Source organism: Streptomyces sp. NPDC052036 (assembly GCF_040680495.1).
Classification (GTDB): domain Bacteria; phylum Actinomycetota; class Actinomycetes; order Streptomycetales; family Streptomycetaceae; genus Streptomyces.
Genome location: NZ_JBFAWW010000006.1, coordinates 114,618 through 172,288 on the forward strand (window position 1 = coordinate 114,618; position 57,671 = coordinate 172,288).

44 protein-coding genes, 1 tRNA gene and 2 pseudogenes (1 of these 47 only partly in view) are annotated in these 57,671 nt (G+C 70.7%); 20 read left to right on the forward strand and 27 right to left on the reverse strand.

Going from position 1 to position 57,671, the window contains the following annotated elements:
• The 8 genes and pseudogenes from tmk to bldG all read right to left on the reverse strand — a co-directional run.
• Nucleotides 1-3,033, reverse strand: a 3,033-nt coding sequence (gene tmk / locus AB0L95_RS11780) for a dTMP kinase (protein WP_365160697.1), incomplete at its 3' end; no start/stop codon positions are given.
• Nucleotides 3,034-3,332: 299 nt separating this feature from the next.
• Nucleotides 3,333-6,188, reverse strand: a complete 2,856-nt coding sequence (topA, locus tag AB0L95_RS11785; RefSeq protein WP_365160700.1) for a type I DNA topoisomerase — start codon at nt 6,186-6,188, stop codon at nt 3,333-3,335.
• Between the two features lie 255 nt (nt 6,189-6,443).
• Nucleotides 6,444-6,641: a hypothetical protein gene (locus AB0L95_RS11790; RefSeq protein WP_365160702.1), complete on the reverse strand. Its 198-nt coding sequence runs from the start codon at nt 6,639-6,641 to the stop codon at nt 6,444-6,446.
• Nucleotides 6,642-7,304: 663 nt separating this feature from the next.
• Complete coding sequence (locus tag AB0L95_RS11795; RefSeq protein ID WP_365160705.1) at nt 7,305-8,834, reverse strand: class I SAM-dependent methyltransferase; 1,530 nt, start codon at nt 8,832-8,834, stop codon at nt 7,305-7,307.
• A gap of 55 nt (nt 8,835-8,889) precedes the next feature.
• Nucleotides 8,890-9,499, reverse strand: a pseudogene (locus AB0L95_RS11800) (small secreted protein).
• Between the two features lie 219 nt (nt 9,500-9,718).
• On the reverse strand, nt 9,719-12,121 hold the full coding sequence (locus AB0L95_RS11805; protein WP_365160708.1) for a sodium-translocating pyrophosphatase: 2,403 nt from the start codon (nt 12,119-12,121) through the stop codon (nt 9,719-9,721).
• Nucleotides 12,122-12,439: 318 nt separating this feature from the next.
• Nucleotides 12,440-12,877, reverse strand: a complete 438-nt coding sequence (locus AB0L95_RS11810; RefSeq protein ID WP_365160711.1) for an ATP-binding protein — start codon at nt 12,875-12,877, stop codon at nt 12,440-12,442.
• 103 nt (nt 12,878-12,980) lie between these two features.
• Nucleotides 12,981-13,322, reverse strand: a complete 342-nt coding sequence (gene bldG / locus AB0L95_RS11815) for an anti-sigma factor antagonist BldG (RefSeq protein ID WP_010986038.1) — start codon at nt 13,320-13,322, stop codon at nt 12,981-12,983.
• 79 nt (nt 13,323-13,401) lie between these two features.
• On the opposite strand from bldG, the gene AB0L95_RS11820 reads away from it, so the two are divergent.
• Complete coding sequence (locus tag AB0L95_RS11820; protein ID WP_365160715.1) at nt 13,402-15,906, forward strand: DEAD/DEAH box helicase; 2,505 nt, start codon at nt 13,402-13,404, stop codon at nt 15,904-15,906.
• A gap of 59 nt (nt 15,907-15,965) precedes the next feature.
• Here AB0L95_RS11820 and AB0L95_RS11825 read toward each other — a convergent pair.
• The 7 genes and pseudogenes from AB0L95_RS11825 to ssd form a co-directional block, all read right to left on the reverse strand.
• A pseudogene (locus AB0L95_RS11825) lies at nt 15,966-16,343 on the reverse strand (Rv3654c family TadE-like protein); the annotation flags it as partial.
• A gap of 197 nt (nt 16,344-16,540) precedes the next feature.
• The gene (locus AB0L95_RS11830; RefSeq protein WP_365160718.1) at nt 16,541-16,870 is read right to left on the reverse strand and encodes a TadE family type IV pilus minor pilin; all 330 of its coding nucleotides are present in this window, start codon (nt 16,868-16,870) and stop codon (nt 16,541-16,543) included.
• A 49-nt stretch (nt 16,871-16,919) separates the two neighbouring features.
• Nucleotides 16,920-17,138, reverse strand: coding sequence for a DUF4244 domain-containing protein (locus tag AB0L95_RS11835; RefSeq protein ID WP_365161014.1), 219 nt, complete (start codon nt 17,136-17,138; stop codon nt 16,920-16,922).
• A 146-nt stretch (nt 17,139-17,284) separates the two neighbouring features.
• A complete protein-coding gene (locus AB0L95_RS11840; protein WP_365160721.1) occupies nt 17,285-18,121 on the reverse strand; it encodes a type II secretion system F family protein in 837 nt (278 codons plus the stop codon).
• Nucleotides 18,118-18,975 carry a type II secretion system F family protein gene (locus AB0L95_RS11845; protein ID WP_365160724.1) on the reverse strand — a complete coding sequence of 286 codons (858 nt, stop codon included), beginning with the start codon at nt 18,973-18,975 and terminating at the stop codon, nt 18,118-18,120. The genes AB0L95_RS11840 and AB0L95_RS11845 overlap by 4 nt, the downstream gene beginning before the upstream one ends.
• On the reverse strand, nt 18,975-20,363 hold the full coding sequence (locus AB0L95_RS11850; RefSeq protein WP_365160726.1) for a TadA family conjugal transfer-associated ATPase: 1,389 nt from the start codon (nt 20,361-20,363) through the stop codon (nt 18,975-18,977). The genes AB0L95_RS11845 and AB0L95_RS11850 overlap by 1 nt, the downstream gene beginning before the upstream one ends.
• A 2-nt stretch (nt 20,364-20,365) precedes the next feature.
• Nucleotides 20,366-21,457, reverse strand: a complete 1,092-nt coding sequence (gene ssd, locus AB0L95_RS11855; protein ID WP_365160729.1) for a septum site-determining protein Ssd — start codon at nt 21,455-21,457, stop codon at nt 20,366-20,368.
• A 648-nt stretch (nt 21,458-22,105) separates the two neighbouring features.
• Here ssd and AB0L95_RS11860 point away from each other — a divergent pair.
• Entirely contained in the window at nt 22,106-22,930 is an 825-nt protein-coding gene (locus AB0L95_RS11860; RefSeq protein ID WP_365160732.1) for an HAD-IB family hydrolase, read from the forward strand.
• Nucleotides 22,931-23,435: 505 nt separating this feature from the next.
• On the opposite strand, the gene AB0L95_RS11865 is transcribed toward AB0L95_RS11860, so the two are convergent.
• The gene (locus tag AB0L95_RS11865; RefSeq protein WP_365160734.1) at nt 23,436-24,260 is read right to left on the reverse strand and encodes an oxidoreductase; all 825 of its coding nucleotides are present in this window, start codon (nt 24,258-24,260) and stop codon (nt 23,436-23,438) included.
• A gap of 100 nt (nt 24,261-24,360) precedes the next feature.
• On the opposite strand from AB0L95_RS11865, the gene AB0L95_RS11870 reads away from it, so the two are divergent.
• Nucleotides 24,361-25,341, forward strand: a complete 981-nt coding sequence (locus AB0L95_RS11870; protein ID WP_365160737.1) for an ATP-binding protein — start codon at nt 24,361-24,363, stop codon at nt 25,339-25,341.
• 77 nt (nt 25,342-25,418) lie between these two features.
• Here AB0L95_RS11870 and AB0L95_RS11875 read toward each other — a convergent pair whose 3' ends face one another.
• On the reverse strand, nt 25,419-26,699 hold the full coding sequence (locus AB0L95_RS11875) for a hypothetical protein (RefSeq protein ID WP_365160740.1): 1,281 nt from the start codon (nt 26,697-26,699) through the stop codon (nt 25,419-25,421).
• Between the two features lie 337 nt (nt 26,700-27,036).
• Here AB0L95_RS11875 and AB0L95_RS11880 point away from each other — a divergent pair, with 337 nt between their 5' ends.
• The 6 genes from AB0L95_RS11880 (at nt 27,037) to AB0L95_RS11905 (ending at nt 35,306) form a co-directional block, all read left to right on the forward strand.
• The gene (locus AB0L95_RS11880; RefSeq protein WP_365160743.1) at nt 27,037-29,418 is read left to right on the forward strand and encodes a SulP family inorganic anion transporter; all 2,382 of its coding nucleotides are present in this window, start codon (nt 27,037-27,039) and stop codon (nt 29,416-29,418) included.
• Between the two features lie 219 nt (nt 29,419-29,637).
• Nucleotides 29,638-31,593, forward strand: a complete 1,956-nt coding sequence (gene acs, locus AB0L95_RS11885) for an acetate--CoA ligase (RefSeq protein WP_365160745.1) — start codon at nt 29,638-29,640, stop codon at nt 31,591-31,593.
• A 367-nt stretch (nt 31,594-31,960) separates the two neighbouring features.
• Nucleotides 31,961-33,406, forward strand: coding sequence for a Na+/H+ antiporter NhaA (gene nhaA / locus AB0L95_RS11890; RefSeq protein WP_365160748.1), 1,446 nt, complete (start codon nt 31,961-31,963; stop codon nt 33,404-33,406).
• 129 nt (nt 33,407-33,535) lie between these two features.
• A complete protein-coding gene (locus AB0L95_RS11895; protein ID WP_365160750.1) occupies nt 33,536-34,015 on the forward strand; it encodes a phage holin family protein in 480 nt (159 codons plus the stop codon).
• On the forward strand, nt 34,012-34,962 hold the full coding sequence (locus AB0L95_RS11900) for an alpha/beta hydrolase (RefSeq protein WP_365160753.1): 951 nt from the start codon (nt 34,012-34,014) through the stop codon (nt 34,960-34,962). Before AB0L95_RS11895 ends, AB0L95_RS11900 begins: the two co-directional genes overlap by 4 nt.
• A gap of 164 nt (nt 34,963-35,126) precedes the next feature.
• Nucleotides 35,127-35,306 (forward strand): hypothetical protein, encoded by a 180-nt coding sequence (locus tag AB0L95_RS11905; protein ID WP_311694881.1) that lies wholly within the window; start codon nt 35,127-35,129, stop codon nt 35,304-35,306.
• A 36-nt stretch (nt 35,307-35,342) separates the two neighbouring features.
• Here the strand turns inward: AB0L95_RS11905 and AB0L95_RS11910 are convergent, their stop codons facing one another.
• The 3 genes from AB0L95_RS11910 to nth form a co-directional block, all read right to left on the reverse strand.
• Nucleotides 35,343-36,542, reverse strand: a complete 1,200-nt coding sequence (locus AB0L95_RS11910) for a MarP family serine protease (RefSeq protein ID WP_365160756.1) — start codon at nt 36,540-36,542, stop codon at nt 35,343-35,345.
• Nucleotides 36,543-36,663: 121 nt separating this feature from the next.
• Complete coding sequence (locus AB0L95_RS11915) at nt 36,664-37,350, reverse strand: CoA pyrophosphatase (RefSeq protein WP_365160759.1); 687 nt, start codon at nt 37,348-37,350, stop codon at nt 36,664-36,666.
• Between the two features lie 163 nt (nt 37,351-37,513).
• Nucleotides 37,514-38,611, reverse strand: coding sequence for an endonuclease III (gene nth, locus AB0L95_RS11920; RefSeq protein ID WP_365160762.1), 1,098 nt, complete (start codon nt 38,609-38,611; stop codon nt 37,514-37,516).
• 350 nt (nt 38,612-38,961) lie between these two features.
• Here nth and AB0L95_RS11925 point away from each other — a divergent pair, with 350 nt between their 5' ends.
• Both AB0L95_RS11925 and AB0L95_RS11930 read left to right on the forward strand, forming a co-directional pair.
• Complete coding sequence (locus tag AB0L95_RS11925) at nt 38,962-39,636, forward strand: Crp/Fnr family transcriptional regulator (protein WP_311694886.1); 675 nt, start codon at nt 38,962-38,964, stop codon at nt 39,634-39,636.
• A 134-nt stretch (nt 39,637-39,770) separates the two neighbouring features.
• Nucleotides 39,771-40,598 carry a nucleotidyltransferase gene (locus tag AB0L95_RS11930; protein ID WP_365160765.1) on the forward strand — a complete coding sequence of 276 codons (828 nt, stop codon included), beginning with the start codon at nt 39,771-39,773 and terminating at the stop codon, nt 40,596-40,598.
• A gap of 16 nt (nt 40,599-40,614) precedes the next feature.
• Here the strand turns inward: AB0L95_RS11930 and AB0L95_RS11935 are convergent, their stop codons facing one another.
• The 4 genes from AB0L95_RS11935 to AB0L95_RS11950 all read right to left on the reverse strand — a co-directional run bounded on the left by AB0L95_RS11935 (nt 40,615) and on the right by AB0L95_RS11950 (nt 43,179).
• Nucleotides 40,615-41,445, reverse strand: a complete 831-nt coding sequence (locus tag AB0L95_RS11935; RefSeq protein WP_365160768.1) for an MBL fold metallo-hydrolase — start codon at nt 41,443-41,445, stop codon at nt 40,615-40,617.
• Between the two features lie 25 nt (nt 41,446-41,470).
• The gene (locus tag AB0L95_RS11940) at nt 41,471-42,340 is read right to left on the reverse strand and encodes an NUDIX hydrolase (RefSeq protein WP_365160771.1); all 870 of its coding nucleotides are present in this window, start codon (nt 42,338-42,340) and stop codon (nt 41,471-41,473) included.
• Nucleotides 42,341-42,553: 213 nt separating this feature from the next.
• The gene (locus tag AB0L95_RS11945; RefSeq protein ID WP_311694892.1) at nt 42,554-43,021 is read right to left on the reverse strand and encodes a RidA family protein; all 468 of its coding nucleotides are present in this window, start codon (nt 43,019-43,021) and stop codon (nt 42,554-42,556) included.
• On the reverse strand, nt 43,018-43,179 hold the full coding sequence (locus tag AB0L95_RS11950; RefSeq protein ID WP_003975360.1) for a DUF4177 domain-containing protein: 162 nt from the start codon (nt 43,177-43,179) through the stop codon (nt 43,018-43,020). Before AB0L95_RS11950 ends, AB0L95_RS11945 begins: the two co-directional genes overlap by 4 nt.
• A 138-nt stretch (nt 43,180-43,317) precedes the next feature.
• Between AB0L95_RS11950 and AB0L95_RS11955 the strand changes: the two genes are divergently transcribed.
• Together AB0L95_RS11955 and AB0L95_RS11960 are read left to right on the forward strand one after the other, a co-directional pair.
• On the forward strand, nt 43,318-44,295 hold the full coding sequence (locus AB0L95_RS11955) for an ArsA-related P-loop ATPase (RefSeq protein ID WP_365160774.1): 978 nt from the start codon (nt 43,318-43,320) through the stop codon (nt 44,293-44,295).
• Nucleotides 44,292-45,746: an ArsA family ATPase gene (locus tag AB0L95_RS11960; protein WP_365160777.1), complete on the forward strand. Its 1,455-nt coding sequence runs from the start codon at nt 44,292-44,294 to the stop codon at nt 45,744-45,746. The genes AB0L95_RS11955 and AB0L95_RS11960 overlap by 4 nt, the downstream gene beginning before the upstream one ends.
• Before the next feature lie 527 nt (nt 45,747-46,273).
• Here the strand turns inward: AB0L95_RS11960 and wblA are convergent.
• Nucleotides 46,274-46,612 carry a transcriptional regulator WblA gene (wblA, locus tag AB0L95_RS11965; RefSeq protein WP_365161015.1) on the reverse strand — a complete coding sequence of 113 codons (339 nt, stop codon included), beginning with the start codon at nt 46,610-46,612 and terminating at the stop codon, nt 46,274-46,276.
• Nucleotides 46,613-47,021: 409 nt separating this feature from the next.
• Here wblA and AB0L95_RS11970 point away from each other — a divergent pair, with 409 nt between their 5' ends.
• Nucleotides 47,022-49,349, forward strand: coding sequence for a transglycosylase domain-containing protein (locus tag AB0L95_RS11970; protein WP_365160780.1), 2,328 nt, complete (start codon nt 47,022-47,024; stop codon nt 49,347-49,349).
• 141 nt (nt 49,350-49,490) lie between these two features.
• On the opposite strand, the gene AB0L95_RS11975 is transcribed toward AB0L95_RS11970, so the two are convergent.
• Complete coding sequence (locus AB0L95_RS11975; RefSeq protein ID WP_365160783.1) at nt 49,491-49,958, reverse strand: GatB/YqeY domain-containing protein; 468 nt, start codon at nt 49,956-49,958, stop codon at nt 49,491-49,493.
• 149 nt (nt 49,959-50,107) lie between these two features.
• On the opposite strand from AB0L95_RS11975, the gene AB0L95_RS11980 reads away from it, so the two are divergent.
• From AB0L95_RS11980 to AB0L95_RS11995, 4 genes are all read left to right on the forward strand, one after another.
• A complete protein-coding gene (locus AB0L95_RS11980) occupies nt 50,108-51,034 on the forward strand; it encodes a metallophosphoesterase (RefSeq protein ID WP_365160786.1) in 927 nt (308 codons plus the stop codon).
• Between the two features lie 128 nt (nt 51,035-51,162).
• A complete protein-coding gene (locus AB0L95_RS11985; protein ID WP_365160788.1) occupies nt 51,163-51,933 on the forward strand; it encodes a Pr6Pr family membrane protein in 771 nt (256 codons plus the stop codon).
• A 48-nt stretch (nt 51,934-51,981) separates the two neighbouring features.
• Nucleotides 51,982-52,055 (forward strand) — tRNA-Pro (locus AB0L95_RS11990).
• A 218-nt stretch (nt 52,056-52,273) separates the two neighbouring features.
• A complete protein-coding gene (locus AB0L95_RS11995; protein WP_365160791.1) occupies nt 52,274-53,911 on the forward strand; it encodes a PE-PGRS family protein in 1,638 nt (545 codons plus the stop codon).
• On the opposite strand, the gene AB0L95_RS12000 is transcribed toward AB0L95_RS11995, so the two are convergent.
• On the reverse strand, nt 53,841-54,683 hold the full coding sequence (locus AB0L95_RS12000) for a PE-PGRS family protein (protein ID WP_365160794.1): 843 nt from the start codon (nt 54,681-54,683) through the stop codon (nt 53,841-53,843). The genes AB0L95_RS11995 and AB0L95_RS12000 overlap by 71 nt on opposite strands.
• Before the next feature lie 716 nt (nt 54,684-55,399).
• Here AB0L95_RS12000 and AB0L95_RS12005 point away from each other — a divergent pair.
• Entirely contained in the window at nt 55,400-56,776 is a 1,377-nt protein-coding gene (locus tag AB0L95_RS12005; RefSeq protein WP_365160797.1) for a DUF4041 domain-containing protein, read from the forward strand.
• 31 nt (nt 56,777-56,807) lie between these two features.
• Nucleotides 56,808-57,671 carry the 5' portion of a phosphorothioated DNA-binding restriction endonuclease gene (locus tag AB0L95_RS12010; RefSeq protein ID WP_365160799.1) on the forward strand. Its footprint extends 30 nt past the window's final position, so 864 of the gene's 894 nt are visible here — the first part of the coding sequence; it begins with the start codon at nt 56,808-56,810; the stop codon falls past the right edge of the window.

A 57,671-nucleotide genomic window follows, 5' to 3' on the forward strand; every position in this document is an offset into this window, starting at 1 on the left:
CGGCACCACCGGCGGCAGCACGGCCGTCTCGTCAGCCGCACCCGGCACCACCGGCGGCAGCACGGCCGTCTCGTCAGCCGCACCCGGCACCACCGGCGGCAGCACGGCCGTCTCGTCAGCCGCACCCGGCACCACCGGGCGCAGCACGGCCGTCTCGTCGGCCGCACCCTGCGGCTCCGGCGGCCTCGGCAGCTTGGCCGTGGTCTCCGCCTCGCTCTCCACCGGCCGTACCGGCGGCAGGACCGCGGTCTCGTCCGCCGGCCCGCCGGACGCGTTCGACGGCGTCACGAGCGGCGTGGGCACGGTGGTCTCGTTGTCCGGCCGGGAGACCGCGGAACCCCGCGAGGAACCGCCACCGGAACCGGACGCTCCGGCACCGCCGCCGGCCGTACCCGAAGCCGAAGCCGTACCCGAAGCCGCCGCAGCAGCCGAGGCCGCCGCCTCCGCCGCGGCCCGGCGTGCCTCCTCGGCCCGCAGCAGCGCCTCCTCGGCCTTGCGCTGCTTGTCCAGACGGCGCTCCTCGGCCTCGGCCCGCAGCCGGGCCTCCTCCTCGGCCTGCTTGCGCCGCGTCTCCTCCTCGGCCTTGCGCCGGGCCTCCTCGGCCTGCCTGACCTGCTCCTCCGCGAGAAGGCGCGCCCGCTCCTCCTCGGCGCGCCGACGGGCTTCCTCGGCCCGCTGCCGGGCCTCCTCAGCCTGCCGTTCCGCCTCGCGGCGCTGCGCCTCCTCCAGCTCGCGCTGCTTGCGCTCCTCCTCCTCGGCCCGGAGCCTGGCGAGCTGCTCCTGGCGCTCGCGTTCCAGCCGCTCCTCCTCGGCCTTGCGCGCGGCCTCTTCCTCGGCCTTGCGCCGCGCCTCCTCCTCGGCCTTGCGGCGCGCCTCCTCCTGGGCCTTCACCTCGGCCTCGGACAGCGGCAGCAGCCGGTCGAGCCGGTGGCGGATGACCGTCGTGACCGCCTCGGGCTCCTGACCGGCGTCGACGACCAGATAGCGCCCCGGGTCGGCGGCGGCCAGCGTCAGGAAACCGGACCGTACGCGCGCGTGGAACTCGGCCGGCTCGGACTCGAGTCGGTCCGGCGCCTCGGTGAACCGCTCCCGCGCCGTCTCGGGGGCCACGTCCAGCAGCACGGTGAGGTGGGGGACGAGACCGTTGGTCGCCCACCGGTTGATCCGGGCTATCTCCGTCGGGGACAGATCCCGGCCCGCTCCCTGGTAGGCCACGGAGGAGTCGATGTACCGGTCGGAGATCACGACCGCGCCCCGTTCCAGGGCCGGCCGGACGACCGTGTCAACGTGCTCCGCGCGGTCCGCCGCGTACAGCAGCGCCTCCGCGCGGTGCGACAGACCGGCGCTGGAGACGTCCAGCAGGATCGACCGCAGTCGCTTGCCGACCGGCGTCGCCCCCGGCTCACGGGTCAGCACGACCTCGTGCCCCTTGGCCCGGATCCACTCGGCGAGCGCCTCGGCCTGGGTGGACTTCCCGGCCCCGTCGCCGCCCTCCAGAGCGATGAAGAAGCCGTTCTCCGCGGACGCCTCCACCGGGTCGTCGCCGCGCAGCGCGTCGCGCAGGTCGTGCCGCAGCGGCACTCCGGAGCGGTCGTCGACCTTGGCGAGGACGAGCGCCGCCACCGGCAGCAGCAGCGCGCCGATCAGCATCAGGGTGAAGGCGGCGCCCCCGTGCGCGAACACGAACTTGCCGTTCTGCAGCCGGTGCGGCCCGATCGCCGCGGCCACCACCGGCGCCACCAGGGCGCCGAGGGCCACGGAGACCCGTACGACCGCCTGGAGGTGCTCGGTGGTCCGGGCCCGCCGGTGGTCCTCGGTCTCCTGGTCGAGCAGCGTGTGCCCGGTGTTCGCCGAGACGCCCGCGCCGACGCCCGCGAGCGCCACGATCAGCAGCACGGTGGTCACGTCCGGGACGAGGCCGCCCGCGAGCAGCGCGACCCCGGTGAACGCGATCGCCAGGGCGAGCAGCCGGCGCCGCGACAGCGACGGCAGCATGCGGGGCGCCGTACGGATGCCGACGACCGTGCCACCGGACAGCGCGAGGACCAGCAGGCCGTACGTCACCGGGCCGCCGCCCAGGTCCTTGGCCAGCAGCACGGAGACGGCGACGGCGGCCGAGACGGCCCCGGCGACGGCCGCGCAGGCCGGGACCAGCAGCGGGATGGCGCCCGTACGGCCCTTGTCAACACCCGAACCCGTCCTCGGGCGGCGCAGTCCCTCCAGCGGCGACCGCGCGCGCGGGGTGCGGGCGTCGGGCAGTTCGAGGGAGGTGACGACGGACAGCGAGGCGGCGAACAGACCGGCCGCGACATACGAGGCCAGGGCCGCCTGATGCAGGGAGAACCAGGCGATCCCCGTACCCAGCAGGTTGCTCAGGAGCGACACCAGGACGAGTGCGGCGGCCGCCAGCGGCACCGTCACGAAGCCCGTACGCAGCGACAGGCGCCGCAGCGCGTCCATGTGGTCCGGCAGCGGGCGCACCGTCGCGCCCTCCAGCGGCGGCGTGGGCAGCAGGGCGGGCGCCGCGCTCTCGCGACACACCGTCCAGAAGCGCTCGGCGACACCGGTGACGAAGGCGGTGACCAGCAGCACCGGCAGGGCGTTGCCCGGCGTCCAGTCGATCCACAGGGGGGCGACGATCAGCAGGGCGGCCCTGCACGCGTCCGCGCCGACCATGGTCCAGCGGCGGTCGAGCGGTCCCTCCTGGGAGGTCAGCGCGGTGAGCGGGCCGAGGAGAACGGCCCCGAAGAGCAGGACGGCGAGAATGCGCGCACCGAAGACGGTCGCGATCGCGAACGCCACGCCCCGGTATCCGCCACCGAAGGAACCGTCGGCGATGGCCACCTGGAGAGCGAGCATGACAAGTACAAAGAGGGCCAGGGCGTCACCCACCCCGCCCACGAGCTGGGCGCTCCACAGCCGCTTCAGCTGCGGTCGGCGCAGCAGGGCGCGGACGGCACGCTCGCGGGAATCTGCGACCAGGGCGTCGTCGGGGGCCGGATTCTGGGCCGTTGGCTGCTCGGCTCGCGTCATGCTTTCAGCCTATCGGCAGCCACGGACAGCCCGCCGCAGGCGCCCGAACGTGCGCCCGCCTGTCATCGAACTGATGCCGGAGCGTGCGTTTCGCGAAGCCGACGTGAGCCCGGGCGGGCGGAATCCGTCCGGGGACGCCCGTGCGGCGGTACGTCCAAAGGACGCCTGCGCGGGGAAACCCGGCCCGGAAGACGCCCGCGCGGAGACACGCCCGGAGGACGCCCGTGTGGGGAAACGCCAGAGGGCGCCCGTGCGGCTGTCCTGCCGCAGGGCGCCCACGCGAGGCACGGGGACCGGGCTCAGTCCTCGGCGCTGTCCTTCGAGGCCGCCGCCGTCCTCGCGGCCGCGGCCTTCTTCGTCGTCGTCTTCTTCGCAGCCGTCTTGGCCGCCGTCGTCGTCTTCGCGGCGGTCTTCTTGGCAGCCGTCTTCTTCGCCGCCGTCGACGCCGTCTTCTTGGCCGGAGCCTTCTTCGCCGGAGCCTTCTTCGCCGTCTTCTTGGCGGGCGCCTTGGCGCGCTTCTCCGCGAGCAGCTCGAAACCGCGCTCCGGTGTGATGGTCTCGACGCTGTCGCCGGAGCGCAGGGTCGCGTTGGTCTCGCCGTCGGTGACGTAGGGCCCGAAGCGGCCGTCCTTCACGACCACGGGCTTCCCGCTGACCGGGTCCTCGCCCAGCTCCTTCAGCGGCGGCTTGGCGGCCGCGCGACCCCGCTGCTTCGGCTGGGCGTAGATCGCCAGCGCCTCCTCCAGCGTGATCGTGAAGATCTGGTCCTCGGACTGCAGCGACCGCGAGTCCGTGCCCTTCTTCAGGTACGGGCCGTAGCGCCCGTTCTGCGAGGTGATCTCCTGACCGTCGGCGTCGGTGCCGACGGTCCGCGGCAGGGACATCAGCCGCAGCGCGTCGTCGAGGGTCACCGTGTCCAGGGACATCGACTTGAACAGCGAGGCCGTGCGCGGCTTGATCGCGTTCTTGCCTGTCTTCGGGGTGCCCTCGGGGAGGATCTCCGTGACGTACGGGCCGTAGCGGCCGTCCTTGGCGACGATCGGACGGCCCGTCTCCGGATCCGTGCCCAGCGGGCGCTCGCCGCTCGGCTTCGCGAGCAGTTCCTCCGACAGTTCGACGGTCAGCTCGTCCGGCGCCAGGTCGGCCGGGATGTCGGCGCGCTGGTGCTCCTCGGAGTCCTTCTCGCCGCGCTCGATGTACGGGCCGTAGCGGCCGACGCGCAGCACGATGTCGTTGCCGACGGGGAACGACGACACCTCGCGCGCGTCGATCGCGCCCAGGTCGGTCACCAGTTCCTTGAGGCCGCCGAGGTGGTCGCCGTCACCGTTGCCGGCGTCCGCGGCGACGCCCTCGACCGTGCCCTCGCCGAAGTAGAACCGCTTCAGCCACGGCACGGCCTTCGCCTCGCCGCGCGCGATGCGGTCGAGGTCGTCCTCCATCTTGGCGGTGAAGTCGTAGTCGACGAGCCGCCCGAAGTGCTTCTCCAGCAGGTTGACCACGGCGAAGGACAGGAAGGACGGCACGAGGGCCGTCCCCTTCTTGAACACATAGCCGCGGTCGAGGATCGTGCCGATGATCGACGCGTACGTCGACGGGCGGCCGATCTCGCGCTCTTCCAGCTCCTTGACCAGCGACGCCTCGGTGTAACGGGCCGGGGGCTTGGTCGAGTGGCCGTCGGCGGTGATCTCCTGGGCGGTCAGCGCGTCGCCCTCGGCCACCTGCGGCAGCCGGCGCTCGCGGTCGTCCAGCTCCGCGTTCGGGTCGTCGGCACCTTCGACATAGGCCTTCAGGAAGCCGTGGAAGGTGATCGTCTTGCCGGACGCGCTGAACTCGGCGTCCCGTCCGTCGACGGCGGTACCGCCGATGCGGATGGTGACCGAGTTACCGGTGGCGTCCTTCATCTGGGAGGCGACGGTCCGCTTCCAGATCAGCTCGTAGAGCTTGAACTGGTCGCCGGTCAGGCCCGTCTCCGCCGGGGTGCGGAAACGATCACCCGAGGGACGGATCGCCTCGTGCGCCTCCTGCGCGTTCTTGACCTTGGCCGCGTAGGTGCGCGGCTGCTCGGGCAGGTAGTTGGCCCCGTACAGCTGCGTGACCTGGGCGCGGGCGGCGGTGACCGCCGTGTCCGACAGGGTCGTGGAGTCCGTACGCATGTACGTGATGAAGCCGTTCTCGTACAGCTTCTGCGCGACCTGCATGGTGGCCTTCGCGCCGAAGCCGAGCTTGCGGCTGGCCTCCTGCTGCAGCGTCGTCGTACGGAACGGCGCGTAGGGCGAGCGGCGGTACGGCTTGGACTCGACCGAGCGGACCGAGAACCGGGTGTTCTCCAGGGCGGCGGCCAGCGCGCGGGCATTCCGCTCGTCGAGGTGCAAGGTGTTCGCGCTCTTCAGCCGGCCCAGCGAGTCGAAGTCGCGGCCTTGGGCGACGCGCTTGCCGTCGACGGTCGCAAGCCGTGCCACCAGGGTCGACGGGTCGGACGGGTCGCCCGCGCGGCCGGTGCCGAAGGTGCCGGTCAGATCCCAGTACTCGGCGGAGCGGAACGCGATGCGCTCCCGCTCCCGCTCCACGACCAGCCGCGTCGCCACGGACTGGACACGGCCCGCCGACAGCCGCGGCATGACCTTCTTCCACAGGACCGGCGAGACCTCGTAGCCGTAGAGGCGGTCGAGGATACGGCGGGTCTCCTGGGCGTCCACGAGCTTCTGGTTCAGCTCGCGCGGATTGCGTACCGCCTGCTGGATCGCGTCCTTGGTGATCTCGTGGAAGACCATCCGCTTGACCGGGACCTTCGGCTTCAGCACCTCCTGGAGGTGCCAGGCGATGGCCTCGCCCTCGCGGTCCTCATCGGTGGCGAGGAAGAGCTCGTCGGAGTCCCGCAGCAGGTCCTTGAGCTTCTTGACCTGCGCCTTCTTGTCGGCGTTGACGACGTAGATCGGCTGGAAGTCGTGTTCGACGTCGACGCCGAGGCGGCGCACCTCACCCGTGTACTTCTCCGGCACCTCCGCGGCGCCGTTCGGAAGGTCGCGGATGTGCCCGACACTCGCCTCGACGATGTAGCCGGGGCCGAGGTAGCCCTTGATCGTCTTCGCCTTGGCAGGCGACTCGACGATGACGAGTCGGCGGCCGCCTTGTGCGGTCTCGCTGGTCGGGGACAACTTCGCTCTTCTCTCCGGTCGACTTCGGCCTCCCCAGGCCTTCGTCCCGGGGTCGGGTCATGGTGACGCTGCGGAGTGTGACGGTACATCCCGCCCCCGTGTCAAACGGGAAAAGCCCGCAACGGCCACTCGAACGGTAACCCGACTACCGGCATTCCTGCCGCCCGGAGTGGCGGACAGCCCTTCCGGCCCTATCCGGACTGTGATCTCCCAGTTACCGGAGCCCCGGTCGGCGAACGCCCGGGAACCGTGATGTCAGAGGCGCGTGAGGCACCATGCTCCGGCGGCGAGCGCGGCCAGGGCGACGAGGCTCGCGAGGGTGGCGGATGCGACGCGGCTCACACCCTCGGCGACCGGTTCGCGGCGGTGCAGCCGGGTCGCGGTCCAGGTCAGCAGCCCGGCCCCGAACAGGGCGAACACCGTACCCGCGAAGATCGCCGGTCCGCTCTCCATGTCCCGTTCCTTCCGCTCCCCCACTGCCCAGCGACGGGAGGCTGACACATCCGGGAAGCGCGTGCGGGAACCCGGGGTGAACACGCGGCGGACGACACGCGATACATCACCCATGCGCCCCCTTGGCGCGGTCTCGGGATCGTGGATTCCGGAATCGTGGAGCCCGGGGTGGTGGACCGCGGACCGTAGGCAGGGGCTCGTGGACCGCGGACCGCGGCTCGTAGACCAGGCTTACGGACTGAGCTCGCGTGGCTGGGCTCGCGGGCTGGGCTCGCAGGACCCCGAGGCGTACGCCGTGCGATCCGGGCGCGCACGGCTCCAGGGACAGACCGGACCGCCCCTGATCCCGTCGCCCCACGTGCGAAGTCCGTCGCGGCACGCTGAGGGGCCCCTGCGCCGCGCCCGCGTAGCCCCGGCAGCGGCACGCGTGCGTAGCCCCGGCGGCGGCACGCACGCATGCGGGCCGCCGGAATCGGGCCGCGCCCGGCGGATGTTGGCCGGTTTCACGCCCTTGGGCTCTCCCGGCCCGCGACCCCGCCGCCCCGAGCACGGGTCTCCGCCACGGCGAGCGGCCCGGAGGGTGCGCAGGCGTGAGCGCCCGAACGGGTCGCGCGGGCGCGAGCCGCCCGGACGGATGCGGCCCGGCGCGCCGTACGCGCCCCGCTAGCGCGCCGGCTCCAGGAACCCCTGCTCGACCAGCAGCCGGATCTGTGCGGGGGTCCGGTCGCGCAGCAACACGGGGTCCTCGCCGACGAGTTGGGCGATGGCGTCGAGAATACGCCCCGCGCTCAGCGTGCCGTCGCAGACGCCGGCGAAGCCCGCGCCGACCGTGTCGACCTTCGTGGCACGCCGCATCCCGCGGTTCTGACGCAGCACGACATGCTCGGGGTCCTCCGCGCCGGGCAGCCCGACCTGCTCCTGGACCACCTCGGCGGCGAGCCTGAAGTGCCCGGCGAGCAGGGCCGCGTCGTCGTGCTCCCGCAGATAGTCGATGCGGTCGAAGTGCGCGCGCACTGTGGCGCCGAGCGGCTGTTCCACCGGGTGCGGCCACTCCTCGACCGTGATCGACGGCTCGGCGGCGTCCGTCCGGTGCAGCGCGATCCAGCCGAAGCCCACCGCGCGGACCTTGCGCGCCTCGAACTCGTCGAGCCACGCGTCGTACCGCGCCTGGTACTCCGCCGTGTCGCCGCGGTGGTCGCCCGCGTCCCGCAGCCACAACTCGGCGTACTGCGTGACGTCCTGGACCTCGCGCTGCACGATCCAGGCGTCACAACCACGCGGCACCCATGAGCGCAGCCGGTCCTGCCAGTCCTCCCCCTCGACGTGCTGCCAGTTGGCGAGGAACTGCGCGAACCCGCCCTCGTTCAGCCGCTCCCCCGACTTCTGAACGAGCGTGCGGCACAGATCGTCCCCGCCCATCCCGCCGTCGCGGTAGGTGAGCCGGGCGCCCGGTGAGATCACGAAGGGCGGGTTGGAGACGATCAGGTCGTACGTCTCCTCGTCCCGGATCGGCTCGAACAGCGAGCCCTGGCGCAGATCCGCGGCCGGGGCGCCGGACAGCGCCAGGGTCAGCGCGGCCATGTGCAGGGCCCGCGGGTTGACGTCGGTCGCGGTCACGCGCGTGGCGTGCTGGGCGGCGTGCAGGGCCTGGATCCCGGAACCGGTGCCGAGATCGAGGGCGGAACCGACGGGGGTACGCACGGTGATCCCGGCGAGGGTGGTGGAGGCGCCGCCGACCCCCAGGACGACCTGCTCGTCCCGGCTGCCGATGCCGCCCGCTCCGCCGACCGCGCACCCGAGGTCGGAGACGATGAACCAGTCCTCGCCGTCGGATCCGCCGTACGGCCGGACGTCCACGGTCGCGGCGAGCTCGTCGCCCCCGGTGCGTACGAGCCAGCCGGCGTCCACGCACGCGTCGACGGGCAGAACGCCCGCCACGCGCGCGTGCGCCACCGGCTGTTGCAGCAGGAACAGCCGTACGAGAGTTTCCAGCGGTGTGTCCCCGCGGGTGGCCCGGAGCGCGGGCACGGTCTCGCTCCGGGCGAGCGCCGCGTACGCGGGCGCACCGAGCAGTTCGAGCAGCCCGTCGGCGGTGAAGGAGGCCGCCAGCAGGGCGTCCCGTAGCTGTGCGGTGACGTCGGCTCGATCGGTGAAGGGCAGCGTGGACAGACTGGGGTTACTCACGCCCCCCATTGTGGCGCGGGGAGGCCGGCCCTGACCGCAGCACCGACTACCCGGAACGCGCCGTTCAGCCGGTCGTCGCCGGGGCCGAGGCGGACGTGGAGGCGCTCTTGACAGCTCGCCTGCTTCGTCATCGCCGCGCCGACCTCACCCGCCTCCAGCTGCTTGAGCGCGTCGTTCCCGCTCTTGCTCAGCTTGTCGAGCTGGGTCGCGATCCCCTTGAGCCCGTCGGCGAACTTCGCCTGGTCCTTCGTGTCGAGCCCGTCCACCTGCTTCTTGAGGCCGGCGTACGCCGTGGAGATGCTGTTGAGCTCCTGGACCGCGTTCTTCTGCTTGGCCGCGCCGTTGTCGACCTCGGGCGCGCCCGCCCTCTCGACGCCCGCGCCGATCGCCTTGTAGGCGTCGGACATGTCCTGGAAGGCCTGTGCGTCCGTCTTCTGGACCTGCTCGGGCGTGCTGTTGTCCGAGGTCTGCTTCTGGATCGCGGTACTGGCGTCGGCGATCTTCTTCGCCTGGGGCTGCACCGCGTCGCAGACCTGCTTGGCCCAGGTGCCGAGCTTGTCCTCGCTGACGCTGCTCTTGCCGCCGCTGGTGCATCCCGACAGTGCCAGTACCAGTACCGCACCGCCGGACAGCGCGGCTGCGAGCTTCTTGTTCACCGGATCGGTCCCTTCCATGGCTCTCTCGGCCCCGGAAGATACACGCCAACCGGGCGACGGCCGCGTGGCGATTGTCGCTGATGGCCGCCCTTGCGGCTATTTGCACCAAGAGAGAGAAGGGTCACGCAGAGAGGCATGAACACGGACAGGGCGGGCGTACGGGCTCGCGATGAGCGCCGTACGCCCGCCCTTTGTCCCGTACCTGACCAGGCGGAAGAGCGGGTGCCGTATGGCCGGCTACGAAACCACCGCCGCGTCGGGCGACTTGGCGACCCGCTCGGCGTTGTCTTCGTCACCCACGGCGATTCCACGCCGCTTGGAGATGTAGACCGCGCCCGCGATCACGACAAGGGCGAGGGCCGCGATCAGGATCCGGACGCCGAGACTCTTGTCGCTGCCGTACGAGAACTTGATGATCGCCGGCGCGATGAGCAGCGACACCAGGTTCATCACCTTCAGCAGCGGGTTGATCGCCGGGCCCGCGGTGTCCTTGAAGGGGTCGCCGACCGTGTCGCCGATCACCGTCGCGGCATGCGCGTCGCTGCCCTTGCCGCCGTGATGCCCGTCCTCGACGAGCTTCTTGGCGTTGTCCCAGGCACCGCCGGAGTTGGCCAGGAAGACCGCCATCAGCGTGCCGGTGCCGATCGCGCCCGCGAGGTACGCACCGAGCGCGCCGACACCCAGCGTGAAGCCGAGGGCGATGGGCGCCAGGACGGCGAGCAGACCGGGGGTGGCCAGCTCCCTGAGGGCGTCCTTGGTGCAGATGTCCACGACCCTGCCGTACTCCGGTTTCTCCGTGTAGTCCATGATCCCGGGCTTCTCACGGAACTGCCGCCGCACCTCGAAGACCACCGCCCCGGCGGACCGCGACACGGCGTTGATCGCCAGCCCCGAGAAGAGGAAGACGACCGCCGCGCCCACGATGAGGCCGACCAGGTTGTTGGGCTGCGAGATGTCCATGACCAGGCTCATCGGTCCGCCGTCGCCGACCTTCACGCCTACGTCCTGTGCGGCCGTGGTGATCGCGTCGCGGTACGAGCCGAAGAGCGCCGAGGCCGCGAGAACGGCCGTGGCGATGGCGATGCCCTTCGTGATCGCCTTGGTGGTATTGCCCACGGCGTCCAGGTCGGTGAGCACCTGCGCGCCCGCGCCCTCGACATCGCCGGACATCTCGGCGATGCCCTGCGCGTTGTCGGAGACCGGACCGAAGGTGTCCATGGCGACGATCACGCCGACCGTGGTGAGCAGACCCGTACCGGCCAGCGCCACCGCGAACAGCGCGAGCATGATCGACGTGCCGCCCAGCAGGAACGCTCCGTACACGCCGAGCCCGATCAGCAGCGCCGTGTACACGGCCGATTCCAGGCCGAGGGAGATACCAGCGAGGACGACGGTCGCGGGTCCGGTCAGCGAGGTCTTGCCGATGTCGCGCACCGGGCGGCGGGTGGTCTCGGTGAAGTAGCCGGTGAGCTGCTGGATCAGCGCGGCGAGCACGATGCCGATGGCCACCGCGACGAGCGCGAGAATCCGCGGGTCGCCGTCCTTGGCCCGGATCGCCGCGTCGGAGATGCCCTTGAGGTCGGCGTACGACGACGGCAGATAGGTGTAGACGGCCGCGGCGACCAGCGCCAGCGAGATCACCGCCGAGATGAAGAAGCCCCGGTTGATCGCTGACATGCCACTGCGGTCAGCGCGCCGCGGCGCCACCGCGAAGATGCCGATCATCGCGGTCACGACCCCGATCGCCGGCACGATCAGCGGGAACGCCAGCCCCGAGTTGCCGAACGCGGCCTTGCCGAGGATCAGCGCGGCGACCAGTGTCACGGCGTACGACTCGAAGAGGTCGGCCGCCATGCCCGCACAGTCGCCGACGTTGTCGCCCACGTTGTCGGCGATGGTCGCGGCATTACGCGGGTCGTCCTCCGGAATGCCCTGCTCGACCTTGCCGACCAGGTCGGCGCCGACGTCGGCGGCCTTGGTGAAGATGCCGCCGCCGACACGCATGAACATGGCGATCAGTGCCGCGCCGAGACCGAAGCCCTCCAGGACCTTCGGGGCGTTCGCCGCGTACACCAGCACCACGCAGGAGGCGCCCAGTAGACCGAGCCCCACCGTGAACATGCCGACGACGCCACCCGTACGGAAAGCGATCTTCATGGCTCGGTGCGAAACGGTGGTGAGGTCCTTCTCGGGCTCGCCTTTCGCCGGGGTCGCCTCGCGTGCCGCGGCGGCGACCCGCACATTGCTGCGTACGGCGAGCCACATGCCGATATAGCCGGTGGCCGCCGAGAACGCCGCGCCGATCAGGAAGAACACCGACCGTCCGGCACGCTGATTCCAGTCGTCCGCGGGCAGCAGCATGAGCAGGAAGAACACGACCACGGCGAATACGCCGAGCGTGCGCAGCTGCCGGGCCAGATAGGCATTGGCTCCTTCCTGGACCGCCGCGGCGATCTTTTTCATGCTGTCGGTGCCCTCGCCCGCCGCGAGTACCTGGCGCACCAGGATCCCGGCGACCACGAGGGCCGCGAGGGCCACCACGCCGATGGCGATCACGATCAGACGGTTGCTGTCGGTCAGTACTGCCGCTGCGAGGGTTGTGGGGTGGTCAAACTGTTGAGGGGTAGAAAGCCCCGCCATTCGTCCTCCTTGACGCTTGGGCTGAGCTCAAGATGTGGACGGATTGTAGGTACCGGGACCTGATCAAAACAGTGCACGGTAAGCGGAATTGGCCTTCACGTGCTCTTCAGTAAAAGATCGCACGCGCGACACAGAACCCGAAAGAGGTAATGCCCCAAAAGCATTGACTGGATCAGCGCTTGATCAAATTATCGCGCGATTGATCGTGAAGGAATTCACGAATAGCGGCGCGACTGTACAAAAACAAGGGCCCTGCACACGGCAGGGCCCTGGAACCGTAACGACGGCTACGGGATGAGGGGAAACGTACGAGGCCTGTCAGGCCGGGAGCGTGGCGGGCGGCGTGGTCGGCCAGCTCATCCTGATCAGTCCGCCGTTCTCCCCGGTGGAGACCTCGACATCGTCCACGAGGCCGCTGATGACCGCGAGGCCCATCTCGTCCTCCTCGGCCTCGGCGTCGTCGACGGCACCGGTGGCACCCGACGCCTTGTCGCCGGGCACCAGGTGGGGCGCCTCGTCGCCGACCTCGATGGAGAACTGCTTCTCCTCCTCGGTCAGCAGCACCCGCACCGGCGCCGAAATGCCGTTGCTCTGGTGCAGTCCGACGGCCCGGGTGCAGGCCTCGCCGACGGCGAGCCTGACCTCGTCGAGTACGGCCTCCTCCACTCCGGCCCTGCGTGCCACCGCTGCCGCCACCAGACGGGCGGTCCTGACGTGCTCGGGCAGCGGGCTGAAGCGGAGTTCAACGGTGGCCATGCATCCCCCTCGGAACTCGGGCGTGCGATCAGGGGGCCGGGCCACCAGGGCCCGGTCCCCCGCTCTTACTTCAGCCGTCCGGGCCCTGCAGCCCGGAAACGGGTCAGTCGGTGGCCGCTACCGCTTCCTCGACCGAGGTGTGGATCGGGAACACCTTGGTGAGACCGGTGATGCGGAAGATCTTGAGAATGCGCTCCTGGTTGCACACCAGGCGCAGAGAGCCCTCATGGGCCCGCACACGCTTCAAGCCGCCCACCAGCACGCCAAGCCCGGTGGAGTCGAGGAAGTCGACGCCCTCCATGTCGACGACGAGGTGGAAATTCCCGTCGTTCACCAGCTCGACCAGCTGCTCGCGCAGCTTGGGCGCGGTATATACGTCGATTTCGCCACCGACCTCGACGACCGTACGATCGCCGACGGTACGGGTCGACAGGGACAGGTCCACGGATCCTCCAGCACCTTGCTATCGAGCGGTCGCCCCTTGGGACACCTCGGCAGAGCCCCGGGACGGTTCGCCAGCCGCGATGGCATTCAATCACTTACCGGCAGGCGTGCACGACGCCTTGGGCCCATTGTCCGTCACGCCAGTGACACACTCGGTCCCGATGGCCAAGAATCACCGATCCGATCGACCCCCGACAGACCCCGTGTCCCGCCTCGCGCCGGCCACGGTGCTGGGCCGGCTCGCCTCGGGCCCGAGCCGGGCTTCGCGCATCACTCATACGGAGCACTTGCCCCCGCGAGAGGGCCGCCATGCCGTCTGGCCGGACCGGATCCGATCGGAGGTCATCGCAGCCGTGCGGGACGCGGGCATCGAGCACCCCTGGGCCCACCAGGCGCTCGCCGCGGAGCACGCCCTGGACGGCGATTCGGTGGTGGTCGCCACGGGCACCGCGTCGGGCAAGTCGCTCGCCTACCTCGTCCCGGTGCTGTCCTGTCTGCTGGACGGCGCCCAGGCCCCGAACGGGCGGGGCGCGACCGCCCTCTACCTGGCGCCCACGAAGGCTCTCGCGGCAGATCAGTGCCGGTCCGTGAAGGAACTTTCACAACCCCTGGGCACGGCGGTCCGCCCCGCGGTGTACGACGGCGACACGCCCCCCGAAGAACGCGAATGGGTGCGTCAGTACGCCAACTACGTCCTCACCAATCCCGACATGCTGCACCGCGGCATATTGCCCTCACATCCGCGCTGGTCCTCCTTCCTGCGTGCCCTGAAGTACGTCGTCATCGACGAGTGCCACACCTACCGCGGCGTGTTCGGCTCCCACGTCGCCCAGGTTCTGCGCCGCCTGCGCCGCCTGTGCGCCCGCTACGGCTCCTCTCCCGTCTTCCTGCTGGCCTCCGCGACCGCCGCCGAGCCCTCGGTGGCCGCCCGCCGCCTCACCGGTCTCCCGGTCGTCGAGGTCGCAGACGACGCCTCCCCGCGCGGCGAGCTGGTCTTCGCCCTCTGGGAGCCCCCGCTGACCGAGCTCCACGGGGAGAAAGGTGCACCCGTTCGGCGTACGGCGACCGCCGAGACGGCCGATCTGCTGACCGACCTGACCGTGCAGGGCGTGCGCTCGGTCGCCTTCGTCCGCTCCCGCCGTGGCGCCGAACTGATCTCGGTGATCGCCCAGGAGCGTCTGGCCGAGGTCGACCGCTCCCTGGCCCGGCGCGTGGCCGCGTATCGCGGCGGCTACCTTCCCGAGGAACGCCGCGCCCTCGAACGCGCTCTCCACTCCGGAGAACTCCTCGGCCTCGCCGCCACCACCGCCCTCGAACTCGGTGTCGACATCTCCGGCCTGGACGCCGTCCTCATCGCCGGCTACCCGGGGACGCGGGCGTCCCTGTGGCAGCAGGCGGGCCGCGCCGGCCGCTCCGGCCAGGGCGCCCTCGCGGTCCTCGTCGCCCGCGACGACCCACTGGACACGTTCCTCGTCCACCATCCCGAGGCCCTCTTCGACCAGCCGGTGGAGTCCACGGTCCTCGACCCGGACAACCCGTACGTCCTGGCCCCGCACCTGTGCGCGGCGGCCGCCGAGTCCCCTCTGACGGAGGAGGATCTGGAGCTGTTCGGCCCCGCGTCCGCCGAGCTGCTGCCGCAGCTGGAGGCCGCGAAACTGCTGCGCCGCCGCACGAAAGCCTGGCACTGGACGCGCCGGGAGCGGGCCGCCGACCTCGCGGACATCCGCGGGGAGGGCGGACGCCCGGTCCAGGTCGTCGAGGCCGGCACCGGGCGGCTGCTCGGCACGGTCGACGCGGGCGCCGCGCACACCACGGTGCACGAGGGCGCCGTCCATCTGCACCAGGGCCGGACCTATCTGGTGCGGTCACTCGACCTGGAGGACTCCGTCGCCCTGGTCGAGGAGGCCAACCCGCCGTATTCGACGGTCGCCCGTGACACGACGGCCATCTCCGTCCTGGAGACGGACCTGGAGGTGCCCTGGGGCGAGGGACGGCTCTGCTACGGCTCTGTCGAGGTCACCAACCAGGTCGTCTCCTTCCTGCGCCGGCGTCTCATCACCGGTGAGGTGCTGGGCGAGACGAAACTCGACCTCCCTCCTCGTACGCTGCGCACCCGTGCCGTGTGGTGGACGGTCACCGAGGACCAGTTGGACGAGGCCCGGATCAGCACGGAGATCCTCGGCGGGGCCCTGCATGCCGCCGAACACGCCTCGATCGGCATGCTCCCGCTCTTCGCCACCTGCGACCGCTGGGACATCGGGGGCGTGTCCGTCCCCCTCCACCCGGACACCCTGCTGCCCACAGTGTTCGTGTACGACGGCCACCCGGGCGGCGCGGGCTTCGCGGAGCGGGCCTTCCGCACGGCCCGCTCCTGGCTGGTGGCCACCCGCCAGGCCATCGCGTCCTGCGAGTGCGAGGCCGGCTGTCCGTCCTGCATCCAGTCCCCCAAATGCGGCAACGGCAACGATCCGCTGCACAAGAGGGGCGCCGTACGCCTCCTCACGGTGCTGCTGCGCGGGGCGCCGGAGGAGACGGAGGGCGAGGCGGGAGCACCCGCGGAGGCGGAGAGCGACGCAAGGGCATAGGACGGTCGCGGCGGGGCCGCCGGCGGTACCGGGAATCCCTCCGGCACCGCCGCTTGCGCCGGCCCTGCCCTCGCCCTCACCTCGGCGGTGAAGGGACCCCGGACCGATGCCACCGTGACATCGGAGACCTCCCCCGCGACGACGCACCGTAGGAGTCGATCCCCCTGGGCTCCCGCCACACGACCTGCCCCGGTACACGCCGCCTCACCTCCCTCCGTCCAGTGGTCGGCGGCCGCAAGCGCCGCCAGGTCGGCCGCGGCAGCCGCACGATGACGGACCAGCACGGCCTCCCCCTGCGCCAGCAGTACGCCGAAGACGGCACAGAGAGCTCCGATCAGGCACACGACCCAGACGGTCGCCGAACCGCGGTCCGAACCACCGTCCGAGGGGGCGCCTGCCGAGCGCGCCTTTCGGACGCTGTCCGCATGGGCGTTCAGTACGGCGAGCAGCCCGGTCAGGGAGCGAGCGCCGCCGCACCGACGCTCACCCATCGACCAGCGCTCCCGCGCCGGCCCATCCATGTCCACCACCCCCCACTGGTTCACCGGCCCCTCCACTCCCGTCACCCCGCTCATCCGCCATCTCCCGCCACGCCCCTTCATCTGTCCTCACCGATCCACCGGTTCACGTCGGCTCACCGATTCACCCCCACGGTCTCCTCCGCCAACGCCACGGCCTCGTGGCGCAGTTCGAGAGTCAGGGCGCTCGGGCCCGGTGGGTGGGCGACGACCAACACGTGCACCATGTCGCCCTCGCGGCTCACCGTGACCCTGGCTCCGTCCGGTGCGGCCTGCCGAGCCACTCTCCGCACCGCGTCGGCGGGCTCCTGCCGAGCCGCGGCCCGGGCCCCCGCCCGAGCCGCGTCCACGCACTCGATCTCCGCAGACGCGGCCAGCAGGGCCCATAGAAGGGCCATCGCGAAGAGAACCAGGGCGGGGAGGACGACCGCGGTCTCCGCCGTCACAAATCCTCGGTCCCGACGGCGTCCTCCTCCCCGGCGTACCGGCGACCCGTCACATCCGGACACTGAGTGCCCGCTTCACGATGTCCTGCAGCTCCGAGCTGACCTGCCCGCTCGTCAGCACCTTGTAGAGAAGCGCCGCGAAGGCCACCGCGGCGATGATCCCCACCGCGTACTCGGATGTGACCATGCCCGCATCTCCGCGCACCGCCGGCCGTACTCGGCGCACCAGCGCGCGCATCCGAGCCCGTACTCGTACCACCTTGCTCATGCCAACCCCCGTCAGTTGCTCTGCCGTTGCCGTTCCATTGATCCGTTCGAGAGCTGTGCGCTTCCGTACGATCGCCACACACCGCTCTCCGCTCTCCATCCGCCCACCCACCCGTCGGCCGCCCAACCGCCGGTCTCCGCCCGCCCTCAGCGGCCACCTCCTCCCAGGAGCCCGCCCGCAAGTCCGATCACCACGGGCAGCACCCCGACCGCGATGAAGGCAGGCAGGAAGCACAGCCCCACCGGGGCGGTGACCAGGACACCCGCCCGACGCGCGCGAGCTGTCGCGGCACGGCCCCACTCGGCACGGGCCTCCGTCGCGAGGCGCCCGACCGACGCGGCCGTCGGTACGCCGGAGTCACCCGTCCGTTCCAGGAGCCGGGCCAGTGCTGCGGCACCGGGGAAGGAGCCGAGCCGCCGCCAGGCGTCGGCCGGTTCACCGCCCAGCCGCATCTCGGCCGCACCCCGCTCCAGCCGCTCCCCGACCGGCCCCCGCACCGCCTGACCCACGGCCTGAGCGGCCGCGACAGGACCCGCACCGGCCGCGATGCACGCCGCCAGCAGATCGGCCGCCAGCGGCAGTTGGCGGGCCGCCACACCGGTGTCGTAGTCCTGGGCGAGGCGGTCGCGCTCCTGCCGGGCACGCCATCGCACCACGCCCACCCCGGCGACCAGTCCGACCGCCGCCCCGCCCAGCCCTCCGATGAGCAGCCAGCCGGCACACAACGCCCCCAGGACCGGCAGCCACCGTCGCGGGGCGCCCCGCAGCAGCCGCAGTCTGATACCCCACCGTTCAGGGAGTGCGCCGCCCGCCCGTCCCCCTGGCTCCCCCCGCCCCTCGGGCGCGTCGTCCCGGATCAGCAGCGCACTCAGCCGCCGCCGCGCCCTCCGCTCGCGCCGTGTGATGGCGAGGAGCCACACCGACCACCCCAGCGCCGGGATCCCACCCAGTACCCACAGGCTGTGGACAACTCCGGCGCTCATGCCGCTTCCGCCCCTCGCACGATCCGCAACGCCCACCACAACCCCGCGACCTCCAGCACGCCGCCGGTCACGAGACAGGCCAGTCCGGCGCCGGTGTGCAACAGCACGTGCAGCGGGTGGGCGCCGAGTGCGGTGCCCAGCAGCAGGCCGAGGACGGGCAGCCCCGCGAGCAGGACCGCCGTCGACCGGGCGCCCGCCAGCTGAGCCTGTAGATCGGCGCGTTGGTCGCGCTCGGCGCGCAGGGCCGCCTCCAGCCGGTCGAGCCCGGCCGCCAGGCCCGCACCCCGGTCCACGGCCACCCGCCAGCAGGCCGCGAGCCCCGACAGGCCGTCGGCCCCCGGCTGCCGTGCCGCGACGGCGAGCGCACCCGGCACATCCCCACCGAACCGGGCCGCCGCCAGCACCGCCGCGTGGGCCTCGCCGAGCCCGCCCGAGTCGAGCGCGGCCCGCAGCAGCGCCTCACCCGGCTGGCGCCCCGCACGCACCTCCTCGGCGAGCGACGCGCACAGCGCGATCACGGCCTCACCGCGGCCGTCCCGCACCCGTCGCGCCTCCCGCGCCAGTCGCACCCTGCGCAGGACGGGCACGCCCACGGCCCCCACCAGCAGGGGCAGCACGGACGCGCCGAGCACCGCGACAAGCGCGCCCACGGCAAACGACCACCATTCGGCCGTCAGTCTCCGCACCCGGCCGAGGATCCGCTTCCAGGGCGGCGGGCCCACCCCCGCTGCCGCGCCACCATCCGCGAACAGCAGCCGGGCGCGGTGCGCCCCCGCGTTCGAGCCGCTCATCATCCAGGCCGCCACCCCGGCGCACACCAGTCCCGCACCGACCGACATCTGACCGATCCCCATCACAACCACACACTCCCGTCGCCTTCATCGCCCACATCACTCGCGTCACTTCCGCCACTTGCACCGTTTTCACCCCTTCCATCACTTCTCTCATCGCTTCCGTCGCTCCCGTTCCGCAGCAGGTCCCGCAACCGCTCCCACCCCCGTTCGCGCATAAATGCCTCCGGACCCCACCGCAACGCCGGCACCGTCATCACCAGCCCCGACGCGTCCCGCTCCAGCACATGCACCTCCGCGATCCGACGGCGTCCTGTCCGGTCGCGCACGAGGTGGAGGACCACCGACAGGGCGGCCGCCAGCTGGCTGTGCAGCGCGGCCCGGTCCAGGCCCGCGGCGGTGCCGAGCGCCTCCAGCCGAGCAGGCACCTGCGCCGCCGCATTCGCATGGAGCGTCCCGCAGCCGCCCTCGTGCCCCGTGTTCAGCGCGGCCAGCAGGGACACCACCTCGGGGCCCCGCACTTCTCCGACGACCAGCCGGTCGGGTCTCATCCGCAGCGCCTGCCGCACCAGGTCCTGGAGCTCGACGAGGCCCACGCCCTCCTGGTTCGCCGGCCGGCCCTCCAGGCGGACCACATGCGGATGGTCCGGGCGCAGCTCCGCCGAGTCCTCGGCCAGCACGATGCGCTCCGCCGGTCCCACCACACCCAGCAGCGCGCTGAGGAGTGTGGTCTTGCCGGATCCGGTGCCTCCGCTGATCACATAGGAGAGCCGGGCGGCGATCAGCGCTCGCAGCACCCGGTCCCCGCCCGGGGGCACCGTCCCGGCCGCCACCAACTCATCCAGGGTGAACGCCCGTGGCCGTACCACGCGCAGGGAGAGACAGGTGCAGCCGACTGCGACCGGGGGCAGCACCGCATGCAGCCGAGTGCCGTCCGGCAGCCGGGCGTCGACCCACGGTCTGGCGTCGTCGAGACGTCGCCCCGCCACGGCGGCCAGCCGCTGCGCGAGGCGCCGTACGGCCGCCGGGTCCGGAAAGGACACCGCCGTCAGTTCCAGTCCGCCGCCCCGGTCCACCCACACCCGGTCGGGCTCCGATACCAGGACATCGGTCACGGACGGGTCGGCGAGCAACGGCTCCAGGGGGCCGCTGCCGACCAGTTCGGAACGCAATTGCCGGGCCGCGCCCAGCACCTCCGCGTCCCCCAGCACCCGTCCCTGCTCGCGCAGGGCCTGGGCCACGCGCGCGGGAGTCGGTTCGGCCCCGCTCTCCACCAGCCACTGACGCACACCGTCCAGCAGCCGTGCGCGTTCATCGATGCCGTCCGCACGCACCGCCCCCGGACCCGCCCGGGACTCGAGCGCCGCGCCGCGGTCCGCCTCCATCCCGGCGTCCGAACCCTGCGCCCTCGCGTCCCAGCCCCGCGCCGCACCATCCCAACCCGTGCTCATGGTCAGTCACCCGCCTCGGTCAGCGCACGCTCCCAGAACGCCGCGCAGAACCGGGCGAGCGGCCCCCGCACCGCTCCCCCGGGCGGCACGGAACCGTCCTGGGGCGGTGGTTCGTAAGGCACTTCGCCGAGCAGCGGAAGTCCCAGCAGCCGCGCCACCTCACGGTGGTCGAGCCCCGGCGCATAGGGCCCCCGGACCGCGACCCTCAGGTCGCCCAGCACCATGCCGACGGCCGACGCCACCCGCTGCGCGGCCGCGATGGCGCGTAACTCGGCAGGGATCACCAGTAACCCGACGTCCACCTGGGCGAGTACTTCGGCGGTCCCCTCGTCGACGCGGCGCGGTAGGTCGACGACGACCGTGCCGCCGCGTCGCCGCGCGGCGGCGAGGACCGCCCGGACCGCCTGGGGCGGGACGGACACGGTGTCGCCGCGGTCCCAGCTCAGCACCCGCAGAGCGTGCAGTTCGGGCAGTGACTCCTCCAGGGCGCCCCCGCCGACCCGTCCACGGGAGGCGGCGAACGCCGGCCAGCGCAGCCCTGCCGTGGCCTCCCCGCCGAGGAGTACGTCGAGTCCGCCGCCCAACGGATCCGCGTCCACGAGCAACGTGCGCCTCCCCTCGCGTGCGGAGGTGACGGCCAGAGCGCAGGCGAGCGTGGACGCACCGGCACCGCCACGGCCGCCGATCACGCCGACGGTGAGCGCCGGACGGCGGGCCCCTTCGACCACGTCGGCAATGCGGTCGACCAGCCATTGCTCACCGTCGGGCAGCATCAGGACGTGGTCGGCGCCGATCTCAAAGGCGCGCCGCCAGACCCCGGAATCGTCCTGATCCCGCCCAACCAGCACCACGCCACGCCTGCGGGCGGCCCCGTGCACGCGCCGCACCGCGTCGTCGCCGACGATGACGAGCGGCGCCGCCTCCCAGCCGCCCCGGCGCGCCGGGATCCCTGGATGGACCTCCGGTCTGGCGCCCGCTGCCGCGCACAGACGCAGCAGGTCGTCGAGGAGTTCGGGGTCCTCGGTGACGATCAGCGGACCGCTCCGCCGCTGATCGGCGGCGTCCGGCCTGTCGTGTGTGATGGCTCCGCTCACGATCTCCAGCCCCCTTCGCTGCTTCTTCCGCGCTTCTCGCGCGCTTCTTCCGCTTCGGCGCTTCTTCCGCTTCCGCGCCTCTTCCGTCCGGTCCGCGGGGACCACCCGGGCCCCGCGCTTCCCGCTCGTGTGAAGAACCGGCAACCGGCTTCCATATGAGCGGTCGATACGAACCGGCCATGCGCACGCGGCAAACCGGAACCGGCCATGAACTCGCCGTCGGCGGGACGCGTTGGAATCACGGTGCAGCGATCCCGGAAATCATGTGGATCTTGGTCGATAACTGTGGACAACCCAGTGATTGTGAATATCGCCTTCACTCCGCCGGTGAGGGTGGTTGAGGGCCTGGGCAGCTTCCACAGAGCAGCACAGCGGCTACAGAAAGTGACTGATGGAAAGCGTGTCGAAGCCGCGGCCACGAGACGGGCTCAGTGGCCCGGGGCCGGACTTCGCAGCGGAAAAACCCACCCGGACATGCGACGACCCCCGCCGGGGGGGAGAGCGGGGGTCGTCCCCACGGCCGACTCGGGGGGGGAGGAGTCGGACCGGGTTAGCACGGTCGCGAACGATCCGTGACTTCCATGGTGTACCCGAGAGCCCTCTCAGGCAAACCCACACGCCCCACCTTACGCCGAATGGTGGGCCCCTATGCTCTGGCCCGTGGAAAACCACTCCCTGCCCCGCACAGCGGCCTTCTTTGACCTGGACAAGACGGTCATTGCGAAGTCGAGCACGCTCACCTTCAGCAAGTCCTTCTATCAAGGCGGTCTGATCAACCGCAGGGCCGCGTTGCGCACCGCGTACACCCAGTTCGTGTTCCTCGTCGGCGGCGCCGACCACGATCAGATGGAACGGATGCGTGAGTATCTGTCCGCACTGTGCCGCGGCTGGAACGTCCAGCAGGTCAAGGAGATCGTCGCCGAGACACTCCATGAACTGATCGACCCGATCATCTACGACGAGGCCGCCTCCCTCATCGAGGAGCACCACACCGCCGGGCGCGATGTCGTGATCGTGTCCGCGTCGGGCGTCGAGGTGGTCGAACCGATCGGCGAGCTGCTCGGCGCGGACCGTGTCGTAGCCACCCGTATGGTCGTGGGCGACGACGGCTGCTTCACGGGCGAGGTGGAGTACTACGCCTACGGGCCGACGAAAGCAGAGGCGGTCAAGGAGCTCGCCGAGTCCGAGGGCTACGACCTCTCGCGCTGCTTCGCCTACAGCGACTCCGCGACCGATCTGCCGATGCTGGAGGCGGTCGGCCATCCGCACGCCGTGAACCCGGACCGGACCCTGCGGCGCGAGGCACTCGCGCGCGGGTGGCCGATTCTGGACTTCCACCGCCCGGTCCGGCTGAAGCAGCGGCTGCCCGTACCGCCGCGTCCGGCCCTCCTCGCGGTCGCGGCGATAGGCGCAGCCGCGGCCACCGCTGGGCTCGTGTGGTACGCGAGCAGACGCCGCGCACCGGCCATATGAGCCCCGAGACCGGCCTTACGAGCCCCCGGGCCCGGTCCCCGCACCGGCCGCCGGAGCCCCGCCGACGCCGCGTAAGAGCCCCCACCGACGCCGCATGACCCCCGGCGCGCGCACGGAACGCCAGATCAGCGCCCGATTCACACCTCTTTGAACCGAAAAGTAAAGAACTGTGGCGAAGGGGTTCCGCTCATCCCGGCCCAGGTAGTACAAAGGGTTTAGCGGCCCGCGAGACCAAAGGAAACAATCCGAAGGGATCGCCGTTAAACACGAAATTGGCCCCACGGACCCAGCATGAACATCGAGCACCCACGCGACGTCGACCCGTCGATTACGGGCCAGCCGCACCAGGCACGGGCAGCAGTTCCCGGCCTGATGGGCACATATCGAGGACGCTTGGTAACCCGGTGAGCATGCCAGCGGCGGTACGAGCACTCGTACCGCCGCAACCACGCAACAGGCCCTCGGCCAGGGCCTGTTCCCTTGTCCGGGGTTCGCCCGCCCAGAGCTACGCCGCCCCGCGCTGCAGCGCCTCGCAGACCGCGGTCGACTCGCGGACCCCCAGCTCGACGGCCTTTCCGCAGTGGGCGATCCATGCCGCCATGCCCTCCGGGGTCCCTGACGCATAGCCGTCCAGCGCGGCGACGTAGGCCGCGCGGCCCAGTTCCGCATGGCCGACCTCCGCCGAGCAGATCGCCTTGGGGTCGAGACCGCTACCCACGAGGACGATGCGCTGGGCCGCGCGCGCGACCAGGCCGTTGCGGGAGCCGAAGGGGCGCAGGGCGAGCAGTTCGCCGTGCACCACGGCCGCCGTCACCAGCGCGGGAGCCGCACTGCCCGCGATGATCAGCCGGGAGAGCCCCTCCAGACGGCCGGAGACCTCCTCGGCACCCGGCAGCGGCAGCTCCACCAGCGGCTCGTCGACCGACTCCCCCTGCCGGCGGGGACGCCCCACTCGGGGGTCGGACTCCGCGGCCGCCACCAGGTGCAGCCGGGCCAGCACACGCAGGGGCGACTGCCGCCAGATCGACAGCAGCTGTCCCGCCTCGGCGGTCAGCCTGAGGGCCGCACCGACCGTCCGAGCCTCGTCGTCACCGCTGAAATCGGTGCGCCGGCGCACTTCCTCCAGAGCCCAGTCGGCCCCGGAGAGCGCCGCCGAGCCGCGCGCACCTCGCAACGCCGCCTCGGAGGTGATCTCGTTGCTGCGCCGTCGCATGACCCGGTGACCGTAGACCCGGTCCACAGCCTTGCGCACGGACTCCACGGACTCGACCACGCCGGGCAGCGCCGCCAGGACGGCGAGCGGATCGGCGGTCGCACCTGTCGTACTCATGAGTACGACACTACGCACCCGCGCACTCCCTCCTTCGATGGAGTGGTCTTCTTCACGATGGTTGCGACGCACAGCAACCACACCACTACCCTTGGTGAACATGAAAATTGCTTTCGTCGGGAAGGGCGGCAGCGGCAAGACGACCCTGTCGTCCCTGTTCATTCGCCACCTCGCCGCCGCCGGAGCACCCGTCGTCGCGATCGACGCGGACATCAACCAGCACCTTGCGGCCGCCCTGGGCCTGGACGAGGACAAGGCCTCGGCCCTGCCGGCCATGGGGGAACGGCTTCGGCTGATCAAGGACTACCTCCGGGGCAGCAACCGGCGGATCGCCTCCGCCGAGACGATGATCAAGACCACTCCTCCCGGCGAAGGGTCACGGCTGCTGCGGGTGCGGGAGAACAACCCGGTGTACGACGCCTGCGCGCGCACGGTGGAACTCGACGGCGACGCCGTCCGTTTGATGGTCACCGGCCCCTTCACGGACGCCGACCTGGGGGTCGCCTGCTACCACTCCAAGACAGGAGCGGTGGAGCTGTGTCTGAACCATCTGCTGGACGGCCGCGACGAGTACGTGGTGGTCGACATGACGGCAGGCTCGGACTCCTTCGCCTCCGGCATGTTCACCCGCTTCGACATCACGTTCCTAGTCGCCGAGCCGACCCGGAAGGGGGTCTCCGTCTATCGCCAGTACAAGGAGTACGCCCGCGACTTCGGGGTCGTCCTGAAGGTCGTCGGCAACAAGGTGCAGGGCCAGGACGACATCGACTTCCTCCGCGCCGAGGTCGGTGACGACCTGCTCGTGACGGTCGGGCACTCGGACTGGGTGCGCTCCATGGAGAAGGGCCGCCCGCCCCGGTTCGAGTTCCTGGAGGATGCGAACCGGCGCTCCCTGCGCGTTCTCCAGGTCGCCGCCGACGCCACGTACGAGCTGCGGGACTGGGAGCGGTACACCCGCCAGATGGTGCACTTCCACCTGCGGAACGCGACCAGTTGGGGCAACGAACGCACGGGGGCCGACCTGGCGGCCCAGATCGACCCCGCGTTCGTCCTCAGGGAGGGCCTGGTCGCCGCCGTGTGAACAACGGCGCCCGGCCTCGCCGACTCCGGCGGCCCGGACGCGTCCGTCACCCCGGCAGGGGCGACCGGCTCCGCAGGTCAGTGGCCGCCCCCTGCCGACGGTTTGATCGGCGGCGCTCCCGGGACCCCCTTGGGTTCCGGGGCGGGGTGGGCCGCCAGGAAGGACTCCCAGCCCTCATCGGGGGCCTGACCCACCTTCAGCGTGCTCAGCTTCCGCAGGACCTGCGGGTCCTGTGCGTCCAGCCAGTCGGCGAGCTGATGGAAGGAGACACAACGCACCTCGGGCAGGGCGCAAACGCGCTCGACGACCTCCTCGACGGCACGCATGTAGGTGCCGCCGTTCCAGATCTCGAAGTGGTTGCCGACGACCATGGGGGCCCGGTTTCCGTCGTACGCGCGCCGGAAGCCCTGAAGCAGGCCGTCGCGCAACTGGTCGCCCCACTCCCCGAACTTGTCGGGATCGCCCTGGGTCCGGGTGCCCGACTGGTCGGTCATGAAGTTGTAGTCCATCGTCAACTGCTCATAGGAGTGCCCGGGGAAGGGCACGAGCTGCATCGAAAGGTCCCACAGGCCTTCCTTCTTGCTGGGCCAGACCTGCTTGTCGATGCCGGAGGTGTCGTAGCGGAAGCCCAGGTCCCGCGCCGCCTTCACAAAGTTCGTCCGCCCCTCCAGGCAGGGCGTGCGGCCGCCGATGAGCTCCTTGTCGTAGTCGAAGGGCAGCGGTGGCTCGCTCTTCAGGGCCGCATTGGTCTTCCAGGACTTCACGAACGACTTCGCCTGGGCGACCTCGTCCTTCCACTCCTCGACCGACCACCGGCCGACCCCGCCGTCGTTGCCGCAGAAGTGGCCATTGAAGTGAGTGCCGATCTCGTTGCCCTCCAGCCATGCGAGGCGCAGCTGCTCGACGGTGTCCCGGATTCCCTTCTCATCGTTGAAGCCGATGTCCGAGCTGCCCGGGGAGTGCTGAGGCGGCCGGTACTGGTCGCGTTTCTCCTCCGGGAGCATGTACACACCGCTCAGGAAGTACGTCATCGTCGCGTTGTTGGCCTTGGCGACCTTGCGGAAGTGCGAGAACAGCTTGCGGCTGTCCTCGCCGGCCCCGTCCCAGGAGAAGACCACGAACTGCGGGGGCCGCTGACCGGGCTTCAGTCGCTGGGGCCGAGGCAGATGCGGCTGCATACCGGTGTACGCGGTGGACCCGTCACCGATCAGACGGACCGCGCTCCCCGGCGCCGGCGCACCGGGAGCCTTGCTCGCACCCTGTCCGGAAGCAGTCGTTCCGGTCGAGCAACCGGCAAACGCGGTGGCACAGGCCGCGGCCACTGCGACGCCCGCGCCGATCCTCTGGGTGGCGGCCATCCTCCGCCCACCTTCTTCCTTCAGTCGGGGGCACGCCGATCAGTCGTGCAATGCGGCGGCAGCCCGCCTCCACACGCAGCCCGGCCAAGGTCGCATGGGCCGTCAGAGGAATTTGTATGACAAGCCGATGAAATTGCCACTTCACTCCGCCGGGTGACTTATTGACCTATTTGCTCGGATATCAGATACGTTTCCTTTACTTCGCATTACGATCCATTTACCGACTGTTGAAGCATCCCGCCGCTGTACGCCGTGACCCACGGCCGCGCCCCGACCCCGGCCCGTCGGCCGGGGACCACCCATTCCGCGACCGCGCCACCCCGGAGGAGACGGGAACATGTCCGCCTGCGTCCCCACCCGCGCCGCCGACTCGACTCGGACGAAGCGCGTGCACCAGCCTCACAGCCCCCCGCCGTCCCGGCCCCGCCGCTTCCGCATCGCGGGTGCCGATCTGTCGGCCTCCATCGCGGTCTTCCTGATCGCCCTCCCCTTGTCCCTCGGCATCGCCCTCGCCACCGGGGCCCCGCTCCAGTCCGGCCTCGTCGCCGCCGCCGTCGGCGGACTCGTCGCCGGCCGGCTCGGCGGCTCCCCGCTCCAGGTCAGCGGCCCCGCCGCCGGGCTCACCGTGGTCACCGCCGACCTCATCCACCGCTATGGATGGCGTACGACCTGCGCCATCACCGTCCTCGCCGGCCTCGCCCAACTGGGCCTCGGCTGCCTGCGTGTGGCGCGTACGGCGCTCGCGGTCAGTCCCGCGATCGTGCACGGCATGCTCGCGGGCATCGGCGTCACCATCGCCGTCGCCCAGCTGCACATCGTGCTCGGGGGCACCCCGCACAGCGCCGTCCTCGACAACCTGCGCGCGCTGCCCGCCCAGCTGGCCCGCGTTCATCCGGCCGCCGTCTCGGTCAGCGTGCTGACCCTGACCCTGCTGCTCGTCTGGCCACGGCTGCCCGGACGGACCGGACAACTCCTCCGCAGAGTCCCGGCCGCGCTCGTCGCCGTCACCGGGGCGACCGCCGTCGCCTGGCTGGCCGGGCTCCCGCTGCCCAGGGTCGACCTGCCGTCCTGGCACAGCCACGCCCTGGCCGGGCTTCCCGAGGGTTCCGCCCCCGGCCTCGCCGCCGCCGTTCTGACCACCACGCTGGTGTGCAGTGTGCAGTCGCTGCTCGGCGCCGTCGCCGTGGACAAGCTGGCCGCGGGGCGCAATCCGCACCCGGGCCGCTCGGACCTGGACCGCGAGCTGCTCGGACAGGGCGCGGCGAACGTCGTCTCAGGAGCACTCGGCGGACTGCCGCTCGCGGGCGTCGCCGTGAGAAGTTCGGCGAATGTCCGCGCCGGCGCCGTCAGCCGGAACTCCACGATGCTGCACGGCGTTTGGGTAGTAGTGGCCGCGCTGCTGCTCCTCCCGGTGCTCGAGCTGATCCCCCTCGCCTCGCTCGCCGCACTGGTGATGGCCGTCGGCATCCAGATGGTGTCGCTGCACCACATCCGCACGGTCACCCGCCACCGAGAAGTGCTGGTCTACGCCGTCACCACACTCGGCGTCGCCCTCCTGGGCGTCCTGCAGGGTGTGATCCTGGGCGTCGCCGTGGCCGTCGCGGTGGCCCTGCACCGCCTCACCCGCACCCGTATCACCCATGAGGACAAGAAGGGAGTCCATCACGTACGAGTCCGAGGACAGCTGACCTTCCTCGCGGTGCCCCGGCTCAGCCGGACGCTGCACCTGGTGCCCGCCGGGACGGATGCCGTCGTGGAGCTGGACGGATCGTTCATGGACCACGCGGCCTACGAGTCCCTGCAGGACTGGCAACGGACTCACCGGGCGCAGGGCGGCACGGTGGTCCTCACCGGCCGGGCAGGCAACCCGGTCACGGTCCCCGCCCTGGACGCCCCCGCGCTCCGGGAAAGCCAGGAGCCCGCGGAGGCGTCCGCGTGCCGGTGCCGGCCCTGGACACCATGGCGCAACCACCAGTGCGAGCGGCCCCCGACCGCACCGCCCGGCGACCGTCCGGGTGGGCCGGCCGACGGGTCCGGGCCGAGCGGGCAGCAACTCGCGCGGGGCATCAGCGCCTTCCAGCGGAACACCGCACCGTTGGTGCGGGGCGAGCTGGCCCGGCTGGCGCGTGAGGGACAGCGGCCGTCGCAGCTCTTCCTGACCTGCGCCGACTCGCGGCTCGTCACATCGATGATCACCTCCAGCGGTCCGGGCGACCTGTTCGTCGTCCGTAACGTCGGCAACCTCGTGCCGCTGCCCGGCGCGGAGCGCGGGGACGACTCGGTCGCGGCCGCCATCGAGTACGCGGTGGACGTCCTGAAGGTGCGCTCCATCACGGTGTGCGGGCACTCCGGCTGCGGCGCGATGCAGGCGCTCCTCGCCTCGGAACCGGGGGCTGCGCAAACCCCGCTCGAGCGATGGCTGCGCCATGGCGTGCCCAGTCTGGAGCGGATGTCCGACGAGGAGCGGCCCTGGGCCCGGATCGCCGGGCGGGAGCCGGCCGACGCGGTGGAGCAGCTGTGCCTGACCAATGTGGTGCAGCAGCTGGAACACCTGAGAGCGCACGACTCGGTGGCCCGGGCCCTCGGCGAGGGCGCGCTCGAACTGCAGGGCATGTACTTCCACGTGGGCGAGACCCAGGCGTATCTGCTCGCCGCGTCCCTGGAGGGCGACGTCTTCGCACGGGTGGGCGCGGCCAGGGAGGCGCCCAGCCCGGCATGAGACCGGGGTGGTGCGGTCCGGGCCGGAGCCCCGGGCCGCACCACCACGCCCGCGCCGGGCGAACCGGGACGGCGTGGACCACATGGGCTGGGGCAGACCTGGAGGCCACACACGCACGACAGGTCTAAACCAATTTCGGGACCGACCCTTGTCATCGTTCCCCCGGTCTGGTGAGCTGTGGCCTGGAACACAAGGGACACTCCGGGAAAGGCAGATGTCGTGAGCAACGAAAGCCTGGCCAACCTGCTCAAGGAAGACCGCAGGTTCGCGCCCCCCGCCGACCTGGCGGCGGGCGCCAACGTCACGGCAGAGGCGTACGAACAGGCCAAGGCTGACAGGCTCGGCTTCTGGGCCGAGCAGGCCCGGCGGCTGACCTGGGCGGTGGAGCCGGCCGAGACGCTCGACTGGTCGAACCCGCCGTTCGCGAAGTGGTTCAAGGACGGCAAGCTCAACGTCGCGTACAACTGCGTCGACCGGCACGTCGAGGCGGGCCACGGCGACCGCGTCGCCATCCACTTCGAGGGCGAGCCGGGCGACAGCCGCGCCCTCACCTACGCCGAGCTCAAGGACGAGGTGTCCAAGGCCGCGAACGCGCTGCTGGAGCTGGGAGTCCGGAAGGGCGACCGGGTCGCCGTCTATATGCCGATGATCCCGGAGACCGCGATCGCGATGCTGGCGTGCGCCCGTATCGGCGCCGCACACTCCGTCGTCTTCGGCGGCTTCTCGGCGGACGCGCTCGCCACCCGTATCCAGGACGCCGACGCGCGGGTCGTCATCACCTCCGACGGCGGCTGGCGGCGCGGCAAGCCGTCCGCCCTCAAGCCGGCCGTCGACGACGCGATCGAGCGCGTGGACAACGTCGAGCATGTGCTCGTCGTCCGCCGCACCGGCCAGGAGGTCGCGTGGACCGAGGGCCGGGACGTGTGGTGGCACGAGATCGTCGAGCGCCAGTCCGCCGAGCACACGCCGGAGGCGTTCGACGCGGAGCACCCGCTGTTCATCCTGTACACGTCCGGCACGACGGGTAAGCCCAAGGGCATCCTGCACACCTCCGGCGGCTACCTGACCCAGGCCGCGTACACGCACTGGGCGGTCTTCGACCTCAAGCCGGAGACCGACGTGTACTGGTGCACCGCGGACGTCGGCTGGGTCACCGGGCACTCGTACATCGTCTACGGGCCGCTGGCCAACGGCGCGACCCAGGTCATGTACGAGGGCACGCCCGACACACCGCACCAGGGCCGCTTCTGGGAGATCGTGCAGAAGTACGGGGTCACGATCCTGTACACGGCACCCACGGCGATCCGTACGTTCATGAAGTGGGGCGACGACATCCCCGCCAAGTTCGACCTCAGCAGCCTCCGGGTCCTCGGCTCCGTCGGCGAGCCGATCAACCCCGAGGCGTGGATCTGGTACCGCAAGCACATCGGCGCCGACCGCACGCCGGTCGTGGACACCTGGTGGCAGACCGAGACCGGCGCGATGATGATCTCGCCGCTGCCGGGCGTGACCGAGGCCAAGCCGGGTTCGGCGCAGCGCCCCCTGCCTGGCATCGCCGCGACCGTGGTCGACGACGAGGCGAACGAGGTGCCGAACGGGGGCGGCGGCTATCTGGTGCTCACCGAGCCGTGGCCGTCGATGCTGCGCACCATCTGGGGCGACGACCAGCGGTTCATCGACACGTACTGGTCGCGGTTCGAGGGCAAGTACTTCGCCGGGGACGGTGCGAAGAAGGACGACGACGGGGACATCTGGCTTCTCGGGCGCGTCGACGACGTGATGCTCGTGTCCGGGCACAACATCTCCACCACCGAGGTGGAGTCCGCGCTCGTGTCCCACCCCGCCGTCGCCGAGGCGGCCGTGGTCGGCGCGGCGGACGAGACGACCGGCCAGGCGATCGTCGCCTTCGTGATCCTGCGCGGTACGGCGTCCGAGGACGACAACCTCGTCGGCGAGCTGCGCAACCACGTGGGGGCGACGCTCGGCCCGATCGCCAAGCCGAAGCGGATCCTGCCGGTGGCGGAGCTGCCGAAGACCCGCTCCGGGAAGATCATGCGGCGACTGCTGCGCGACGTCGCGGAGAACCGTGAGCTCGGGGACGTCACGACGCTGACCGACTCGACGGTGATGCATCTGATCCAGGCGAAGCTGCCGGCGGCACCGAGCGAGGACTAGGACCTTCGCGTCCCGACAGGGCGCCCGGCATCACGCCGGGCGCCCTGCTTTTTGCCCCGGGAGCCCCGCCGGCCGCTTCGAGGCCATGCCGCGGACCCGCCTGGAGACCCTGGCCACCGGACCTGCCTGGAGACCCCGCCGCCGACCCGCCGAAGGAGCCGGCCGCCTCGCCCGGGAGGCCCGGCCTTCGTCCCTCCCCCGGCCCCCGATCTCCCGACCTGTCCCGTTGATCCGAAAGGTGAACGCACAACCGTAAGGATCCGGTAAAATAATCAGCTCAGGGTGTGCCGGGAAGTCTGGTCGGCGAGCCGCCCGCGCGTTCTCGCGGCGGCGGTCAGTCAGCCGTACCCGACCGGAGGTCTCCACCGTGGCCGCGCCCCGCACCCGCACCCGCACCCGCCAGTTCCTCGGACGGCTCTCCCTGCCCGAGCGGACCTTCGTCGCGGACGCGCTGCGCACCGAGACGGTCGGCGGTGTGCTGCTCCTCCTCGCCGCGGTCGCCGCACTGATCTGGGCGAACATACCCGCGCTGCACAACAGCTACGAGATCGTCAGCCACTGTCGCTTCGGACCCGCCGCCCTCGGCCTCGACCTGACCCTCCAGCACTGGGCCGCCGACGGACTCCTCGCGATCTTCTTCTTCGTCGCCGGGGTCGAACTCAAGCGTGAACTGGTCGCCGGTGATCTACGGGATCCACGGGCGGCCGCGCTCCCCGTCGTCGCCGCGCTCTGCGGAATGGCCGCGCCCGCGGCTGTCTACGCCCTCACCAACGCCGCAGGCGGCGGATCGTTCGCGGGCTGGGCGGTCCCCACGGCCACCGACATCGCGTTCGCCCTCGCGGTCCTCGCGGTCATCGGCACCTCGCTGCCGTCCGCCCTGCGCGCCTTCCTGCTCACGCTCGCCGTCGTCGACGACCTGCTCGCCATCCTGATCATCGCGGTCTTCTTCACGGACCGGCTCAACCTCCCGGCCCTCGGCGGCGCCTTCGCCGGTCTCGCCGTGTTCTGGGTACTGCTGCGCAAGGGCGTCCGCGGCTGGTACGTCTACGTCCCGCTCGCGCTGGTCATCTGGGGGCTGATGTACAACAGCGGCGTCCACGCCACCGTCGCCGGCGTCGCCATGGGACTCATGCTGCGCAGCCACCGCCACGAGGGCGAGGAGCACTCCCCGGGCGAGCACATGGAACATCTCGTACGACCCCTGTCGGCGGGTCTCGCGGTCCCGCTGTTCGCGCTGCTGAGCGCGGGTGTCGCGGTCTCGGGCGGAGTACTCGGCCAGGTGTTCACCAGGCCGGAGACGCTCGGCGTCGTGCTGGGGCTGGTCATCGGCAAGACGGTCGGCATCTTCGGCGGGACCTGGCTCACGGCCCGCTTCACCCGGGCCTCGCTCAGCGACGGCCTCGCCTGGGCCGATGTGTTCGCCGTCGCCTCCCTTGCCGGTATCGGCTTCACCGTCTCCCTGCTCATCGGCGAACTCGCCTTCGACGGGGATCCGGCACTCACGGACGAGGTCAAGGCCGCCGTCCTCGCCGGGTCGCTGATCGCGGCCGTGTGCGCGACCACGCTCCTGAAGGTCCGCAACGCCAAGTACCGTGCCCTGTGCGCGGAGGAGGAGCGCGACGACGACATGGACGGCGTTCCCGACGTCTACGCGCAGGACGACCCGGCCTACCACCAGCGCATGGCCGAGATCCATGAGCGCAAGGCCGCCGAGCACCGCAGGCTCGCCGCCCTCGGAACCGCCGCGAGCCGCACTCCGGACGGGCCGGGAACGGCCCACCGGGCCGAAACCCGCGGCAACCGGCCGAGTTGAGACCGGACCGAACGCGTGCGAACTGACGGGCGGGGCAAGCGGACAGAACGGCCGTCCGGCATGATCTGACACATCCGCAGAACTCCGCAGTGTCGGCGGAGTAGCCACGCAGAGAACAGGGAGACCGCGATGAGCGCACCCGACGGCAGCCCGGTCGGCGCCGAACGCAGCATCGGCCAGCTGTTCGCCTCGGCGACGACCGAATTGTCCGCCCTGGTGCACGACGAGATCGCACTGGCGAAGGCTCAGCTCAAACGAGACGTCAAGCGTGGCGCGACGAGCGGAGGCGCGTTCTCGGCCGCGGGCGCCGTGCTGCTGTTCTCCCTGCCCATGCTGAACTTCGCCCTGGCCTACGGGATCCGGACCTGGAGCGGCTGGAACCTGGCCGTCTGCTTCCTGCTCTCCTTCGCCGCCAACGTCGTGGTCGCGGTACTGCTCGCCCTGATCGGCCTGGTGTTCGCGAAGAAGGCCAAGAAGGGCAAGGGCCCGCAGAAGGTCGCCGCGTCGATGAAGGAGTCGGCCGGCGTCCTGCAGTACGCCAAGCCGCACCCGCGCCAGATGCAGCCGACCGGCACGGAGGCCGAAGCTGTGGCACGCTCATCCTCATGACGGACCCCGCCACCCATTCGGCGCAATCCACCTCGGTCGTACGGCTCGACGTACCCGGCGGCAAAGAGGTGACACACCGTGACGTCGCGGCCAACGGCGCGCGCTTTCACATCGCCGAGCTGGGCGATGGGCCCCTGGTCCTGCTCCTGCACGGCTTTCCGCAGTTCTGGTGGACCTGGCGGCACCAGTTGGTGGCACTCGCCGAGGCGGGCTTCCGCGCCGTGGCGATGGATCTGCGCGGGGTAGGCGGCAGTGACCGCACACCGCGCGGCTACGACCCCGCGAACCTGGCGCTCGACATCACCGGGGTCGTCCGCTCCCTGGGCGAGCCCGACGCCGCGCTCGTCGGCCATGACCTGGGCGGATATCTGGCCTGGACGGCGGCCGCCATGCGCCCCAAGCTCGTACGGCGGCTCGTCGTCTCCTCGATGCCGCATCCACGGCGCTGGCGCTCGGCGATGCTCGGCGACGCCCGGCAGACGGCCGCGAGTTCCTACATCTGGGGCTTCCAGCGGCCCTGGATCCCCGAGCGCCGGCTCACCGCCGACGACGGCGCCCTGGTCGGCCGGCTCATCCGGGACTGGTCGGGGCCGCGACTGCCGGACGACGAGGCCGTGGAGGCCTACCAGCGCGCCATGTGCATCCCCTCGACGGCGCACTGCTCCGTCGAGCCGTACCGCTGGATGGTGCGCTCCATGGCACGGCCCGACGGCATTCAGTTCAACCGCCGTATGAAGCGGCCCGTTCGGGTCCCGACCCTGCATCTGCACGGTTCGCTGGACCCCGTCATGCGCACCAGGAGCGCGGCCGGATCAGGTCAGTATGTCGAGGCGCCGTACCGCTGGCGGCTGTTCGACGGGCTGGGGCACTTCCCGCACGAGGAGGACCCGGTGACATTCTCCGCCGAGCTGATCAACTGGCTCAAGGACCCCGAACCCGACCGCTGACCACGTTCTCGTACACAACCTCGAACTCGTTCGGTGACCGTGCGAATGCGCCCGGCACCTGGACGGGAACGGCTGTTCCAGGATCGGCCACATGCCCGCCGCATAGGCCAATTGGGGGCCCGCGAGGCGGTTATCGACCTTGGGGCAGGGGCAGACGTCGGGGTATGGGCTGGACGCACGACTACAGTGACGCAGCACGCGACCGTCGCTCGGCCACCGCGCCGGGCTCCCACCAAAGGGGCGCTCCGCAGCTGCAGGGCACGGACCCCCGGGTGGGGATCCCGCACATTCTGCGCCGCCGGGCCCGCTGGGTCTCGGTGCGACTGCGCCACCCACGCGGCTGACCGCGCGGTTCCGGAAGCGGCCCGCCCCCTCCGGCATCACAGCGCGCAGCTGTCGCTGTCCACCTGCTGATTCGCCGTACGCCCCTTGGCGATGTCCTCCTGGACCTCGTCCGCGGTGAGCGCGTATCCCGTCTCGGCGTCGTCGAGGGACTTGGCGAAGACCACCCCGTAGACCTTGCCGTCGGGCGTCAGCAGCGGGCCGCCGGAGTTTCCCTGGCGCACGGTCGCGTACAGCGAGTACACATCGCGGCGGACCGTGCCCCGGTGGTAGATGTCCGGGCCGTTGGCCGTGATACGGCCCCGGACACGGGCGGGCTGGACGTTGTACGACCCGTTCTCCGGGAAGCCGGCCACGATCGCGCTGCTGCCGCCGGACGCGTCCGTGGAGGTGAACCGGAGCACCGGCGCCTGCAGGTTCGGGACGTCGAGTACGGCGATGTCACGCCGCCAGTCGTAGAGCACGACCTTGGCGTTGTACTTCCTGCCCTCGCCGCCTATCTGGACGGTGGGCTCGTCGACGCCGCCGACCACGTGCGCGTTGGTCATGACACGGCGGTCACCGAAGACGAAGCCGGTGCCTTCGAGGACCTTGCCGCAGCTCTGCGCGGTGCCCATGACCTTGACGATGGAGCGTTGCGCGCGCGTGGCGACCATGCTTCTCGCGAGGGCCGGGTCGGGAGGCCGGACCTCGGTGATGGGTTCGTTCACGAACGGGCTGAAGACCTGCGGGAAGCCGTTCTGCGCGAGCACCGAGGAGAAGTCCGCGAACCAGGTGTCCGCCTGTGCGGGCAGGGCGCGGGAGACCCCGAGGAGCACCTTGGAGCCGCGCACCTCCTTGCCGAGCGTCGGCAGCGTCGTACCGGCGAGGGCGGAGCCGATCAGCCAGGCGACCAGGAGCATCGCCACCACGTTGACGAGCGCACCGCCCGTGGCGTCCAGGGCACGGGCCGGGGACCAGGTGATGTACCGGCGCAGCTTGTTGCCCAGGTGGGTGGTCAGGGCCTGGCCGACCGAGGCGCAGACGATCACCACCACGACGGCGACCACCGCGGCGGTCGTGCTCACCTTGGCGCCGTCGGTGGCGCTGTCCCAGACGACCGGGAGCAGGTAGACCGCGACCAGGCCGCCGCCCAGGAAGCCGATCACCGAGAGGATGCCGACGACGAAGCCCTGGCGATAGCCCACGATCGCGAACCACACGGCGGCGACCAGCAACAGGATGTCCAGCACGTTCACTGCTTGTAGCCTCGCCTCATCGCTTTCCGGTCGCCGTCATCCGGCCGGATGGCCGGCCCGTCGCGCAGCGGCAGCGGGGGCACGGCGTCCCCCGAAAGACCACAGCACGGAGGCCACCTTGTCATGAGCGCCAGTCGAGCGGGACCTGCTTCTCACGGTCCCAGGGGCGCTCCCAGCCCGCGAAGTGCAGCAGTCGGTCGATGACCCCGGCGGTGAAACCCCAGACAAGAGCGGATTCGACCAGGAATGCCGGACCTCGGTGGCCGCTGGGGTGCACCGTGGTCGCTCTGTTGGCCGGGTCCGTGAGATCTGCCACGGGAACGGTGAAGACCCGCGCCGTCTCGTTCGGATCGACGACTCCCACCGGGGTTCTCTCGCGCCACCAGCCGAGGACGGGCGTCACGACGAAACCGCTCACCGGGATGTAGAGCCTGGGAAGCACGCCGAAGAGCTGGACGCCGCGCGGGTCGAGCCCGGTCTCCTCCTCGGCCTCGCGGAGAGCGGCCCGCAGCGGCCCCTCGGTCTTCGGATCGCCGTCCTCGGGGTCGAGGGCGCCACCGGGGAACGACGGCTGCCCGGCGTGCGAGCGCAGCGAGCTGGCACGCTCCATCAGCAGCAGCTCCGGCCCCCGGTCGCCCTCGCCGAAGAGGATCAGCACGGCCGACTGGCGCCCCGCCCCGTCCTCCGGCGGCAGGAAGCGGCTGAGCTGGAGCGGCTCGACGGTCCGGGTGACCCGTACGACCGGGTCGAGCCAGCCGGGCAGGCCCTCCGTGCTCGGCCGCAGCCACCCACCGTCGGTGTCGCTCATGTGGTCCGTATCACTCGCGTGCGTCATCGCCACCCCCGTTCTGCCGATCCCAACGCCCGCGGGACCACCGATCGTTCCGTACGTCCCTCGTGTGGGTGTCCCGTCACCCGGTCCGCAGGACAACACACCGCGCCCGGGGCGCGCACCGGAGCGTCTACGCCCCTCACCCGGCCCCCAGCGGCGGCGCCGGGATGCCGCCCGCGTCCAGATACGCCTGCGGCGGCTTCAGCCGCTGCCCCGGGAAGCCGCCCTTCTCGTACTTCAGGAGCTTCTTCGCCTTCTCCGGATCGGTCTCGCCCTCGCCGTACGCCGGGCAGAGCGGGGCGATCGGGCAGGCGCCGCAGGCCGGCTTGCGGGCATGGCAGATACGACGGCCGTGGAAGATCACGTGGTGCGAGAGCATCGTCCACTCGCTCTTCGGGAAGAGCGAGCCGACAGCCGCCTCGATCTTGTCCGGGTCCGTCTCGGCGGTCCACTGCCAGCGACGGACGAGCCGCTGGAAGTGCGTGTCGACGGTGATGCCGGGGCGGCCGAAGGCGTTGCCCAGCACCACGAAGGCGGTCTTGCGGCCGACGCCGGGCAGCTTGACGAGATCCTCCAGACGGCCGGGAACCTCGCCGCCGAACTCCTCCACCAGGGCCTTGGAGAGCCCTATCACCGACTTGGTCTTCGCCCGGAAGAACCCCGTGGGCCGCAGGATCTCCTCGACCTCCTCGGGGTTGGCCGCCGCGAGGTCCTCGGGGGTGGGATACCTGGCGAAGAGCGCCGGGGTGGTCTGGTTCACCCGCAGGTCGGTGGTCTGCGCGGACAGGACCGTCGCGACGATCAGCTGGAAGGGGCTCTCGAAGTCCAGTTCCGGGTGGGCGTACGGATACACCTCGGCGAGCTCGCGGTTGATCCGGCGGGCCCGGCGGACGAGGGCGGTCCGGGTCTCGTTCCCGGGGGGCTTCGGGGCGACGGTGCCGGCGGGGGCCACGTGGTCGACGGCGACGGTGGCCTTCTTGGAGACGGCCTCGGGGCGAGCCGCCTTCCTGGCCGGCTTCTTCGCGGGGGCCGCCTTCGTCGCGCGGGAGGCCGTCTCGGCAGCGGCCTTCGCGGGAGCCGTCCTCTTGGCGGCCGTCTCACCGGAAGCGGCCACCTTGCCGGAAGCGGCCTTCTCGGCAGCAGTCTTCTTCTTGGCCGGGGTCTTCCCGGCGGTCGTCTTCGCCGGGGCGGCCTTCCTGGCTGACGTCCTCCCGGGCGTCTCCCCGGACGTCGTCATCGGCGCCTGCTCCGGAGGCGCCGATTTCTGCCGCTTTGCCGTTTTTTTCCCATCCGAGGGGTCATGTTCGCCCACAGCGGAATCGCGACGTACAACCACCCGCCCAGCCCCCTTGGCCTGTGCTCTCACCGGCGATTTGGACACCCGGCCAGCCTAAGGCCCGCCGCCGACATCCGCCCCGGAGCCAACGGATCACGCCCCGATTGGACCCCTGCCGCATACCCCGGGACATCAGTGCGGCATCCTTGTGACAGATCACACTGTTTGGACCGTCCGGCAAAATGGGGAACACGGTCCCCTGGTAACCGGGGGAGCAAGATCCCCTGAGCAGGTCGACAAGGAGAGAACTCGTGGACGACGTTCTGCGGCGCGCCCCGCTCTTCGCGGCGCTCGATGACGAGCAGGCCGCGGAGCTCCGCGCCTCCATGAGTGAGGTGACCCTCGCCCGCGGCGACTCGCTGTTCCACGAGGGCGACCCCGGTGACCGCCTGTATGTGGTCATGGACGGCAAGGTCAAGCTTCACCGCACCTCCCCCGATGGCCGCGAGAACATGTTGGCGGTGCTCGGCCCCGGTGAGCTGATCGGCGAGCTGTCGCTGTTCGACCCCGGCCCGCGCACGGCGACGGCCACCGCGCTGACCGAGGTCAAGCTGCTGGGCCTCGGCCACGGCGACCTCCAGCCGTGGCTGAACGCGCGGCCCGAGGTGGCCGCGGCGCTGCTGCGCGCGGTGGCCCGCCGGCTGCGCAAGACCAACGACCAGATGTCCGACCTGGTCTTCTCTGACGTGCCCGGCCGGGTGGCCCGCGCGCTGCTGGACCTCTCGCGCCGGTTCGGCGTGCAGTCCGAAGAGGGCATCCACGTGGTGCACGACCTCACCCAGGAGGAGCTGGCCCAGCTGGTCGGCGCCTCCCGTGAGACCGTGAACAAGGCCCTGGCGGACTTCGCCCAGCGCGGCTGGCTCCGGCTGGAGGCGCGCGCGGTGATCCTGCTGGACGTGGAGCGACTGGCCAAGCGGTCCCGCTGACGGCCGGCCCCGACCGAATGACGACGGGCCCCGTTCTCCGAGGAGACGGGGCCCGTCGTCATTGCCGAGGCTCCCGGCGACCGGAGGAGCTGACATTCCCGCCGCCGCTCTCAAGGCACCGGCACAATTGCGGGATGGTCACCGCGCCGCACCGCCACGCCCAGGGCAAAGGCCTCGACTCCGAGGGATATCTCCAGCCGGAAGGCTCCCTCGGGTTGATCCCGGACGCCTTCCGGCCCGTGGTGGCCTCCGCCCGTCACCGGCTTCCCGTCGTCTTCGGGGCGAGGATGACGGGCGCGTACCTCTACGGGTCGATTCCGCGCGGCACCGCGCGCGTGGGACGCAGCGACCTCGATCTGCTGCTCGCACTGGACGGGGAGCCCACCGAGGCGGATCGCGAGGGCGCCCGGGACCTCGGGGAGCGGCTCGACGAAGAGTTCCCGCAGATCGACGGGGTCGGCACGCTGCTGTTCAGCCGTGCCCGGCTGCTGAGCGACCTGGAGACGTACGACCTGGGGTGGTTCGTCGCCTGTCTGTGCACGCCGCTGCTGGGCCAGGACCTCACCCCCCGACTGCCCCGCTACCGGCCCGACTCCCGCCTCGCCCGCGAGACGAACGGCGACCTGGCGCTGATCCTGCCGCGGTGGCGCGCACGGGTCGCGAAGGCCACCACCGAGGACGCCCGCCGGAGCCTCGTACGGGGCGTCTCCCGCCATCTGGTGCGCACCGGCTTCACCCTCGTCATGCCCCGCTGGAACGGCTGGACCAGCGACCTCGGGGAGATGGCCGAGGCGTTCGCCGCGTACTACCCGGAGCGGGCCGCGCAGATGCGCGCCGCGGCCGTACGCGGCTACGAGCCGAACGGCGATCCGGCCGTCCTGCGGTCCTACGTCGACGACCTCGGACCCTGGCTAGCCGAGGAGTACGCGCGCGTGCACGGCATCAAGGCGCCCCGGCCCTAGCCGCTCCCCCGGGAACTCAGATCAGGCCGTGTTCCCTGAGGTACTCCATCTGTGCCCGTACCGACAGCTCGGCTGCCGGCCACAGGGAGCGGTCCACGTCCGCGTACACATGGGCCACGACCTCGGTCGCCGTGCGATGGCCGTCCTCGACCGCCGTCTCGACCTGGGCGAGTCGGTGGGCCCGATGGGCGAGGTAGTACTCGACGGCGCCCTGGGCGTCCTCCAGGACGGGCCCGTGGCCGGGGAGCACGGTGTGGACGCCGTCGTCGACCGTGAGCGACCGCAGACGGCGCAGAGAGTCCAGATAGTCCCCCAGACGACCGTCCGGGTGCGCCACGACCGTCGTACCGCGGCCCAGGATGGTGTCACCCGTCAGGACGGCCCGGTCGGCCGGGAGATGGAAGCACAGGGAGTCGGCGGTGTGGCCCGGCGTCGGCACGACGCGCAGCTCCAGGCCGCCCACGCTGACCACGTCCCCGTGCCCGAGCCCCTCGTCGCCGAGCCGGAGCGCCGGGTCCAGGGCACGCACCTTGGTGCGCGTCAGCTCGGCGAACCGTGCGGCGCCCTCCGCATGGTCGGGATGACCGTGCGTGAGCAGGGTGAGAGCGACCCGTCTGCCCGACTTCTCCGCCGTTTCGATGACCTGGCGCAGATGGCCGTCGTCGAGCGGGCCGGGGTCGATCACCACCGCCAGCTCGGAGTCCGGCTCGGCGACTATCCAGGTGTTGGTGCCGTCCAGGGTCATCGCCGACGCGTTCGGGGCGAGGACGTTCACGGCGCGGGCGGTCGCGGGACCGGAGAGGACCCCGCCCCGCGGCTGGCCGGGAAGTGCTGCGGCGTCCGTCATGCGGGGGAACCTTCCGTGGCGTGCGTCATGCGGGTGCTCCACCCGTCGGGATGTGCTTGGTGAACTCGTCGTGGCCGGGCCAGACCAGCACGACCTGGCCGTTCTCCAGGTGGGCCCTGGCCAGCACCGGGGCCAGATCACGGCCTGGCGCGGCCTCCAGCGCGTCGGCGGCGGTGGCGTACCGCGTCAGCTGGCGCAGGGTCGCGATGGTGGGCGGCATCATCAGCAGCTCGCCCTTGTCGTACGAGGCGGCCGCGTCGGTGGGGCGGATCCACACGGTGCGGTCGGCCTCCGTGGAGGCGTTGCGCGTGCGCTGGCCCTCGGGGAGGGCGGCCACGAAGAACCAGGTGTCGTAGCGGCGGGGCTCGAACTCGGGGGTGATCCAGCGGGTCCACGCGCCGAGCAGGTCGGAGCGCAGCACCAGTCCCCGGCGGTCGAGGAACTCGGCGAACGACAGGTCCCGGGCGACCAGGGACGCCCGGTCCGCCTCCCAGTCCGCGCCCGTGGTGTCCCCGACGACCGTCTCCGGGGTGGGGCCGGCGAGCAGGACGCCGGCCTCCTCGTACGTCTCCCGTACGGCTGCGCAGACGATGGCCTGGGCGTCCGTCTCGCCGACGCCGAGGCGGTCCGCCCACCACGCGCGCGTGGGGCCCGCCCAGCCGATCAGGCGGTCGTGGTCGCGCGGGTCGACACCGCCGCCCGGGTAGGCGTACGCGCCTCCGGCGAAGGCCATGGAGGCGCGCCTGCGCAGCATGTGCACGGCGGGGGTGCCGTCGGTGTCCCTCAGGAGCATGACGGTGGCCGCGCGCTTCGGGGTGACCGGGGTGAGCGTTCCCTCCGCGAGCGCGCGGATCCGTGACGGCCACTCCGGTGGAAACCACTGCCCATTCGCCATGGGCGGAGGCTATCCCTAAGTGCGCGGATGTTCGAGGGGCAGTGATCGCCACTCCCGGCGGCCACCAGCCGCACCCCGAGGAGCCACGGAAGCACCCCCGGGAGTCACGGCAACACCCCGAGGAGTCACGGCCGGCACCCCGAGGAAGCACAGCAGCACCCCGGGGGGTCACGGCCGGTCGGCGTCCTCGCCGGGCGTGACGTCAGCGGGCGATCACGCCTGCGTCAGCTCCACCTGGATCTCCACCTCGACCGGTGCGTCCAGCGGGAGGACCGCCACACCGACGGCGCTGCGGGCGTGCACGCCCTTGTCGCCGAGGACCTCGCCCAGCAGTTCGCTGGCGCCGTTGACGACGCCCGGCTGGCCCGTGAAGTCCGCGGCCGACGCCACGAAGCCGACGACCTTCACCACGCGCGCGATCCGGTCCAGGTCACCCGCGACGGACTTGACGGCGGCGAGCGCGTTCAGCGCGCACGTACGGGCCAGGTCCTTGGCCTCCTCGGCGGTGACCTCGGCGCCGACCTTGCCGGTCACGGGAAGCTTGCCGTCCACCATCGGAAGCTGGCCGGAGGTGTACACGTACACCCCGGACTGCACGGCGGGCTGGTAGGCGGCCAGCGGCGGCACGACGTCCGGGAGGGTCAGCCCGAGCTCCGCGATCCGGGACTCGACCGCGCTCATGCCTGCTTCTCCCGCTTCAGGTAGGCCACCAGCTGCTCGGGGTTGTTCGGCCCGGGCACGACCTGGACGAGCTCCCAGCCGTCCTCGCCCCAGGTGTCCAGAATCTGCTTCGTGGCATGGACGAGCAGCGGCACGGTTGCGTATTCCCACTTGGTCATGGGCCGACTGTAGCCGCTGCCGCGACCGGGCCACGCGGCCGACCGGGCCCCGCCACGGCCCCGCGTGCGGCCGACTGTGACCAGCGTTGTCCACAGCCTCCCGCGTAGCTTGCGCGCGGACTGGTTAGGCTCGAAGACGTGAGCAGGCTCCAGGTCGTCAGCGGCAAGGGCGGGACCGGAAAGACCACGGTCGCCGCGGCACTCGCGCTCGCCCTCGCGACCGAGGGCAAGCGCACTCTTCTCGTCGAGGTCGAGGGCAGACAAGGCATCGCGCAACTCTTCGAGACGGAGGCGCTTCCGTACGAGGAGCGCAAGATCGCCGTGGCGCCGGGCGGCGGCGAGGTCTACGCGCTGGCCATCGACCCCGAACTGGCCCTTCTGGACTACCTCCAGATGTTCTACAAGCTGGGCAGCGCGGGACGGGCCCTGAAGAAGCTCGGCGCCATCGACTTCGCCACCACCATCGCGCCCGGCCTGAGGGACGTGCTCCTCACGGGCAAGGCGTGCGAGGCCGTCCGCAGAAAGGACCGAAGCGGCCGGTTCGCGTACGACTACGTGGTGATGGACGCACCGCCCACCGGACGCATCACCCGCTTCCTGAACGTGAACGACGAGGTGGCGGGCCTCGCCAAGATCGGCCCGATACACAATCAGGCCCAGGCCGTGATGCGAGTGCTGAAGTCTCCGGAGACGTCCGTGCACATGGTGACGCTCCTGGAGGAGATGCCCGTCCAGGAGACCGCGGACGGAATCGCCGAGCTGCGCGGCGCGAACCTGCCGGTGGGCCGGGTCATCGTGAACATGGTGCGGCCCGCCGTCCTGGACGGGTCGGAGCTGGACCTCGCGCACACCGTGCCGCGGACGGCCCTCGCCAAGGCCCTGTCGGGTGCCGGCCTCGGCGGTGCGCGCCGCGGCGGGCTCGCGGAGCGGCTGGTGGACCCGCTGCTCCAGCAGGCCGACGAGTACGCGGAGCGGTTCGCCCTGGAGCGCGAGCAGCGTGCCGTGCTCACGGACCTCGGCCTGCCGCTGCACGAACTGCCGCTGCTCGCCGAGGGCATGGACCTGGCGGGCCTGTACGAACTGGCCACGGAACTGCGTCAGCAAGGGATCTCATGAGTCAGGACCCGGCCCCCACGCACGCCGAGAAGGCCTCCGAGGCCCCCACGGGACCCACCGCCGAGAGGGCCTCCGCCGCCCACTCGTCTTCTGCCGCCCGTTCGTCCTCCGCGGACCCGGCGCTCCATGACCCGGCCTCCCCACGCGCGTTGCAGCGCGTGCCCGTCCTGGAGATCGACCCGCTCCTCGACGACCTCGGTACCCGCATCGTCGTGTGCTGCGGATCCGGCGGCGTCGGCAAGACGACCACGGCGGCGGCCCTGGGGCTGCGCGCGGCCGAGCGCGGACGCAAGGTGGTCGTGCTGACCATCGACCCGGCCCGCCGGCTGGCCCAGTCGATGGGCATCGACGCGTTGGACAACAGCCCGCGGCGGGTGAAGGGCGTCGAGGACACCGCGGGCGGCGAACTGCACGCCATGATGCTCGACATGAAGCGCACCTTCGACGAGATCGTCGAGGCGCACGCGGACCGCGACCGGGCGGCCGCCATTCTGGGCAACCCCTTCTACCAGTCGCTCTCAGCGGGCTTCGCGGGCACGCAGGAGTACATGGCGATGGAGAAGCTGGGGCAGCTGCGCGCACGGGACGAGTGGGACCTCATCGTCGTCGACACACCGCCCTCGCGCTCGGCCCTGGACTTCCTGGACGCCCCCAAACGGCTCGGGTCCTTCCTGGACGGCAAGCTGATCCGGGTCCTGATGGCCCCGGCGAAGGTGGGCGGCCGCGCGGGGATGAAGTTCCTGAACGTCGGGATGTCGATGATGACCGGTGTGCTGGGGAAGCTGCTCGGGGGACAGCTGCTCAAGGACGTCCAGACGTTCGTGGCCGCCATGGACACCATGTTCGGCGGGTTCCGCACCCGCGCGGACGCCACCTACAAGCTGCTGCAGGCGCCGGGCACGGCGTTCCTGGTGGTGGCGGCTCCGGAACGGGACGCACTGCGCGAGGCCGCGTACTTCGTGGAGCGTCTGGCCGCCGAGGACATGCCGCTGGCCGGCCTGGTCCTCAACCGGGTGCACGGCAGCGGCGCCGCCCAGCTGTCGGCCGAGCGGGCGCTCGCCGCCGCCGAAAATCTTGAAGACCCCCGCATTGTGGATCAGCAGGGCGGGAAAGCTGGACTTCGTAACTCTCCCGACACGTACGGCAGTTCAGAATCCCCCTCATCCGAAGCACCGGTTCCCGACTCAGGCTCCCCCGCCTCCACGGACGAGGACCGGAGCATCGAGCAACTGACCGCGGGTCTGCTCCGGCTGCACGCCGAACGTATGCAGCTGCTCTCCCGCGAACAGCGCACGCGTGACCGTTTCACCGCCCGTCACCCCGAGGTGGCCGTGGCGGAGGTGGCCGCGCTGCCCGGCGACGTCCACGACCTCGTGGGGCTGCGGGACATCGGGGAACGCCTCGCGGCCAACCGGCCGGAGTACCCCGAGGAGCGCGAGGCGCGCGCGTAGGGGCTCCCGGGTGCCTGCCCTGCTCCCGGGCCGCCTGCTACGGCGCGCGCCCTCCCGTCCGTGACACGGCACACACGTGAAGCCCTGACGGCCCCCTGTGGGACGGACGACGTCATAGCCGCTCAAGGGCACGTCATAGCTGCTGAGGGCATGCCGCAGACTCCGTCGGCCACCCTCATCCGAGGGCCGACAGACACACCGCGCCGTCAGATTCGTCCGGCGAGCCCCCGAAGGACCCCGCCCGACCCGAAACCGCCCACCCAAGGACCGACCGGTCAGGACCGAGCGCCCTAGGAACGACCGGCCAAAGAACGACCGGTCAAGACCGACCGCCCACCCCAAGGACCGCGGCCGAACCCGAAGGAACCAGCCCGACGGCGAACCACCCGTCCCGACGGCCGACAACTCCTCGGGCGGCTGACCGCCCCCTCAGGAGGCTGAACGCTCCCTCAGACGGCCGACAACCCCTCAGGCAGTCGTCGGCCGGCAGTCACGCCCCTCGGCGGACCGCCCTCCGCGGACCGCCTTCAGCCCACCGCCGCGTAGTTCTCGTACGCCTCTTCCTCATCGAGAGGCAACAGACCCGCTCCACGCTCGTACTCCGTACGAGCGGTCTCCAGCAGGCGACGCCACGAGGTGACGGTCGGCCGCCTGCGCAGCAGTGCGCGGCGCTCCCGCTCCGTCATCCCACCCCACACGCCGAATTCGACGCGGTTGTCCAGCGCGTCGGCCAGGCACTCCGTGCGTACCGGGCACCCGGTGCACACTGCCTTGGCCCTGTTCTGCGCTGCTCCTTGAACGAACAGTTCATCCGGATCGGTAGTGCGGCAGGCCGCCTGCGCACTCCAGTCGGTTACCCAGCCCATACCGGCGCCGTCCTCTCCCGAATCGAGGCTCCCCCACGGCGGCAGCGGCATATTCACCGCCGCCAGTTGAGGACGTTACGGAAGGTGGGCACAGCGCAACACCCCCAGCGGGCCCAATCTTGAATGGTCCGAACGGACTATGGGTAAACGGCAGATCACCCGGGGGAGTGAGCTGGCGACATACGCGACTTCCAGGTCAAACCGGCACAGTTCAGTTGCGTCACAACGGGCGCCCGATGACACACGAGGCGAATTCGGACACGCACCCAGCAAAAAAATTGGGGGAACACCGGAACGATTCGGGGTCGCCGGCCGTACTTGATACGTGGCCCTGCTGCTGTGACAGTTGAGAGCAGCTTAGGCCAAGGCCTAGACGCGTGTCCGGCGAATCAGAACGTAGGCTGCCCTCATGCCAAAGAAGCGCTCGGGCGGGGGAGTGTCCCCCGTGCAGCAGGCCGCCAAGTTCCTCGGAGTGAGTGTGCTCGCGGGGGCGGTGATGGCCGGCATCGCGCTGCCCGCGGCGGGCGCGCTGGGCCTCGCGGCCAAGGGGTCGGTCCAGGGATTCGACGACATCCCGTCCAACCTGAAGAGCCCGCAGCTGAGTCAGCGCACCACGATTCTGGACAGCCAGGGCGGCCAGATCGCCACGGTCTACTCCCGTGACCGCACGGTGGTGGACCTCAAGGACATCTCGCCGTACATGCAGAAGGCGATCGTCGCGATCGAGGACTCGCGGTTCTACCAGCACGGCGCGATCGACCTGAAGGGCGTCCTGCGCGCGCTGAACCAGAACGCGCAGAACGGCGGGGTGGCCCAGGGCGCCTCCACGCTCACGCAGCAGCTGGTGAAGAACTACTTCGTGGAGGAGGCCGGCGACGACCCGACGAAGGTCGCCCAGGCCACCCAGCAGACCCTCGGCCGCAAGGTCCGCGAGCTGAAGTACGCGATCCAGATCGAGGAGAAGCTCGGCAAGAAGAAGATCCTCGAGAACTACCTGAACATCACGTTCTTCGGCCAGCAGGCCTACGGCGTGGAGGCGGCCTCCGAGCGCTACTTCTCCAAGCACGCCAAGGACCTCAGCCTCCCGGAGGCCGCGCTCCTCGCGGGCCTCGTCCAGTCCCCCACCCGGTACGACCCGGTGAACGACGAGGCGGAGGCCAAGAAGCGGCGCAACGTGGTGCTGCAGCGCATGGCCGAAGTGCACGACATCTCCCAGGCCGAGGCCGACAAGGCCAAGAAGACCCCCCTCGGGCTGAACGTGAGCGAGCCGAAGAACGGCTGCATCACTGCGGTCAAGGGCGCGGGCTTCTTCTGTGACTACGTCCGCGAGGTGTTCCTGAACAACCCGGTGTTCGGCGCGACCACGGCCGACCGGGCGAAGATCTGGAACCGCGGCGGCCTGACGATCCGTACGACACTGGACCCGCAGGCCCAGGACTCGCTGCAGAAGTCGGTCAAGGAACACGTCAACAAGAGTGACGAGGTGGCCACGGCCGCAACCGTCGTCGAGCCCGGCACCGGCAGAATCCTCGCGATGGGCCAGTCCCGTCCGTACGGCTTCGGAAAGAACGAGACGCAGATCAACCTCTCGGTGGACAAGGCCATGGGCGGCGGCGCGGGCTACCAGCCCGGTTCGACGTTCAAGCCGATCGTCGCCGCGGCCGCCATCGAGGGCGGCATGCCGGCGAGCCAGGAGTACCCCTCGCCGTACGAGATGGACTACCCGAGCCCCGTGGCGGCCTGCAACGGCAAGCAGTGGGTGAACACGGAGAACGCCACGCTCACGAACGAGAACGAGTCCGAGCACGGCCCGTACGGCATGAAGGAGGCGACCGCCAAGTCGGTCAACACCTACTACGTGCAGCTGATCAGCGACATCGGTATCTGCCCGGTGATAGACATGGCCAAGAAGATGGGCGTGAACCGGGCCGACGGGCTGAAGATCGACCAGGCCCCGTCGATCGCCCTGGGCACCCAGGAGATGTCGCCGCTGACGATGGCGAGCGCGTACGCGACGTTCGCCGACCGCGGCACGTACTGCACGCCGGTCGCCATCGAGTCGATCACACAGACCGTCGGCAACGAGAAGAAGTCACTGACCGTCCCGAAGTCGACATGCTCGCGTGCGATGTCGCAGACCACCGCGGACACGATCAACACGATCCTCAAGGGCGTGGTCGAGGACGGCACGGGTACGCAGGCCGGCCTCGGCAGCCGCCCCAGCGCCGGCAAGACCGGTACGACGGACTTCCGCTACGCGGCCTGGTTCGTCGGCTACACGCCGAACATGGCGGGCGCGGTCTGGGTCGGCGACCCGGCGCACAAGCGGCAGATGACCCACATCACCATCGGCGGCGTCCCCTACGACAAGGTCTACGGAGGCCAGGTCCCGGGTCCGATCTGGCGCGACATGATGACGGGCGCGCTGGCGGGCAAGCCGGTCGAGGACTTCAACCTCATCGACATCCCCGACGGCAACCACGACCAGGACCAGGGCGACCAGCCCGGCAACGGCGACCGCAACGGGAACGACAACGGCGGGCAGGACACGGGCGGCCTGATCGGCGGGCTGATCGGCGGGCTGGACGGAGGGACCCGCGGAGGAACCAACGGGGCCACCAACGGGGCGCCCAACGGCGGCGGCTCCTTCCCGACGCCCTCCTTCTCCATCCCGCAGGGCTGGATCCAGGGCACCGGGAACGGAAGGAACGGACACAGCAACGGCGGACAGGGCTAGCCCCGCTCCCCCACCCACGACGCGCCGACGGGGGCACTCCCCCTACGCCGACAGGGGCGCTCCTCCTACGACGAAGGGGGCGCCCCTCGACTCAGGAGCGCCCCCGCTGTCGTACCCGCGCCGGGGCGAGGGGCGGCCCGGTCAGCTCCCTGCGAGGAGCTGCTTGACCAGGGCGGCGACGCGTCCGCCCTCCGCCTGGCCGGCGACCTTCGGGTTCACGATCTTCATGACCTGGCCCATGGCACGCGGACCCTCGGCGCCCGCCGCCTTCGCCTCCTCCACGGCCTGGGCGACGATCTGCCGCAGCTCGTCGTCGGACAGCTGCTTGGGCAGGTACTCGGCGAGCACCTCGCCCTCCGCCTTCTCCCGCTCGGCCTGCTCGGCGCGCCCGCCCTGCGCGAAGGCGTCGGCGGCCTCACGGCGCTTCTTCGCCTCGCGGGTGATCACCTTGGTGACCTCATCGTCGGAGAGCTCGCGCTTCTCCTTGCCCGCGACCTCTTCCTTGGTGATCGCGGCGAGCGTCAGCCGGAGCGTCGAGGAGCGGAGCTCGTCGCGCTCCTTGATCGCGGCGTTGAGGTCTTCGTGCAGCTTCGACTTGAGCGTGGTCATGGCTCCGATTGTCGCAGGTGTGACCGGGCGCCCGCCCATGATTTCCGGGGGCGCGAGAGTGTTCTGCGCTGTTCTGCGGTACTCCGCGGCGTTCCGTGGTTGTCCACAGCCGGGCGCGTGGCGTGCCGTGGTTCTGACACGATGGTCGTATGCGCGCGCTATACGGAGTGCCCCTGGGAATCACGGCGGTGGCCGCCGCCGGACTGCTGTACTCGGCCGGCTTCGAGGCCCGTTCCTTCCGGCTGCGCCGGGTGACGGTCCCGGTGCTGCCGCCGGGGACCCGTCCGCTGCGGGTGCTCCAGGTCTCCGACATCCACATGGTGAGCGGACAGCGCAAGAAGCAGCGCTGGCTGCGCTCGCTGGCCGGACTGCGCCCCGACTTCGTGATCAACACCGGGGACAACCTCTCCGACCCCCAGGGTGTGCCGGAGGTGCTGGACGCGCTGGGCCCGCTGATGGAGTTCCCTGGGGCGTACGTCTTCGGGTCGAACGACTACTACGGCCCCAGACTCCGCAACCCCGCCCGCTACTTGGTGGAGAAGACCAGGGGAAGCCACGGTCTGAACGGCAATCCGCCCGTGGTCGGAGCCATCCACAACCCCTGGGAGGACCTGCGGGACGGCTTCGACGCGGCGGGCTGGCTGAACCTGACGAACACGCGGGGGACGCTGAAGGTGGACGGCCTGGAGATCGAGCTGACAGGCCTGGACGACCCGCACATCAAGCGCGACCGCTACGCGCGGGTGGCAGGTGGCCCCTCCGCCTCGGCCGACTTCTCCATGGGCGTGGTGCACGCGCCGTATCTGCGCACCCTGGACGCGTTCACGGCCGACGGCTACCCGCTGATCCTCGCGGGCCACACCCACGGCGGCCAGCTGTGCATCCCCTTCTACGGCGCCCTGGTCACCAACTGCGACCTGGACACGGACCGGGTGAAGGGCCTGTCCCGGCACACGGCGGAGGACCTCACCTCATATCTGCACGTGTCGGCAGGCTGCGGAACGAACCGCTACACCCCGGTACGGTTCGCCTGCCCCCCGGAGGCGACGCTGCTCACCCTGGTGGCAAGGGCCTGAGAAAGGGACGCCGACAGTCAGAGCGAGCGAAGCCGCCGCCGCACACACGACAGGCTGCGCCTCCTCCCCCGTAACCCGCCCGGACCACCCACATCGCCCGTTCTGCCCGGTCTGCTTAGCGTGAGGACATGATCGGGCCGATCCCCAAGGACATCCCGGAGCTCCCCGCGGTGCCGGGCGTGCAGACGGTGATGCCGTCCGCCGTCCCCGCCACCGCCGTGGTGATCCCCGTGCACCGCCCGAAGGTGGGCGTCTACCGGCTGCTGGTGGCCCTGACCGCGGCCGCCGCGGTGGCCGTGGACCTGCGCCTCGGCAGCCCGGGGCGGGTGCTGGGCTACTTCACCATCCAGGTCGACATACTGCTCGCACTCGTCCTCACCCTGTCGGCCTGGCGAGCCCGGACGGCCGAGCGCCCCCTGCCCGCACTGGTGACCGGCGGGGCGGTGTTCTACGCCCTGATCGCGGGCCTCGTCTACCACGTGCTCCTGGTGAACGAACCAGGCCCCTTCTCCTTGACCGGCCGGCCCGGCATCCACCCCCTCTGGCAGGCAGTGACCAGCCAGACCCTGCACACACTGATCCCGATCGCGGCACTGCTCGACTGGCTGCTCCTGACGAGCCCGGCCCCACTGAGGGTGCGGGACGCAAGGAAGTGGCTGCTGTATCCCATGGCCTACCTGGCCTTCTCCCTGATCCGCGGGGAACGGCTCCCACCGAGCGCGCCGGATCGCTACCTCTACCCGTTCCTGGACGCCGGCCGCCTCGGCTACCGGAGCGTCCTCGCCAACGCGCTCCTGATCGGCCTCGGGTTCGTCGCCCTGGCCCTCCTCATGGTCGCCCTCGACCACATCCGCCCAGACCCCACCCGCCGCCGCTCGAAAACCGGATTTCGTCTCTAGCCCCCAGTGGGCTAAAGTAAACGTCGTCGCCGCGACAAGCAGCGACATCGGGGTGTAGCGCAGCTTGGCAGCGCGCTTCGTTCGGGACGAAGAGGTCGTGGGTTCAAATCCCGCCACCCCGACAGCCGAAGCACCAGGTCAGGCCCGGTACTGAGAGATCAGTACCGGGCCTGATTTGCTTTGCGGCCCCGTTTTGGGAGCCATTTGGGAGCCGACTTCGGGGAGCGGCTCCCCGGCGGCTCCCAGCGAGAGGTGTTCCGCCTCCGAGTACGCCGTGCGCTCCGCAGGAGTCCTCCCCACGGCTTGTGCCGAGGAGACAACAGACGGTACGACGATCGACATGCACCGATGGTCTCCGTTAAATGACCGGCAGCTCGCACTCCTCACCCGCATCGGGGATGGAGCCGACCCCGTCACGTCGGACAGCCCCGAGTTCGCTCTCACCGCTCGCGCGCTGAAGGAGCGGTGTCTGATCACCATGCCCAAGCAGGATGGGAAATGGCAGGCGGATATCACCGACGCGGGACGCTTCTACCTGGAACACGGCCATCACCCGGACCGGCCGGAACCAGCTCAGCGCAAGCAGCGGTCAACAGATTCCGACCAACCGGCACGACCGACCCCTCCGCCACAGAAGCAAGACGCAGCCCCGTCCGCAACGAAGCCGGCGTCGAAGCGCGCCCCCAAGGCCCCCCAGCCGTCGCCGGCGGAAGTCGGAGCCGCCTTGATCGCGGAGGTACAGCAGGCTGGGCGGTTCCTCCGGATCCCGAACCCCAGCGACGAGGAGCGGGCCCGTTACCGCAGGGCGTTCGACGCGGCGCGGCAGTGTGCCCCCGAGGGATACAGCCTGAAGTACAGCGGGCGGGCGAAGGGGGACTTCTTCCTCGGCCTGCTCCGGGTGACCGGCGAGGACGAAACCGAGTGGAACCGTATCCGGCTGGCGCGCAGCCGTGTGATCACCGATGTCGAGGACGTGATCGCCGCAGTCAGCGCGGACCACAGCGCCTTCGAGATCTCGGAGGAGGTCCTCCCCCGGGTGCTCTCGCTGCTCCGGCTCCTCGCCGAGGAAGCCCTCGCACGCCACGGCGAGATCGCGGTGTCGAAGAAGCGCAGACAGCCGAGGCCGCTGCTCACCGTCCACGGCAGGACGTACGAGGTCAGCTTCCGCGAACGGCAGAAGCCGGTCCGGTACGTTCCTAAGCAGCCAGGCCGCCGTACATACGACTGGCAACGTGTCACCCCAGCCCAGAAGTTCGAGCCGTCCGGCGAGCTGGAGCTGCTGGTCAGCCAGCAATCGGGCTACAGCTACGGCTGGAAGAAGGAGTGGGCCGACACCGCCAAGAAGCCGCTGGAGGACCAGATCGGTTCAGTCCTGAGGGCGCTGAAGGCCCGTGCGGAGGAACAGGAACGGGCTCGGCTGGAACGTGAGGCGGAGCAACAGCGGCTGCGAGAGGAGCGGGAGCGTCAGGAGGCCGAGCGCCGGCGGCTGGAAGCGGAGCGAGAGGAGCGGGAGCGGCGGGAGTGGGAGGCCGCCGTCAGCGTGGCTTCGGTCAAGGCGGTTCACGCGGTACGGGCCGAGCGCTTCGGCACGGCCCTTGAGCAGTGGCAGGCCGCAGGGGAGATCCGAATGTTCTGTGCCGCTCTGGATGAAGCCGCCGCGGCGTCGAAAGACGCCCTCGAAGCCAAGAGGCTGCGAGAGTGGTCGGCTTGGGGGAAGGCGGAGGCCGACCGGCTCGACCCCACCCTTAGCAACAAGGGCTTGGCTTCTCTCAACTTTCATGCGGAGCCGACGGGAGATCAACTGCGGCCGTTCCTCGACGGCTGGCACCCACACCGGCCGGAGCAGGAGACGAAGCCTCCTGCTCAGCCGGCACCACCTAGGGCGGAGCCAGATCCGTGGCGCGGTCTCATCGACGCACGTCAGGATCAAGGCTGGAGATATGGACGCCCAGGTCGCGCTCAATGGTGGAGGCGATGACGCCATGGCCGCGGTCGCGTAGGGCCTTGACCGCCTTCTCGACCAACTCCCCGAGCCGGATGACCTCGGCGCGCAGCGCAACCAACTCGTCGTAGCGGTCAGCCTTGTCCTGGCCGCACCACGCTCGGACGGTGCGAAGGACTGCCGCCTCCGCGTCCAACTTGCGCTCGTCACGCCGGCTGTAGGAGTACCAGGAGGGCCGGGAACGCTCCTGCTCGATGTCCTGCTGCTTGCGGTCCACCTCCGGAAGGATCTCGTCGGCGAGGCGTCCGGCCACGTGGCGGGCGATGCGCTCGGTGACCGGCCACCCGGCCAGGCACATTCCGCGATGGTTCTCGAACACCATGGTGTCCCCGCGTAGTTCGACGGCGTCCATGCCGATGAGCGGTGCAGTCTCGTCGAGGCGGCTCAGCTCCAGAACGCCTGCGTCCGCCACCGTTCGGCGCAGTCGCAACCTGTTCTTTGGGCGAACGAATCCGAGGATCATGCGGGCGGCCTCGAATTCCGTACTACCCCGGACGTGGCGCGAGGACTCCACCAGCGCCAACTCAGCCGCGTCGTCCGCGCGGAACGTATCGACATCCGCCCACGGCGCTACGAGGGAGCCGGAACTGACCCACTCCTGCAGGCCGGCGGCATCGCCTTCGAGAAACCGCACGTGGACCCAGCCAGACCTGCCAGGGCCGCCCACGCGAACGACCTCCACCTGGCGAACCGCGCCGCCCAGCTCCTTCGGCCTCGCGCGGTAGGCCCAGTGCTCGCCAATCTCCATGTGCCTATTGAGCCAGGTCTGTTGGACCCGTCACTGGGCGTTTGCCATAACTACCGGCACCGACTCCTCATCACCAAGTTGACGCCGCAGCCCTGCGATGCACGGCGCGAGATGTCTTCGCCCGGCAGCAAGTGCAAGGAGGCACAGCAGCACGTCCGGCCATCCGCGCTGTCCCTCGTAGCGTTTCTCACCGGACGACGCTCCCTCCACGTACGAGACTCATTGGCTCGTCAGCTAGTTCGCCCAGCCGGGGACTTCGTCGCGTTCCACCTGGAAGTCGTGTCCCTCCCCCGGAGAGACCCTCACACATAGTCACAGGATGGTTACGAGCTGGAATATGCGGGTGATCAAGTGGCTGATCACCAAGAAAATGTCACTCTACGTTTGCCGGGAATATCCGGCACTCTGTGTGCTGGGGAGCCTCAGGGGCGAGGGGGTGGGGAATGACTACTTACCGTTTCAATCCGCCGCCGGGTTGGCCTGTGCCACCCGCGGGATGGATGCCGCCGCCGGAGTGGCGGCCCGACCCCTTGTGGCCCCCGATGCCGGCGGGATGGCAGCTGTGGGTTCCTGAGGCCGACTCCACCACCGACGCCCTCGCTGTGGGCCCTGCCACGGGAGCCTCTGCGATGCCGGCCACGGCCGCTGCCGGGAGCACGACCGCGGTGCCGGCTCCTCGGAAGGGAGGGCTGTTCGGGCGCCGGCGTTCGGATGCGGTGTCCGAGGCCGAGGAGCTGCGGGCGTGGATCGCGAGGACACAGGGGCTGGATGCCACGCGGGTCGCCGGTCTTGTGCGGCAGGTCGAGGCGGAGGCCGCAGCACTGCGTGAGCGGACGTCCGCCGAAGCCGCCGAGGAGGCCGAGGGGATCCTCAAGGACGCGCGCGAGACGGCGAAGGAGATTCTCGGCGACGCGCGTCGGACGGCGAAGGAGACCGAGCGGGTCCGCAAGGAGGCCGACCGGCACCGCAAGGACGTCTTCGACGCCGAGCGACGGCTTGCCGAACTGCAGGGCCGGATCGTCAACGCCGACGAGACCGCCATGCTGCAGGAGGCCGGGATCTATGCCTACCGGCATGCGCTGCACGACGCGATCGCCTACCGCAGCCGGCTCGACACACTGCAGAACGAGATCAAGTCACTCGCCCGCGCGGGCCGCGCCGTCCAGGCGGCCACGGACTGGACGGTCAACGGCTCCAAACGCGAGGGCCAGAAGATGGTCCGCGACTTCTCCAAGCTCATGCTGCGTGCCTACAACGCCGAAGCCGACTACGCCGTGCGGTCCATGCGGCCGCACCGGCTGAGCTCCCTCGTCGACCGGCTGTACAAGAGCCGCGAAACGATCGCCCGGCTCGGCGCCACCATGCACATCCGGATCACCGACGAGTACCACAACGCGCGGGTACGGGAGCTGGAACTCACCGCCGACTTCCTGCAGAAGAAGGACGAGGAGAAGGAGGCCCAGCGCGAGGTACGCGCCCGGGAGCGTGAGGAGGCGGCGGTCCAGCGGGAACTCGACCGGCAGCGCGAGAAGCTGAACAAGGAACTCGGCCACTACCAGTCGGCACTCGACCGCCTGCGCGAGCGCGGTGACGAGGCCGGTGTGGCGGAGATGGAGGCCAAACTGGCCGAGATCGAGAACGCTCTGCAGGACGTCGAATCCCGCGCGGCGAACATCCGCGCCGGCTATGTGTACGTCATCTCGAACATCGGCGCCTTCGGCGATCGCATGGTGAAGATCGGCATGACGCGTCGGCTCGAACCTCTGGAGCGCGTCTACGAGTTGAGCGGCGCAGCCGTACCCTTCCGCTTCGACGTGCACGCGCTGATCTTCAGCAAGGACGCGGTCGGCCTGGAGACGGAACTCCACCGCCAGTTCGCCTCGAAGCGGGTCAACCAGGTCAACAGCCGCAAGGAGTTCTTCTACGCCACCCCGGCGGAGGTACGCGACGCACTGCAACGGTTCGCCGGACAGCACCTGATCGAGTTCACCGAGGAACCCCAGGCGCTGGAATGGCGGGCCGGCAGGCGCACGGGCGGCGAAGCCGGTGCGCCCGCCGCAGGCGCAGGAGGAGTTGCCACCCGGACAGCGTGATGTGCGGCGAAGCATTACTACGATCACGGTCATGGATTGGCTGGAGCGTGCCGCGAACCTGAGGCAGTGGAGTCGGGACGGAGTGCGGGCGCCGCACAAGCCGTTGTTGCTGCTGTACGCGCTGGGCCGGTTTCAGGCTGATGCCGAGGACGAGCTGCGATACACCGCGGTGGAGGCCGACCTGAAGCAACTGCTGGCGGAGTACGGCCCGGCGCGTGGGACTACGCCCGCCTATCCCTTCCACCATCTGGTCAGCGACGAGGTGTGGGAGGTACGGACCGATCGCGGCGCCGGCAGCCCTGGCACGGGGGTACGGGAGCTGCGGGCCAGTGGGGCCACGGGGCGGCTGGCCCCGGACCTGCGGCTGGCGCTGCGGCGGGAACCGTCGCTGCTGGGCCGTATGGCAAGGGTGCTGCTGGACCTGCACTTCCCGCCGTCGTTGCACCAGGACCTGTGCGAGACGGTGGGCCTGGAACTGGAGCTGGCGGAGACAACCGCGCTGGCAACGCCCGAGAGGCGGCAGCGAGACCGGCGGATGCGGGAGATGGTTCTGACTGCTTACGAGTACCAGTGCGCCTTCTGCGGCTACGACGGCATGATCGGCGCGACGCCCGTCGGGCTGGAGGCCGCGCATGTGCGCTGGTGGGCGTTCGACGGCCCGGACGAGGTCGACAACGGGCTGTGCCTGTGCTCGCTGCACCACAAGCTCTTCGACAAAGGCGTGCTCGGCATAGGCGACGGCCACCACATCCTGGTCTCGCAGAGCTTCGTCGGCCGCAGCCCCGCCGCCCGCGAGCACGTCACAGCACTCGCAGGCCGTCCGCTCATAGGCCCTCAACCTGGCACCCCACCCATCGCGGCAGCCCACCGCTCCTGGCACACGAGCCAGGTCTTC

Excerpts from the sequence above, each read along its gene's own strand:
- AB0L95_RS11790 (WP_365160702.1), bottom strand. The coding sequence starts at position 6,641 with ATGGAGAGCGGACCGGCGATCTTCGCGGGTACGGTGTTCGCCCTGTTC.
- AB0L95_RS11795 (WP_365160705.1), bottom strand. The coding sequence starts at position 8,834 with ATGGGGGGCGTGAGTAACCCCAGTCTGTCCACGCTGCCCTTCACCGAT.
- AB0L95_RS11805 (WP_365160708.1), bottom strand. The coding sequence starts at position 12,121 with ATGGCGGGGCTTTCTACCCCTCAACAGTTTGACCACCCCACAACCCTC.
- AB0L95_RS11810 (WP_365160711.1), bottom strand. The coding sequence starts at position 12,877 with ATGGCCACCGTTGAACTCCGCTTCAGCCCGCTGCCCGAGCACGTCAGG.
- AB0L95_RS11820 (WP_365160715.1), top strand. The coding sequence starts at position 13,402 with ATGGCATTCAATCACTTACCGGCAGGCGTGCACGACGCCTTGGGCCCA.
- AB0L95_RS11835 (WP_365161014.1), bottom strand. The coding sequence starts at position 17,138 with ATGAGCAAGGTGGTACGAGTACGGGCTCGGATGCGCGCGCTGGTGCGC.
- AB0L95_RS11840 (WP_365160721.1), bottom strand. The coding sequence starts at position 18,121 with ATGAGCGCCGGAGTTGTCCACAGCCTGTGGGTACTGGGTGGGATCCCG.
- AB0L95_RS11845 (WP_365160724.1), bottom strand. The coding sequence starts at position 18,975 with ATGGGGATCGGTCAGATGTCGGTCGGTGCGGGACTGGTGTGCGCCGGG.
- AB0L95_RS11850 (WP_365160726.1), bottom strand. The coding sequence starts at position 20,363 with ATGAGCACGGGTTGGGATGGTGCGGCGCGGGGCTGGGACGCGAGGGCG.
- AB0L95_RS11860 (WP_365160732.1), top strand. The coding sequence starts at position 22,106 with ATGCTCTGGCCCGTGGAAAACCACTCCCTGCCCCGCACAGCGGCCTTC.
- AB0L95_RS11865 (WP_365160734.1), bottom strand. The coding sequence starts at position 24,260 with ATGAGTACGACAGGTGCGACCGCCGATCCGCTCGCCGTCCTGGCGGCG.
- AB0L95_RS11870 (WP_365160737.1), top strand. The coding sequence starts at position 24,361 with ATGAAAATTGCTTTCGTCGGGAAGGGCGGCAGCGGCAAGACGACCCTG.
- AB0L95_RS11875 (WP_365160740.1), bottom strand. The coding sequence starts at position 26,699 with ATGGCCGCCACCCAGAGGATCGGCGCGGGCGTCGCAGTGGCCGCGGCC.
- AB0L95_RS11880 (WP_365160743.1), top strand. The coding sequence starts at position 27,037 with ATGTCCGCCTGCGTCCCCACCCGCGCCGCCGACTCGACTCGGACGAAG.
- AB0L95_RS11895 (WP_365160750.1), top strand. The coding sequence starts at position 33,536 with ATGAGCGCACCCGACGGCAGCCCGGTCGGCGCCGAACGCAGCATCGGC.
- AB0L95_RS11900 (WP_365160753.1), top strand. The coding sequence starts at position 34,012 with ATGACGGACCCCGCCACCCATTCGGCGCAATCCACCTCGGTCGTACGG.
- AB0L95_RS11905 (WP_311694881.1), top strand. The coding sequence starts at position 35,127 with ATGGGCTGGACGCACGACTACAGTGACGCAGCACGCGACCGTCGCTCG.
- AB0L95_RS11915 (WP_365160759.1), bottom strand. The coding sequence starts at position 37,350 with ATGAGCGACACCGACGGTGGGTGGCTGCGGCCGAGCACGGAGGGCCTG.
- nth (WP_365160762.1), bottom strand. The coding sequence starts at position 38,611 with ATGACGACGTCCGGGGAGACGCCCGGGAGGACGTCAGCCAGGAAGGCC.
- AB0L95_RS11930 (WP_365160765.1), top strand. The coding sequence starts at position 39,771 with ATGGTCACCGCGCCGCACCGCCACGCCCAGGGCAAAGGCCTCGACTCC.
- AB0L95_RS11935 (WP_365160768.1), bottom strand. The coding sequence starts at position 41,445 with ATGACGGACGCCGCAGCACTTCCCGGCCAGCCGCGGGGCGGGGTCCTC.
- AB0L95_RS11940 (WP_365160771.1), bottom strand. The coding sequence starts at position 42,340 with ATGGCGAATGGGCAGTGGTTTCCACCGGAGTGGCCGTCACGGATCCGC.
- AB0L95_RS11945 (WP_311694892.1), bottom strand. The coding sequence starts at position 43,021 with ATGAGCGCGGTCGAGTCCCGGATCGCGGAGCTCGGGCTGACCCTCCCG.
- AB0L95_RS11950 (WP_003975360.1), bottom strand. The coding sequence starts at position 43,179 with ATGACCAAGTGGGAATACGCAACCGTGCCGCTGCTCGTCCATGCCACG.
- AB0L95_RS11960 (WP_365160777.1), top strand. The coding sequence starts at position 44,292 with ATGAGTCAGGACCCGGCCCCCACGCACGCCGAGAAGGCCTCCGAGGCC.
- wblA (WP_365161015.1), bottom strand. The coding sequence starts at position 46,612 with ATGGGCTGGGTAACCGACTGGAGTGCGCAGGCGGCCTGCCGCACTACC.
- AB0L95_RS11970 (WP_365160780.1), top strand. The coding sequence starts at position 47,022 with ATGCCAAAGAAGCGCTCGGGCGGGGGAGTGTCCCCCGTGCAGCAGGCC.
- AB0L95_RS11975 (WP_365160783.1), bottom strand. The coding sequence starts at position 49,958 with ATGACCACGCTCAAGTCGAAGCTGCACGAAGACCTCAACGCCGCGATC.
- AB0L95_RS11980 (WP_365160786.1), top strand. The coding sequence starts at position 50,108 with ATGCGCGCGCTATACGGAGTGCCCCTGGGAATCACGGCGGTGGCCGCC.
- AB0L95_RS11985 (WP_365160788.1), top strand. The coding sequence starts at position 51,163 with ATGATCGGGCCGATCCCCAAGGACATCCCGGAGCTCCCCGCGGTGCCG.
- AB0L95_RS11995 (WP_365160791.1), top strand. The coding sequence starts at position 52,274 with ATGCACCGATGGTCTCCGTTAAATGACCGGCAGCTCGCACTCCTCACC.
- AB0L95_RS12000 (WP_365160794.1), bottom strand. The coding sequence starts at position 54,683 with ATGGAGATTGGCGAGCACTGGGCCTACCGCGCGAGGCCGAAGGAGCTG.